We start from the raw sequence: 57,173 nt of genomic DNA, 5'->3' as shown, positions 1-57,173 counted from the left end.
AAACAGAAAACCGCGAAGCGCATTGATGCGAGGGTTGGTCGAGGCCGGATCGACCAGGCGCTGCCAGACCGGCACGATATAGAGAAATCCGGGGCCCCTCTTGCCATCCTGCACCAGGGTGATGCTGCCGCTCAGCGTCGGCTCGCCGGTGCGCACCGCGCGCTCCAGGGCCTCGCGCCGCACCGCTTCGGAGGCGATGTCGAAGCCCCAGGCCGCACGATTGGAGGCCAGCGGCTCGATGAACTTGGCGATGTAGAGATCGTCAACGCCCGCGCTCTGGCGCACGTCGAAGTCGGGGGCTGCGTCGGCCCGCTCGGTGGCCACAAAGCGCACCACGTCTTCCCGCTTCACCCGCTCGATGAAACCAAAGCCCCGCACGCCCGGGAACTCGAGGTGCAGTTGGCGGGACTCGACATAGTCGCGGAAGGCCTCGCGTCCGATCCGGCCGCTGGTGGCATACAGACCGCGCAGACCATTGAGGCCATAGACGGGCAAATTGAAGCGGCGCAGCAGATCGTCCTCGATGCGTGCGGCCTGGCGTTCATAGCGGGCGCGGGCCTCCACATCCAGGCCGGACTGGAACCAGTACACCCCCAGCACCGTCAGCGCCAGGCCCATGAGCAGCACCAGGGCCGGAATGGCCCAGACTGCGCCGCGCCGCGAGGGGGCAGCGTCTGCGGCGGCGCCGCCGGGGTTGAAGGCAGGGGTGCTGACCATGGGAACCTGTGCCGCCGGACCTCAAGGGTGCGGCGGTGCGATCTGCTCGGCGTAGTCGTACAGCGCGCCCAGAATGGCCTGGCCGCGCTCGTCAGCCTCTTCGCTGAGCGCATCGATGCGCTCGAAAAAGGCGCTCAGCGTGCTGAAGCCGCCCTCACCCAGATGCAGACGCTCGCTGCAATGCTGCTGCCAGCGCTGCTGCTCCGCGCTGCTGAGGCTGTCAGGGAAATTGCGTGCCCGGTAGCGGAACAGCAGCTCGTCCAGCCGGCCGTCCTCGAAGGCCGGATGCTGGCCGGCCAGCTTGTCCGCGTTCAGGCCGCGCAGCCGGTTCAGCAGGCGGCGGTCCTCGTTGCCGACAAAGCCGCCGTAGAGATCCTCATCGACATCGGGCGCCTGCTCTCCGGCCGGCCGGGCGTAGACCTCCGCCCAGAGCTGCCGGGGCAGCGCGGGCAGCTGGGCGGCCCGCTCGGCATGGCGCAGGGCCAGCTCCACATCCAGCCCCCAATGGGCGGCACGCTCGGCGCTCAACACCTTCAGATTGCCTATCACCACCGGTGACTTGTTGATGTGCACGCTCTTGATCGGCAGCCGGCTCACGCCCTCGGGCAGTTCGTCCTGCTTGCTGAACATGCGTTGGCGTAGGGTGGCGGCGTCCAGCCCCTGCAGCTCGGCCGGGTCGTGGGCCAGGTCCCAGACAATGATCTCGTTCTTGTTGGTCGGGTGCTGGGCAATCGGCCAGACCACCGCCAGGCAGCCGCGCTCGACCGGGTACATGCCCGAGATATGCAGCACCGGCCGCGGCTGGCCCAGGCCGAACTCCTGCAGCACCGCGTCCTTCTTGCGCAGCTTCAGGCAGAAGTCCCACAGCCGCGGGTTGCTCTGGCGCACCAGGCGCGCCAGCGCGATGGTGGCGCGCACATCGCTCAGCGCGTCGTGGGCGGCCTCATGGGCCAGGCCGTTGGCGGCGCTCAGGTGCTCCAACTTGAACGAGGGCCGGCCGTCTTCGTGCCTGGGCCACTGCAGGCCGTCGGGGCGCAGCGCATAGCAGCAACGCACCACATCCAGCAGATCCCAGCGGCCGCAGTCGTTCTGCCACTCGCGGGCATAGGGATCGATCAGATTGCGCCAGAACAGGTGGCGCGTCACCTCATCGTCGAAGCGAATCGTGTTGTAGCCCAGGCCCACCGTGCCCGGCAGGGCCAGCTCCTGCTCGATGGCGGCGGCGAACTCGTGCTCAGGCAGGCCCTGTTCCAGGCAGGTCTGGGGCAGGATGCCGGTCAGCAGGCAGGCCTCGGGGTCGGGCAGGAAGTCCGGCGCGGGCTTGCAGTACTGCATCAACGGCGCGCCGATCTCGTTGAGCTCCGCGTCGGTGCGTATGCCGGCAAACTGCGAAGGCCGGTCGCGCCGCGGCACCCGGCCAAAGGTTTCGTAGTCGTGCCAATAGAAGGTAAGGTCTGCCATATCGAGCAAGATACCTCATATGAGCCGCCCCCTGGCCGGCGCCCAGGCGCCGTGGCAGCGGCGCAACCCTCAAGTTTTGCTGAAGCCCTGTGCCTGCCCTGCACCGAGCCAGCGTCGATAATGTCTGCCATGCAGGTATTTCGCGGCTTCCACCATCCCGGCATCGCACCCGCGTGCGCGCTGACCATAGGCAATTTCGACGGCGTCCACCGCGGCCACCAGGCCATGCTGGCGCTGCTGCACTCCGAGGCCCGGCACCGCGGCCTGCCCAGCTGCGTGATGACCTTCGAACCCCATCCGCGCGACTTCTTTGCCGCCAAGATGGGCAAACCGGAGCTGGCACCGGCACGCATCGCCACCCTGCGCGACAAGCTCAGCGAGCTGGAGCGCTGCGGGGTCGATCAAGTCATCGTGCTGCGCTTCGACGAGGCCTTGGCCGGCCTGCCGGCCCAGGACTTCATCAGCCAGGTGCTAGTGCAGGGGCTGGGCGCCAGGTATGTGCTCGTCGGCGACGATTTCTGCTTCGGCGCCAGGCGCCAGGGCGACTACAGGATGCTGGACGCTGCCGGCCAGCTGCAAGGCTTCGACGTGGCGCGGATGATGAGCTACGAGGTCCATGGCCAGCGGGTCAGCAGCTCGGCCGTGCGCGAGGCCCTGGTGGCCGGCGACATGGACACCGCCGCCGCCCTGCTGGGCCGGCCCTACAGCATCAGCGGCCATGTGATCCACGGCCGCAAGCTTGGTCGGGAGCTCGGTTTCCGTACGCTGAACCTGCGTTTTGACCATGCCAAATCGGCGGCGATGGGCATTTACGCGGTGCGCACCCATGGCCTGACCGACACGCCGCTGGACGGCGTGGCGTCTCTGGGCGTGCGGCCCACGGTGGAGGACGCCGGCCGCCTGCTGCTGGAGGTGAATTGCCTGGACTGGCCGTCGCAACTGGGCCTGGACGGGGGCTACGGTAAACTCGTGCGCGTGGAACTGCTCAAAAAACTTCGCGACGAAGCCCGCTATGACGGTCTGGAGGCCCTGACGGCCGCCATCCGTCAGGACGCGGACAACGCGCGCAGCTTCTTTGCCACGCACGCATCTCGCTCGCGCCAGACCACCCGCGACCGAATTTGAACCCTGAGGGGTTCACGCGCTGCATGCCCTAAGGCGCGTCACGTCCAAGTTCTTCATTGCCTGCGGCGAGCCCTCAGCGGCGGCCAGGCACACACCCATTCAGGTTCCGCCATGACCGATCAAAGTTCCAAGCCCGAAGTCAAGCCCGACTATCGAAGCACCCTGAACCTGCCCGACACCCCCTTCCCGATGCGCGGCGACCTGCCCAAGCGCGAGCCGGGCTGGATCAAGGAGTGGGACGACTCTGGGCTTTACAAGAAGCTGCGCGACGCCCGCTGCGGTGCGCCCAAGTTCGTGCTGCACGACGGCCCGCCCTATGCCAATGGCCAGATCCACATCGGCCATGCGGCGAACAAGATACTCAAGGACATGATCGTCAAGGCGCGCCAGCTCGAGGGCTTCGACGCCGCCTACATCCCCGGCTGGGACTGCCACGGCCTGCCGATCGAGAACCAGATCGAGAAGACCTTCGGCCGCGGCCTGCCACGTGACGAGGTGCAGTCCAAGAGCCGCGCCTACGCCACCGAGCAAATCGATCAGCAGCGCCACGACTTCAAGCGCCTGGGCGTGCTGGGTGAATGGGACAACCCCTATAAGACGATGAACTTCGCCAACGAGGCCGGCGAGATCCGCGTGCTCAAGCGCCTGTTCGAGCGGGGCTTCGTCTACCGCGGCCTGAAGCCGGTCTACTGGTGTTTCGATTGCGGCTCCTCGCTGGCCGAGTTCGAGATCGAGTACGCGGATAAGCAGTCGCCCGCGGTCGATGTGGCCTTCCTGAGCGCCGAGCCGGCCAGGCTGGCCGCCGCCTTCGGCCTACCCTCGCTGGCCAAGGAGGCCTTCACCGTCATCTGGACGACGACCCCCTGGACCATCCCCTCCAACCAGGCGCTGAACCTGAACCCGGAGCTCAGCTACGCGCTGGTCGACACGACGTGCGGCATCTTCATGGTGGCCGAGGCGCTGGTCGAGAAATGCCTGGCCCGCTGGAAACTCGAAGGCTCGGTGCTGGCCACGACGCAGGGCAAGAACCTGGCGATGCTGAAGTTCAAGCATCCCTTGGCCCATGTGGATGCCGGCTATGACCGCGAAAGCCCGGTCTATCTGGCCGACTACGCCACCGCCGAGGACGGCACAGGCGTCGTCCACTCGGCCCCGGCCTACGGCCTGGACGACTTCAACTCCTGCGTGTCGCACGGCATGGACTTCAAGGACATCCTGAATCCGGTGCAGGGCAACGGCGCTTTTGATGCCGAACTGCCGCTGTTCGGCGGCCTGCACATCTGGAAGGCCAATCCGGTCATCGCGCAGGCCTTGGAAGACGCGGGCCGTCTGCTGTCGCATACCAAGATCACCCACAGCTATCCGCATTGCTGGCGCCACAAGACGCCGGTGATCTACCGCGCGGCCGCGCAGTGGTTTGTGCGCATGGATGAGGGCGACGGTGTCTTCACGCTCGACAAGGCCGGCAAGACGCTGCGCCAGACGGCGCTGGAAGCCATAGCCGCCACCAACTTCTACCCCGAGAACGGCCGCGCCCGGCTGCGCGACATGATCGCCGGCCGGCCGGACTGGTGCATCTCGCGCCAGCGCAGCTGGGGCGTGCCGCTGCCGATCTTCCTGCACAAGGACACCGGTCTGCCCCACCCTGACACGCTGGCCTTCATCGAGCGCGCCGCCACCATCGTTGAGGCCGGTGGCGTCGAGGCCTGGGCGAAGCTGGACGCAGCCGAATGGCTGGGCGACGAAGCGAAGAACTACACCAAGGGCAGCGACATCCTGGACGTCTGGTTCGACTCCGGCTCGACCTTCCAGCATGTCTTGAAGGGCAGCCACGCCGGTGCCGCACATGACGAAGGCCCCGAGGCCGATCTGTACCTCGAAGGCCATGACCAGCACCGCGGCTGGTTCCACAGCTCGCTGCTGATCAGCTGCGCCCTCAACGACCGCGCACCCTATCGCGGCCTGCTGACCCACGGTTTCACCGTCGACGGCCAGGGCCGCAAGATGAGCAAGTCGGTCGGCAACACCGTCGCGCCGCAGCTGGTCAGCGACAAGATGGGCGCCGAGATCATCCGCCTGTGGTGCGCGGCGACCGACTACTCGGGCGACCTGGCCATCGACGAGAAGATCCTGGCCCGCGTCGTCGACAGCTACCGCCGCATCCGCAACACGCTGCGCTTCCTGCTCGCCAACACCAGCGACTTCGACGCCAAGACTGACGCCCTGCCGCTGGACCAGCTGCTGGAGGTGGACCGCTATGCGCTGTCGCGCGCCGCGCAGTTCCAGGCCGAGGTGCTGGCCCATTACAAGGTCTATGAGTTCCACCCGGTGGTGGCCAAGCTGCAGGTCTATTGCTCCGAAGATCTCGGCGCCTTCTACCTCGACCTGCTGAAGGACCGGCTGTACACCGCGGCGCCCAAGAGCCTGGCCCGCCGCTCGGCGCAGACCGCGCTGTGGCACATCACCCAGGCCATGCTGCGCTGGATGGCGCCGTTCCTGAGCTTCACGGCCGAGGAGGCCTGGAAGTTCTGCGCCACCAGCGAGTCGCCCAGCGTCTTCACCGAGACCTACTGGAAGTTCGCGCCCGCCGACGAGGCCTTGCTGGCCAAATGGACGCGCATCCGCGAGATCCGGGATGTGGCGAACAAGGAGATCGAAGCGCTGCGCACGGCCGGCCAGGTCGGCGCCTCGCTGCAGGCGGTGCTGGAGATTGGCGTCAATGCCGAAGACCGGGCGCTGCTGGCTTCATTGGGCGATGACCTGCGCTTCGTCACCATCACCTCGGGCGCCGGCCTGGTCGATGCGGCCGAGCTGAGCGTCAAGGTGGCAGCGGCCACGGCGGCGAAGTGCGAGCGCTGCTGGCACTATGTCGACGACATCGGCCAGACGCCCGAGCACCCCGGCATCTGCGGGCGCTGCGTCAGCAATCTGTACGGCGAGGGCGAAGCACGGCGCTTCGCATGAGTTCAAGCTAGAAAAGCACAAAGGGCGCCGAGGCGCCCTTTTTTCATGGAAGAAGCAGTGTCAGGGAAAGGCCGGAACATTGGGCTCCCGGCCCTCGAAATGCGCCTCGGGATGGGTGCGCTCCAGCAGGGCCTCGATCTCGGTGACACGCGAGCGCGGCACATCGACCATCAGCAGATACTGGCCCTGGCCAATAGCCCGCTCGAAGCGGCGCAGGCGCCGGCTCGGGGTGGAGCTGCCAATCATGCTGGACGACCAGGTGCCCAGCACTGCACCGAGTGCCGCCATCGCGATCACCACGGCCGCCGGGGCGGCCATGCTGCCCAGCGTATAGGCGGCGGCCACACCGGCCGCGCTGCCCAGGCCTGCACCGATCAGCAGGCCCGACTGCGCGGCCTGAACCAGGTCCGAGCTTTGCAGCACATTGGCCGCATGCAGGCCGTTCATATCGGCGCCCTCCTCGGCCATAAAGTGGATGTGCTGGTCGCCGATGCGGGCCAGCAGCAGATCGTTCATGGTGCGGGTGGCGCTGCTCAGATCGGGCAACAACCAGTAGATGCGTTTGCGCATGATGGCTCCTCAGGGATGAGTGAAGCCCATGTCTGCGGCAGCCCCTTGCGCCGCATGGCAAGGCAGAAGCCAGTTTTACGCCTGTTCTTGAGGAACATCAAGCACCGGTGCCGAGCAAGACCCGGCACCGGTAGCTGCTCAGTTGAGCAGGGCGCGCCGCCGTTCGTCGACCCAGGCCAGGCCTTGGCTGGTGGCATAGGCCGCCGCCGCGTCGGGGCAGGTGAAGGGTTGGGCAAAGCGAAGCACCCGGTCGTGGGTGGCGCTGCCGCGGCCCGAGCGAATCGAGACCGAGGCAAGGTATTGGCCGTTATCGGCCAGTTTGGACAGAGGTGAGACAAGGTATTTGCCCACCTCAACATTTTTATAGATGTTGTTCATGAGGTGTGGGCCGCGATTCGACATCACGGCGTCCAGTTCAGGGTGAAACGCGACCTGCAAGCTGCGGGTCGAGACGGTTTCGGTCGGGTCGGGCTCCGCGCGTGGCATGCGCTTGGGGCCGAACGGGCGCTGAACGGTGAAGCCTGAGGCGTTGGCGCGCCGGCTAGAAGCTCAGAGGTGGGATCGGTGCCGATGGGTCGGCACTTGTTCGATCGGGCGGATCCGCGTAGGCGCAGTTTGCTGCTGTTCGTTCGCTGGATTCGCTTGTTTTCATCGGACAGGGGCTTTGGGGGAGCCTGCCGTCCTAGGTCTTGCACAAGACGCAAGACCGCACACCGAAGGCGCGAGTGTAGCAGCATTGCGGCAAGGCCCACTTGCGGTGCGTGCGGGCGGGCCTTGCCTGTACAGTACAGCGCGCTACGTCCCCTGCCATTTCGATCGCTCCAATGACCAAGAACTACCGCGCAAAACGTCCCCTGCTCCTCTGGCTGGCCCTCGCCCTGATCGTGATCCTGGCCGACCAGTTCACGAAGACGCTGATACTGGGTCAGTTCCAGTATGGCGACAGCCGCTTCGTGACCGGCTTCTTCAACCTCGTGCGTGCACACAACACCGGCGCGGCCTTCAGCTTCCTGGCCGGCGCGGGTGGCTGGCAGCGCTGGTTCTTCGTAGGCCTGGGCGCGGTGGCCACCGTGTTCATCATCGTGATGCTGCGCAAGCATGGGGAACAGACGCTGTTTGCCACCGCGCTGTCGCTGATCATGGGTGGCGCCATCGGCAATGTGGTCGACCGCCTGCTGCATGGCTATGTGGTGGACTTTCTGCAGTTCCACTGGGCGGGCTGGTACTTCCCCTCGTTCAATGTGGCCGACAGCGCGATCACCTTGGGCGCCATCCTGCTGATCTGGGACGAGTTGCGCCGCGTGCGCAAGGGTCCCTAGGTAAACCACCGCTGGCAGCGATGCGGGCCTGGGCTTAGCCTTGATTCATGAGCGAACCCCAGACCCACGAGCCTCCTGCCCCGCCCGACGAATCGTCGCCGTTCACGATCAAGCTCAATCCCTTGGGCTGGCTGCAGCCCTTTCAGTGGCTGAGGCTGGGTTGGAAGGACTTCCTCCGCCACCCCGGCATCGGCCTGTTCTATGGTTTTTGCTTCATGGCCATGGGCTGGGGCCTGCTGGCGGTCTACAAACATGCCCCCGCCTATATGCTGGCGCTGTCGGCCGGCTTTCTGCTGATGGGGCCGTTCCTGTGCATGGGCCTGTACCAAGTCAGCCTGCGCCTGGAGCGCGGCATGGCACCCGACCTGGGAGACTCCATCCTCGCCTGGGAATCGCACATGAGCCAGATGGCCATCTTCGGCACGGTGCTGCTGATACTGGAGATGGTCTGGGCCCGCGCCGCGCTGGTGATCTTTGCCGTCAGCTTCGACGGTATGCCAGACTTCTCCGGCTCGATCACCAAGCTGCTATCACCCGACAATCTGGGCTTCATCATCACCTACCTCGGTGTCGGAGCGGTGTTCGCGGGCCTGATCTATGCGATCAGTGCGATCTCGATCCCAATGATGCTGGACCAGCAGGTGGACGCCATCACCGCCGGCCTGACCAGCCTGCGTCTGGTGCTGACACAGACCGGTGTGATGCTGCTGTGGGGCGCGCTGATCACCCTGCTGGTGGTGCTGGCCATGCTGCCCGGCTTCGCCGGCCTGCTGGTGGTCGGGCCGGTGCTGGGCCATGCCAGCTGGCATGCCTATCGGGCCGCCGTCGCGGCCGAGTGAGTTAGGGGTGGTCGCCCCCAAGCGGCCCGGCTTGCGGCATGATGGGCGGCGCGCACCACTCGCCCCGAATCCATGCTCGACTTCACATGCCTGACGCACTACGAATGGCTCGATGTGCCGGTCTGGGTGTTCGATCATGCCCGCCAGCGCAATCTCTGGGCAAATGCGGCGGCGCTGAGCCTGTGGCGGGCCGACAGCGAGGCCGAGTTCCTGAACCGGGATATGTCTGATGCCAGCGAAAGTGCCCGGCTGCGCCTGAACCTCACCGCCGCCGAGCATGCCAAGGGTCAGGTGGTACGCGAACAGTGGACGCTGTACCCCAAGGGCCATCCGGTCACGGCGACGCTGGTGTCGCGCGGCATCCTCACCAACGAGGGCCGCCAGGTGATGCTGTTCGCCTCCGACCCGCTGTCCACCAGCTTCGACAAGACCATGCTGCGCGGCATCGAGGCCTTGCAGCACACCTCGGTGCGCATCGCGATGTTCAATCTGCGCGACGGCAAGGCCCTGATGCTGAACCCGGCCGCGGCGGCGGCCTTCGGCTCGCTGCACCAGGGCCGCGATGCGGTCGGCTTCTCGACGCTGTTCGCCGACGCCGAGGTGCCGGCCCGCATCCTCGGCCAGGTGCGGCGCGGCCAGACCTTCAGCGCCGACCTGGAGCTGATCACCACCATAGGCCGGCGCTGGCATGGCCTGGACGCACGACCGATGCGCGACCCGGTCAGCGGCGAGCTGGTGCTGCAGCTCAATGCCCGTGACATCGCCGACCTGAAGGCGACGCAGGCCATGCTGGAGGCCGCACGCCAGGCGGCCGAGGCGGCCAGCCAGTCCAAGAGCAGTTTTCTGGCCCATATGAGCCACGAGATCCGCACACCAATGAATGGTGTGCTGGGTCTGACCGAGCTGGTGCTGCAGACGCAGCTGGACGAGCGCCAGCGCAAGTTCGTCGAGCTGGCGCACAACTCGGCCAAGGGGCTGATGGTCATCATCAACGACTTGCTGGACGTGGCCAAGGTCGAGTCGGGCCGCATCGTCGTCGATCAGGCGCCGTTCTCGCTGCATGGCTGCCTGCGCGAGTCGCTGCACCCGCTGCTGCTGCAGGCACATAACCGCGGCATCACGCTGAAGGTGCTGGTGCAACCGGTGGTGGCCGACCATCTGCTGGGCGATGCGCTGCGGCTGCGCCAGGTGCTGATCAATCTGGTCGGCAATGCGCTGAAATTCACCGAGCGTGGGGAGGTTCGTGTCGAGGTCGAGATGCTGGAAGACCGGGGCGCCGAGGCCGGCGCGGCCGCCCTGCAGCGCCTGCGCTTTGCCGTGCACGACACCGGCATCGGCATGACGCGCGAGCAGATCCAGCATGTCTTCGACCCCTTCACCCAGGCCGACAGCAGCATCACCCGCCGCTACGGCGGCACCGGCCTGGGCCTGACCATCGTGCACCGGCTGGTGCAGCTGATGGGCGGCCAGATCAAGGTGGAGAGCCTGCCCGGCGTGGGCAGCTGCTTCAGCTTCGAGCTGACCCTCAAGCGGGTCTGCGCCGAGGCCGAGGCGCCGCTGACCTCAGGGCAACAGCACGCTTGATCCTGTGGTCTTGCGCGCCTCCAGGTCGCGGTGTGCACGCGCGGCATCTGCCAGCGGATAGCGCTGATCAATGCGGATCTTGACCTGGCCGCTGCCCACCACCTCGAACAACTCGTCGGCCATGGCCTGCGTGTTCTCGTGCGTGGCGATATGGGTGAACAGCGTCGGCCGGGTCAGGTAGATCGAGCCCTTGGCGGCCAGCGTTCCCACGGCCACAGGGGCCGGCGGGCCGGAGGCGGCGCCGAAGCTGGCCATCAGTCCGAAGGGCTGCAGGCAGTCGAGCGAGCCGTCCCAGGTGTCCTTGCCGACCGAGTCATAGACCACCTTGACGCCGCGCCCGCCCGTGATTTCCTTGACCCGGGCGACGAAGTTCTCGGTCCGGTAGTTGATCGTGAATGCCGCGCCCAGCTCGGCGGCCAGCGCGCACTTCTCGTCAGAACCTGCCGTGCCTATCAGCTGCAGGCCCAGCGCCCGCGCCCACTGGCAGGCGATCAGGCCGACGCCACCGGCGGCGGCATGGAAGAGCACGAAGTCACCGGCCTGCAGGCCGCCCTGAGGCAGGGTGCGGCGCAGCAGGTACTGGGCGGTCAGGCCCTTGAGCATCATGGCCGCGCCGGTCTCGAAGTCGATGGCGTCCGGCAATCGCACCACATTGCGGGCCGGCATCACACGGGCCGTGCAATAGCTGCCCGGCGGCTGGCTGGCATAGGCGGCGCGGTCGCCCGCGGCCAGGTGGGTGACGCCCTCGCCCACCGCTTCGATCAGCCCGGCCCCTTCGCCGCCGATGCCGAACGGCGCGGGCAGCGGATAGGCACCGCTGCGGTGATAGACGTCGATGTAGTTGATGCCGCAGGCCTGGTGGCGGATGCGCACCTCGCCCGGGCCCGGATCGCCGACCTCGACCTCCACCAATTGCATGGCGTCGGCGTCACCGGGCACCTGTACCTTGATCGCACGTTCACGGCTGCTCATGTCCTGTCTCCACATCAAGATGTTGATCTCCGGTATCGTGCCAGCAATCCGGCCCGCCCGCTCGGGTGCCCCTCTTTCCACGCTCCCGATGACACTCACGCCACGTATCGCCCTGCTCCTGTTGCTGCCGCCCCTGCTGTGGGCCGGAAACGCCATCGTCGGCCGCTTGGCCGTGACCAGCATCTCGCCGGCGATGTTGAACCTGCTGCGCTGGGCCCTGGCTTTGAGCCTGCTGCTGCCGCTGGGGTGGCGGGCGCTGCGGCGGCCGGGCGAGATCACCCGGCGCTGGCGCTATCTGGCGCCGCTGGGTCTGCTTGGCGTGGGCAGCTACAACACGCTGCAGTACCTGGCCCTGCGCACCTCCACGCCGCTGAACGTGACCTTGATCGCGGCCAGCATGCCGGTGTGGATGCTGCTGATAGGCGCGCTGTGCTACCGCGAGCCTCCGCAGCGCCGGCAACTGATCGGCGCCCTGCTGTCGCTGCTGGGCGTGGCCCTGGTGCTGTCGCGCGGCGATCTGTCGGCGCTGGCGCGGGTGCACTTCGTCGCCGGCGATCTGCTGATGCTGGTGGCCGTGATGTGCTGGGGCGGCTACAGCTGGCTGCTGGCCCGGCCCCCGGCCAGCATGCAGGGCGAGGCCCGGCCGGCCTGGGGCTGGGCCGAGTTCCTGCTGGTGCAGACGCTGTTCGGCCTGTTCTTCTCCGGCTTCACCGCCGGCATCGAGCATGAACTGACCCCGATGCCTATCGCCTGGAGCCCCTGGCTACTGCTGGCCCTGGCCTATGTGGCGATCGGCCCCTCGGTGATTGCCTACCGCTGCTGGGGTCTGGGCGTGATGGCCGTTGGCCCCGCCGTGGCCGCCTTCTTCAGCAATCTGACGCCCGTGTTTGCGGCCCTGCTGTCGGCGGCGCTGCTGGGCGAATGGCCGCAGTGGTTTCATGGCGCCGCCTTTGTGCTGATCGCAGCCGGCATCGCGGTATCGTCGCGACGCCAAGCTGGCTAGAATCAAACGAGATCAATCAACGCCTCAACGGGAGCCTCCACCATGTCCAAGTTCCACCAATTGCAGCGCCTGAGCCTGGGCATGCTGGTTGCCGGTATGCCGCTGCTCGCGGGCGCGCAGGAACTGGGCAAGGGCGGCTCCATGGCCAGCGGCAGCGCGGGGCCCGACGGCGCGCAGAACGCCAATGCGCAGCTGGAGCGCTGCGAAACGCCCAAGGGCACCCTGGCCGTGGTCGAGCCGCAGAACCAGGTCGGCATGAATCTGCAACGCTATGGCCTGGGCTCGCCGACCGCGGTGATACGGATGCTGGTGCAGCAGTCCAACTGCTTCCAGATCGTCGAGCGCGGCGCGGCGATGCAGAACATGATGCAGGAGCGGGCGCTGTCGCAATCGGGCCAGATGCAGGGCGGGCAAAACGTCGGCGCAGGCCAGATGGTGGCGGCGGACTTCATCGTCACCCCCAGCGTGGTGTTCTCCGACAACAATGCCGGCGGCGTTGGCGGCGGCGTGCTGGGCCTGCTGGGCGGGCGTGCCGGCCTGATCGGTGGCCTGGTCGGCGGACTGAAGTTCAAGCAGGCACAGACCAGCATGCTGCTGGTGGACACCCGCTCAGGCATACAGGTGGCTGCGGCCGAGGGCAGCGCCGAGAAGACCGACTTTGCGCTGGGTGGCGCGCTATTCGGCGGCGGCGGTGGCGCCTCGCTGGGCGGCTACACCAGCACCAACGAGGGCAAGGTGGTGGTGGCCTCCTTCATCGACAACTGGAACAACATCGTCCGCGCAATCCGCAACAACCCCTCGCTGATACAGGCCACCTCGGGCACTGCCTCGAAGCAGAATGCCGCCGCCAGCGTGCAGGCCGGCGCGGCCGCCGAGGGCGATGTGATGGTGCCCAAGATTTCCGGCGCCAAGGTGCTGCGCCAGGCCCAGGACGGCGCGCCCGAGCTGCAGTCGCTGCAGCGCACGGACGAAGTGATCTACCTCGGCGAAGAGCGCAACGGCTTCCTGAAGGTGCAGTCGGGCCGCGGCGAGGGCTGGGTCAAGAAGATCCTGCTGAAGAAGCCCTAACTTCTCAGCTTCTGGCGCCCGGCGCCCTCTACAAGGCCGCCAGCGTCTCGGAGAACAGGCGCAGATAGCTGTCGAACTGGTGGACATCGTTGTGCGCCGCGCCCTCGATATAGACCAGCCTGGCGGCCGGCGCCTGCGCGCGCAGCGCCACGCTGTGGGCCGGCGCAATCAGCGGGTCCCGGGTGCCATGGACCAGCAGCAGCGGGCGCGCAATCTGCGCTGCGGCAAGGCCGGTGTCCAGCGGATAGCGCAGCAGCGCCGACGGCACCAGTGGAAAATGCTCGCGCATCAGCGCCTGCATGCTGCTGTAGGGCGACACCAGCACCGTCAGTTCCGGCCCGACCTCGGCCGCCAGGCCGGCGGCCAGGCCGGTGCCCAGCGAACGGCCGTAGATGACGCGAGGCAGGCCCGTGTATTGCGGCGCCACCTGCTCCCAGGCCATGCGCACATCGGCGCGCAGCTGAGCTTCGCTATCGATGCGGCCGGTGCTCTTGCCGTAGCCCCGGTAGTCCAGCATGAACAGGTCGTAGTTGGCCCGCCGGTAGAAGTCGATGTTGACGAACCAGTTCTGCAGGCTGCCGGCGTTGCCATGCAGGAAGAACACCACGCCCTTGGGCCGGGGCAGCTTCAGGTGCAGCGCCGACAGGCGCGCGCCGGGCACGTTCAGGCTCAGCTCATGGACATCGTCGCCGAGCGCAAAGCGATGGTCGGCCGGCAGCACATCGGGCTGGAACAGCAACTGCTCCTGCCGCAGATAGAGCCAGCCCATGGCCAGCCCATAGCCGCTGAAGGTCAGCAGCGCGGCCCCCGCAGCCAGGCGCGGCCAGTTGAGGCTCATCGCGCTTCCAGCAGTATCTTGAGCCGCCTCAGCGCGCGTGAGGATTGATGCTCCAGCACCCAGCGCGTCAGGTTGGCGTCGAACAGGCGCCAGAGCCAGAACTTCGAGCGGAACTGCAGCCTGCGCTCGAAGCGGCAACCGGTGCCCTCGGCGACGATCAGGTAGGTGATGCGGGCCACGCCATGCGGCGTGTCTGTGGCGATGGCCCAGCGATTGACTGGCTCGCAGGCACAGACGGTCCAGCGGGCCTGAAAGCGCCGGCCAACCATGCCGATATGCTCCAGCACGGTTTCACCCAGCACCAGTGGGCGCTCAGGTGCCTCGCGTACCAGGCGGGTGGCGGGGTGCCAGCGCGACCAATGGGCCGGTGTGGATACAAAATCAAACACTTCGGCGGCTGGGCGAGCGATGGCGATGACGCTGGTGACTACGGGAGCGGCTTCGAGTTTCAAGATCAGATTGCGTTGCGCGAGTTTGGACATCAACATGCGCCGGGTCTCCCAAATGCCATACCCGCCCATTACGCACGGGCACCGCTTTCGGATGCAAGGCATGTCACCGCCGCTTGCAACTGAAATACTTCCTCAACGTCTTGCAAGACGGGACGGCTGATGGGGGGTTGGCGTGAAGAACCGGACGGGGAGCCGCTCAGAGTCGCCGGGCGGGGAAATGTTCCCTGGCCGGAACTGTCTAGGCCCGGCTGGTCAATGCGCGGGCAATGCGATGCCGATGCACGGTGGTCTTGGGCACATGGCCCTTGAACCAGCTGCGCACGTCCTCGTCCAGGCCGATGCCGTGCATATAGTTGTACAGCGCCTTCTTCAGCGCCAGACCCAGCGCGTCGTGATCGACGCCGGTCGGGTCATGGAAACCGACATCGTTCTTCGCGAATGACACCGGCGGCAGCGGCTGCAGGGTCACGCCATAGGCGGCCGGGTCCTGCCCCACCGGCGAGTGCACGGTGCAGGCAAAGCGGTGGAAGAAGCCGCTCTGTATGCAGCCCTGCTCGAACAGCTGGCGCACATACTCCAGCGCATCGACCGTATCCTGCACCGTCTGCGTCGGGAAGCCGTACATCAGATAGGCGTGAACCAGAATGCCAGCATCCGAGAAGCCCTTGGTGACACGCGCCACCTGCTCCACCGACACGCCCTTCTTCATCAGGGTCAGCAGTCGGTCCGAGGCCACCTCCAGGCCGCCCGAGATGGCAATGCAGCCGCTATCGGCCAGCTGCTGGCACAGCTCGGGGCTGAAGGTCTTCTCGAAGCGGATATTGCCCCACCAGGAGATCTCAACCTGGCGGCGCATCAGCTCGGCGGCCAGTGCCTTCAAGGCCTTGGGCGGTGCCGCCTCGTCCACAAAGTGAAAACCGGTCTGGCCGGTCTCGGTGACGATGGCCTGCACGCGGTCCACCAAGGTGGCGGCCGAGGCGCCGTCATAGCGCGAGATGTAGTCCAGCGACACATCGCAGAAGCTGCACTTCTTCCAGTAGCAACCGTGCGCCACGGTGAGCTTGTTCCAGCGTCCGTCTGACCACAGCCGGTGCATGGGGTTGAGCATGTCCAGCAGCGACAGGTACTGGTCCAGCGGCAGGCCGTCCCAGGTCGGCGTACCGACCTCGGCGAAGGCGATGTCGGGCTCGACCAGGTTGATGTAACGCACAGCCCCTTCCGTGCGCACAAAGGTGCGCACCAGCCGTTGCTGCGAGCGCTTGCCGGCCAGATGGTCCAGCAGTGCCAGCAGCGGCCGCTCGCCGGCATCCAGGGTCACATAGTCGAAGTAATCGAACACCCGCGCGTCACTCAACTCGCGCAGCTCGGTGTTGACGAAGCCGCCGCCGAGCACGGTGACAAGGGTCGGGTCTTGCGCCTTGATCGCCTGGGCGATGCGGAAGGCGGCATAGACGGCACCCGGGAATGGCACCGAGATCAGCACCAGCGTCGGCCGGTGGCGGGCAATCGCCGCCAACGTCAGCTCGCGCAGCGTCTCATCGACCAGATTCAGCGGCGCGGCCAACGCCTCGGCCAGCGGGTCGAAGGTCGGCTGACTCTGCGCCAGCTGCTCGGCATAGCGCACGAACTCGAAGCGCGGATCGATCGCGTCGCGCAGCACATCGGCCAGATCGTTCAGATACAGCGTCGCCAGATGGCGGGCCTTGTCCTGCAGGCCCAGAGCGCCGAAGGCCCAGGCCAGCGGGTCACCGCCGTCTTCGTCGATATACACATCCAGCGACTCGAAGCGCGGCCCCTCGGGCAAAAAGGCTCGGCTGCAGATGCGGTGCGCCAGAGTGGAATCGCGGCCCTGCAGAAAGGCCATCGCCGGCTTCAGGGTCGCCAGATAGCGCGAGTACTGCCGCATGAACAGATCCACGCGCGCTGTGCGCTTGGGCGTGGCTTCAATCTGGGCATGCAGCGCCTGCAGCCCTTCGCTGGAGAACAGCTTCAGCATCAGCGCCAGCGCCAGATCCTCCTGCACCGCGTCGAATCCCCGCGAACGCAGAAACCCGGTCAGGTAGGCGGTGGACGGGTACGGCGTATTCAGCTGCGTCATCGGGGGGATGACGGACAGGATACGGGGGGGCTGGGCTGACATGGGCGGGCGCCTGGGGGCAAGGCTGGGAGGGAGCGGGCCCTATTTTGCCAGTTTGACTGTTGGCGCTCTCTGCGCTCCAGCTACGCGCGAGGCTTTGTGAGGGTCGGCACGGCTTTGTCTGATTCCCAGGCAAGAGGCCCGAGACGGAGCCTTGCGAGCGGTATCAGTTAGGCCGGGTCCTAGATAACCCCGTTCTTGCCTGTGAATCACTCCGACCTTCGTGGAGGCGAATTGAACAAAACAAAAGAGTTGTGCAACTTCCAATGCTCCGCCCAGTTCTTCGATGCTGGCTTCGCCATCGGCCACCTTACCTGCGTTGACCCACCAGGTCGTGCTAGCGGTCGGCCAAGTCGCTGCGTGTCGCCACCTTGATCACTGGGCATTCAGCCAAGCCGCTGAGCGTGCGACGGCGGGTGGTGAAGACGCGCCGCTGCCTTTGAAGGCAGCGGACCTGTCGATTTCCCCGGCGCTCACTCGTCGTAGCATCACCGGGACCCACCCACATTTGGAGAGCAGGCATGCGGTTCATCATCACGGCGCAGCCGAGTACTGAGACGAAGAAGACCCAACAACCGTCAGACTTCGATGCGGAACTCTTCAAGGCGTACATGCGCTTCAACGAGGAGATGCACCAAGCCGGCGTGCTTGTAGCCTCCGAGGGCCTCAACCCTGCAGCGCCAGGCGCCCGCATCGCGGTGGCCGATGGCAAGCGCTATCTTGTGGACGGCCCCTTCGCCGAGTCCAAGGAACTGGTCGGAGGCTTTTACCTGATCGAGGTGGGCTCGCTTGACGAGGCGATTCAATGGGCTCTGCGCGCTCCGTCTGGCTTTGGGGCGGACGACATCCTGGAGGTTCGGCAACTGACAGGCGCGGCAGACCTGCCGCCTGAGATTCTCAAACTGATCGCTGAGGCTGCGCCAGCGTGGAGCGCTTCGGCCTGGCAGTCGCGAGCAACAAGTGCAGGCCAAGCCTGACCCATATATGCGCTAGTCTTCACAAACACACCGCTCTGACCATGCCTCTACACATCGGAATCGTTGGCTGTTCGGCCGAGGGTGCAGCCCTTTGCTATCGCACGATATGCGCGGAAGGCGCTGGCCTGCTTGGGCCACACGCCCACCCAGAAGTTTCAATGCACACGCCCTCGCTCGCCGACTATGTAAGCTGCCTGGACCGAGGCGACCTGGAGGGCGTTGGAGCGCTCATGTTGGCTTCTGCAAGAAAGCTGGCAAGCGCAGGGGCCGACTTCCTGATCTGCCCCGACAACACCATTCATCAAGCCTTCCATCACGTTGAATCCCTCTCCCCACTTCCGTGGCTGCACATAGCAGAGGAAGTCGCCTTGGCGGCATCCGAGCACGGATACAAGCGCCTGGGCATCACGGGAACCCGCTGGCTTGTTGATAGCGAGGTCTATCCAGACAAGCTGGTCGCCAAGGGCCTTCAGTACCTGCGCCCGAGCGCCAGGGAACGCGACGAGATGAACCGAATCATCATGGACGAACTCGTCTATGGGGTGACCACGCCGGCAGCGGCTACGTACTTCCAAACGGTGATTCAGTCGTTCAAAACGCAGCAATGCGATGCGGTCGTACTCGGCTGCACCGAGATTCCACTGATCGTGAGCGACGCCAACTCTCCGTTGCCGACACTGGATTCAACGCGGCTGCTCGCCCGGGCCGCGCTTCGGCGAGCAGTGGGCACATGCGCCGGGTAAGACATAGCGCGGCGAAGAATGCCCCTGGCTCCGATGACCTGGACGTCACCCATGCGCACGAAACGCGGCGAGCACAAGCTCAAGTCACCGGCGCCGGATTGAACAGCACCAGCGAGTTGTGCAACTTCCAATGCTCCGCCCAGGTCTTCCTGCGGCCGCTGGCCACGTCCAGCATCAGGCGGAACAGCTCCCAGCCCAGGTCTTCGATGCTGGCCTCGCCGTCGGCCACTTTGCCGGCGTTGACGTCCATCAGGTCGTGCCAGCGGCGGGCCAGGTCGCTGCGCGTGGCCACCTTGATCACAGGGCATTCGGCCAGGCCGTAGGGCGTGCCGCGGCCGGTGGTGAAGACGTGGAGATTCATGCCGGCGGCCAGTTGCAGGGTGCCGCAGATGAAGTCGCTGGCGGGGGTGGCGGCATAGACCAGGCCACGCTGCTCGGTCTTCAGCTTTTCGCCGGGTGCCAGCACATGCGAGATCGCCGAGCTGCCGCTCTTGATGATGGAGCCCATCGCCTTCTCGGCGATATTGGACAGGCCGCCGGCCTTGTTGCCGGGCGTGGTGTTGGCCGAGCGGTCGACGCGGCCACGGTCGAGGTAGCGGTCGTACCAGCCCAGCTCGCGGATGATGGCCTCGGCCACCTCGGGCGTGGCGGCGCGGCTGGTGAGCTGCTCGACGGCGTCGCGCACCTCGGTGTTCTCGCTGAACATCACGGTGGCGCCAGCGCGCACCAAGAGATCGGCACAGAAGCCGACGGCCGGGTTGGCGGTGACGCCCGAGAACGCATCGCTGCCGCCACACTGCACACCCACCACCAGCTCGCTGGCCGGAATCGTCTCGCGGCGTCGCGCATCGAGCCGTGCCAAATGCGGCCTGGCGCTTTGCAGGATGTCGTCCAGCATCGACATGAAGCCGACGTGGTGGTCGGCCTGCAGGCACACCGTCTCCGGGCCCAACGCCGGGTCGCGCTCATCGGTAATCGGGAAGCTGCCCGGCGGCAACAGACGGTCGGGCTGCAGCTTCTCGCAACCCAGGCTGACCACCATCACCTCGCCGCCGAAGTTCGGGTGCAGCGAGATGTTCTTCAAGGTGCGTATCGGTATCACCGCGTCGGGCGCATCGATGGCCACGCCGCAGCCATAGCTGTGCTCCAGCCCGATCACGTCATCGACGTTGGGGAACAACGGCAGCAGCTCGCTCTTGATGCGGGCCACCGCCTGCGCCACCACGCCGGCCACGCACTGCACGGTGGTCGTGATGGCCAGGATGTTGCGCGTGCCCACCGAGCCGTCGGCATTGCGGTAGCCCTCGAAGGTATAGCCCTGCAGCGGAGCAAGCTCGGGCGGGCGCACGGTGGCGATGGGTAGCCCCTCCAGCGCACGTGCCGCCGGCATCTGCAGCAGGCGCTCGTGCACCCAGCTGCCGGCCGGGATGTCTTTCAGCGCATAGCCTATGGGCACGTTGTAGCGCCGCACGATCGCTCCTTGAGCTATATCAGCCAGCGCCACCTTGTGGCCCTGCGGCACCTTGTCGCGCAGCGTGATGCCGGCCCCGGGCACGCCCGCGGGCAGCAGGGTGCCGGCGGCCAGCCCGCCGTCGTTGGCGACGATGGCGACGTTGTCGTCTCCATGCATGCGTATGGTCAACGCCGGTCGCGAGATCTCGCTCATATCAGTGGCTCCATTGCGCTTCGTGCGACGCACAACACGTTCGAATTGAGTAGCGGCAGGGACGAGGGCGCGCCGGCCGCTGCGGGCTGAAGCATCGTCCGGCCCTGGACGGACCGGACCTCGGCTTCTTTATGCCCGCTGCGACCGGCACGCCCTCATCCCTGCTGTCACGGATGCGCCCGCTCGCCAATACGCAGAGCTCGCGCCGTAATCTGGGTCGGCGGGCATAAGGAAGCTGGAGGTCGGGCCGAAGGGACCGGCCCAAGCTTCAGCCCGCCGCGGCCGGCCCCCTGGCCCCTCTGCCACCAAGAAGCAGCGAGGCGCCAAGCATCCACGCTGCGCGGAGAGGCGAACAGCTTCACTTCAGTCCAGCTGCACCTTGCCCTCGCGGGCCACGCGCGTCCACTTGGCGATTTCCTGGCGGTTGAAGTCGGCGAACTGGGCCGGCGTCAGCGGGTTGTGGACCAGGCCCAGCGTGTCCAGCCTGGCCTTCACCTCGGGCATGGCCAGGATCTTCTCGATCTCGCTGTTCAACCGGGTGACGATGGCCACCGGCGTGCCGGCCGGCGCATACATGGCCTGCCAGCTCGACACATCGAAGCCCGGCACGCCGGCCTCCTGCATCGTCGGCACATTGGGCAGGGCCGCGCTGCGTTGCGCCGAGGTCACGGCCAGCGCCCTGACCTTGCCGGCCTGGATATGCGGCAGGGCCACGGTGACGGTCTCGAAGCTGCTGGGAATCTGGTTGCCGATCAGGTCCTGTATCGCCGGGGCGCTGCCCTTGTAAGGCACATGGGCCAGATCGGCCCCGGCCAAGAGCTTGAAGAGCTCGCCCGACATATGTTGCGAGCTGCCCTGGCCGGCGCTGGCAAAGGCGATACTGTCCGGTTTGGCCTTGGCGGCGGTGATCACGTCCTTCACCGATTTGAAGGGCTGGTCGGTGCCGACCAGCAGCACATTGGAGATGCTGCCCAGCAGCGCGACGTGGGCGAAGTCCTTGCTCGCGTCATAGGGCATCTTGGACTTCATCGCCGGGTTGATGGCATGGCTGGCAATGGTGCCCAGCAGCAGGGTATAGCCATCGGGCGGCGACTTGGCCACCGCGTCGGCCCCGACCACACCACCTGCGCCCGCGCGGTTCTCGATGATGACCGTCTGTTTCAGCGCCGCCTGCAGCTTCTCGCCGAGCAGTCGGCCCAGGATGTCGCTGGTGCCGCCGGCGGCAAAGGGCACGATCAGCTTGATGGGCTTGGAGGGCCAGGCGTCCTGGGCCAGGGCCAGGTTGGACAGGCCGGCGAGGCCGGCCAGCAGTGAAGCGGTGATCAGGGTGCGGCGTTGCATGAAAGTCTCCGGTGGGGTGTTTTGAATGGCAGCCGTGTCATCTGTTGTCATACAACATCAACGGAACTTTAATCGGATGGACCACGGACGGGACTAGGGATTCCACGTAGTTACTCGACCCATGCTCGATGAATTGCTGCTATGCAGCATGCGATCAGTGATTCCCCGTACAGCAACGCTGCCATCCTAGTTGTACGATGACCCACAACTTGAATCGCGACAGGCCCCGGCCTGCCGTTCACCCGCCCCCAGCCCTCATCTACGGAGATCCGTCCATGTCGCCCCAAGAGCTCAAGACCGTGTTGCAGGCCGGCCTGCTGTCCTTCCCGCTGACCGACTTCGACCGCGAGCTGAACTTCTCGCCCAAGCCCTATGCCGAGCGCCTGGAGTGGCTGCAGCCCTATGGCGCCTCGGCCCTGTTTGCCGCTGGTGGCACCGGCGAGTTCTTCTCGCTGGAACCGGGCGAGTTCAGCGAGGTGATCAAGGTGGCGCTGGACACCTGCCGCGGCCGCACGCCCATCATCGCCGGCGCCGGTGGCGGCACCACGCTGGCCATCAAGTATGCGCAGGAGGCTGCAGCGCTCGGTGCCCAGGGCATCCTGCTGCTGCCCCACTACCTGACCGAGGGCAGCCAAGCCGGCCTGATCGCGCACGTCGAGGCGGTGTGCAAGAGCGTCAAGATCGGCGTCATCGTCTACAACCGCGGAGCCTGCAAGCTGACGCCGGCCAGCCTGCTGGTGCTGGCCCAGCGCTGCCCGAATCTGATTGGCTTCAAGGATGGTGTCGGCGACATCGAGAAGTTCGTTGCCATCCGCCAGACCATGGGCGAGCGTTTCGCCTATCTGGGCGGCCTGCCCACGGCCGAGCTGTTTGCCGGCGCCTACAAGGCGATGGGCTGCCCGGTCTACTCGTCGGCGGTGTTCAACTTCATCCCCAAGACCGCGATGGATTTCTACAACGCCCATGCCGCCAGTGATACGGCCACCTGCGACCGGCTGATACGCGACTTCTTCCTGCCCTATATCGCGCTGCGCAACCAGGGCGAGGGCTATGCGGTGTCCATCGTCAAGGCGGGTGCAACCTTGGCGGGCCACAGTGCCGGCCCGGTGCGGCCGCCGCTGTCGGACCTGCTGCCGGCTGAGGTCGATCAATTGGGTGCCCTGATCTCCAGGCTCGGCCCACAATAGCCTGTCATGAGCACCTCATCCACCCCGCTGATCACCGCGCTGCGCGTGATCCCGGTCGCCGGCCGCGACAGCATGCTGCTCAATCTGAGCGGTGCCCACGGCCCCTTCTTCACCCGCAATCTGCTGATACTGACTGACAGCGCCGGCCGCACCGGCGTGGGCGAGGTGCCCGGTGGCGAAAAAATTCGCCAGACCCTGGAAGACGCGGCCGAGCTGATCGTCGGCCAGCCGCTAGGCTCGCAGCAGCGGCTGCTGCAGCAGGTGCAGCAGCAGTTCGCCGACCGCGACGCCGGTGGCCGCGGCCTGCAGACCTTCGATCTGCGCACCACCATCCATGCGGTCACGGCGATCGAGTCGGCGTTGCTGGACCTGCTGGGCCAGCACCTCAATGTGCCGGTCGCCGCCCTGCTGGGCGAAGGCCAGCAGCGCGAGGCTGTGGAGATGCTGGGCTATCTGTTCTTCATCGGTGACAAGGCGAAGACCGACCTTCCCTACAACGCCGAGCCCGGCGCCGACAACGACTGGTTCCGCGTTCGCCACGAGAAGGCGATGACGCCCGAGGCCGTGGTGCGCCTGGCCGAGGCGGCCCGCGAGCGCTATGGCTTCAACGACTTCAAGTTGAAGGGCGGCGTGCTGCGCGGCGACGACGAGGTCGAGGCCTTGCGCGCGCTGCACGAGCGCTTCCCCGCAGCCCGCGTGACGCTTGATCCCAACGGCGGCTGGCTGCTCAAGGATGCGATCCGGCTGATGCGCGATATGCGCGGCGTCGTCGCCTATGCCGAAGATCCCTGCGGCGCCGAGGACGGCTTCTCCGGCCGCGAGGTGATGGCCGAGTTCCGCCGCGCCACCGGTCTGCCCACGGCCACCAATATGGTCGCCACCGACTGGCGCCAGCTCGCCCACGCGCTGGCGCTGCAAAGTGTGGATATTCCGCTGGCCGATCCGCATTTCTGGACCATGGCCGGCTCGGTGCGCGTGGCTCAGACCTGCCGCGACTGGGGCCTGACCTGGGGCTCGCATTCGAACAACCATTTCGATGTGTCGCTGGCGATGTTCACGCACGTCGGCGCCGCCGCGCCGGGTCGGGTCACGGCCATCGACACGCACTGGATCTGGCAGGACGGCCAGCGCCTGACCAAGGATCCGCTGCAAATCGTCGGCGGCCATGTTCAGGTGCCCAAGAAGCCCGGCCTCGGTGTCGAGCTCGATATGGGCGAGGTCGAGAAAGCACACCAGCTGTACCTGCAGCATGGCCTCGGATCGCGCGACGATGCGATGGCCATGCAATACCTGATTCCAGACTGGACCTTCAATCCCAAGCGGCCCGCGTTGGACCGCTAGAAAGCAAACGCCATGAACAAGAATTTCATCGCCGGCGAATGGCTGGACGGCGCACGGATCTCGCGCAATATCAATCCGTCGGACACGCGCGATCTGGTCGGCGAGTACGCCCAGGCCGATGCGGCGCAGACGCGGCTGGCGATTACTGCCGCCGAGGCCGCCTTCCCGGCCTGGAGCCTGAGCACGCCGCAGCAGCGTTTCGACATCCTCGACGCCGTCGGCACCGAGATCCTGGCGCGCCGCGCCGAGCTCGGTGACCTGCTGGCCCGCGAGGAGGGCAAGACGCTGCCCGAGGCGATCGGCGAGGTCGCCCGCGCCGGCAATATCTTCAAGTTCTTTGCCGGCGAGGCGCTGCGCCCCGGTGGCGAGGCCCTGCCCTCGGTGCGGCCCGGCGTCGGCGTCGAGATCACGCGTGAGGCGCTGGGCGTGGTAGGCATCATCACGCCCTGGAATTTCCCCATCGCCATTCCGGCCTGGAAGATCGCCCCGGCCCTGGCCTATGGCAATTGCGTGGTCTTCAAGCCGGCCGATCTGGTGCCGGGCTCGGCCTGGGCACTTGCAGAAATCCTGTCGCGCAGCGGCCTGCCGCAGGGTGTTTTCAATCTGGTGATGGGACGCGGCTCCGAGGTCGGCGCCACCTTGCTGGACGATCCCCGCATTGCCGCCGTCACCTTCACCGGCTCGGTGGCCACCGGCCAGAAGGTGGCCGCCGCCTGTGTGGCACGGATGGCCAAGTTCCAGCTCGAGATGGGCGGCAAGAACCCGATGATCGTGCTCGACGATGCGGACCTGGGCGTCGCCGTCAACTGCGCGGTGCAGAGCGGCTTCTTCTCGACCGGCCAGCGCTGCACGGCCTCGTCAAGGCTGATCGTCACCGAGGGCATCCATGACCGCTTCGTCGCCGCCGTGATCGAGAAGATGAAGAGCTTGAAGGTGGACGATGCCCGCAAAGCCGGCACCGACATCGGCCCGGTGGTGGACCAGAGCCAGCTCGGCCAGGACCAGGAGTACCTCGGCATTGCCCAGGCCGAGGGCGCTCGCCTGGCCTTTGGCGGCGAGGCCATTGAGCGCAACGCGGAGGGCCAGCCGGGCTTCTATCTGCGTCCGGCGCTGATCACCGACACCACGCCCGAGATGCGCATCAACCGCGAGGAGGTGTTCGGCCCGGTGGTCAGCGTGCTGCGCGCCCGCGACTACGAGCAGGCGCTGCTGCTGGCCAACGATACGCCGTTCGGCCTGGCGGCCGGCATCGCGACCACCTCGCTCAAATACGCCACGCACTTCAAGCGCCACTCGCAGGCCGGCATGGTGATGGTCAATCTGCCCACCGCGGGCGTGGACTACCACGTGCCCTTCGGCGGCCGCAAGGGCTCCAGCTACGGCCCGCGCGAACAGGGCCGGTATGCGGCCGAGTTCTACACCGTGGTCAAGACCAGCTACACGATGGCCTGAGGGTTGCCAGCCGCAGCGTCGTCACCCCCGAGGGCGCCAGGTTCAAGCCTCGCGGGCGCGCCTGCGCCAGGCCAGCACCGACAGGCCGGCCAGCAAGACGGCCCAGGTCGAGGGTTCGGGCACCGCGGACGGCACACCGGCGACACTGATCTCGCCGGCGGTGTAGAGCTGGCTGACATCCCAGCTCAGGCCCTGGGCCAGATCAGGCAGCGCGATCGCCGAAAACTGCCCTTGCGGCGCCAGGGTGAAGTCGAACAGGTCGAAATGCTGACCGCTCTGCGGGATGAAGCCGTCCAGGGTCAGCACATTCAGCGTGGCCCCCGCATCGAACAGCACCGTGCCGGTGAAGATGATCTTGTCATGGTGGGCACCGCCATTGCCCGGCGTGGTGCCGGCCAGCTCCATCGCCAGCTCGCTGGCGAATTCCACATCGCCGACGGTGACGACCGCCGGTGAATTGCCCGGGGTATACCCGCCCTCGAACCGGTGGCTGCCGCCGCCATTGGTGGTGAAGCTGCCGGCGCCGTTGACCAGCCCGAAATAGACCATCCGCGAACCGGCGCTGGCCCGGAACTCGCCCTGGTTGGTGACAGCATCCCAGAACGTCACGTTCGATGCGCCGGATCCGATCACGCTGGCACCGGCCGCGTTGGTCAGCTTGCCGAACATGTCGGTGGTGCCAAAGCTGATGCCGATCTGACCGGCATTGCCGAGCTGGCCAGCTTGTACCGAGGCATCGCGCAACTTCATGCTCGCGCCACTCTGATTGTCGAGCAGGCCGCTGACCTCGAGCCGGGCCTGGCCGGTCGCGCCGCCGATCAACTCGACACTGCCACCGGCGGTGTTCGCCAGGCCGCCAGCAATCCTCAACGTCGAACCCGCCGCGGACTGGACCCGGCCGCCACCGAGGTTGGTCAGCACGCCAACGGCAATGCGGCCGTCACCCTTGACCAGGCCGGTGTTGTAGAACGAGCCGGCGATGCTGAGGTTGTCGGCGCGCACGGTGCCGGCATTGCCCAGCCCGCCCTTGAGCGTGCCGTCACCGGTCAGCACGCCGGTCGCTTCGATCTGGGTGCCGTTGAGGGAATTCAGCACCGCACCGGACTGCAGGGCCAGGGTCATCGTGCCCGTGCCGCCGCCGACGATCAGGGACCGCACGTCCTGGTCGCTGGCCGGCCCCATGACCTTCTGCGTCGCGGCCGAGATCAGCTGCGCGTCCAGCAGCCGGCTCGGCGCGAAGCCGATGCCGCTGTCCCATTTGGTCGGGTCGGCAAAGCTGCCGCCGCTGGTGGCGGCCCACTTGAGGCTGCCCTTGGGCGTGAGCAGGACATCGCCGTAGGCACCGGCCTTCTGCCCCAGGGCCACGATCTGGCCCGATGCGTTGATCGCCCGGGCCCCCAGCAAGGTCCAGGCGCTGTTGGTCAGCAGGCTGTCGAGCTGCACCATCTGGCCCCCGCCCCAGATGAAAGCCGTGCCATTGCCGCCGCTGCCGCCCGTTGAGCTGCCCACCACCTGCCCGATGGCATTGACCTGCACGCCCGCGCTGGACCCTGCGCCGCCGCTCAGGTCGCCCAGGTCGATGGCGCTGCCATTGCGCCACAAGGCGGCGTGGACATTGCCCTGGGCATTGCTGAACTTGCCGGTCACCCATCCCTGGTCGTTGATCGAGTCGAGCGACACATTGCTGCCCCCTGTTGGCGCGTTCAACAGAGTCAGGCTGCCGTTGTGCCAGACATAGTCGCCGCCAGCGCTGCTCAGCAACAGCTGGCCGAGGTTGTTGATCGCCTTTGCGCTCGAGCCCTTGCCCTTGAGCAAGGCATGCGCGCCGATGTCGACGACCTGACCATTGATCCACATCACCGCATGCAGGGGCTGGTTGGCCGCGCTCGATGCGCCGACAACCACTCCGGCGTCATTGACGGCAAACGCCGAATTGCTGCTGTCATTGCCAAACGACGGCAACACGCTGATCAGGTTGTTGCTGCGCCAGATCACCGCCCGGCCGACACCGTTCGCATACGAAGTGCCGGCCATCACCCCAGACGCATTGATGCCGCCCGCCATGCTCTGCATCGTGCCCGGCAACTGCTGCATGGCGGTCGCCACACCGTTGACCCAGCGCGTCGCGACGATGCCGCCGTTGAGCATATCGGTGTAGCCCGACACCTGGCCGCTGTCCGACAGCGCGGCGCCGGTCATCGTCGAGCCACCGGGCAACAGGCCCAGCGCCTGCACATCAAAACTGATGGCAGCATGCGCGGCGGTCGCCAGGCCACCGGTGAGCACACCGGCAAGCGCAAGGCTCAAGGCGGTGCGGCGCAGGCGTTGGGCATCAGGCGAGGAAGCGATGGGGTCGTGGCGAGCTGTCATTTCAAGTGTCTTTTGGCTGGACGAAGCCGGAATGGCGTCGAGTGCCGGCAGCATCGTTTCCCCAGGTATCGCGGCGGTTTCAAGGCCGGCTCGGCGCGGTATCGTTTGTTTCAATGGCTGCGCCATACAGCCAGCGCGAAAGACTTGAAGCACTGGGCTTGGACGGGCAGACCGCCCGTCGCTCCGGCCTGCGGGGAAACGCAAAATGGCTGGGTTTTACACTGTGCCCTGTGCCGCATCCTCGTCGGCCAGAAAGCACCCGCGATGAATCTGCCCGCGCACCAACTGACGATGACGGTGTTGATGACGCCCGATATGGCCAACTTCGCCGGCAATGTGCATGGCGGCACCATTCTGAAGTTCCTCGACCAGGTTGCCTACGCCTGCGCCAGCCGTTATGCGGCGCGCTATGTGGTGACGCTGTCTGTCGATCAGGTGATGTTCCGCGAGCCCATCCATGTGGGCGAGCTGGTGACTTTTCTGGCCGCCGTCAACCACACCGGCACCTCGTCGATGGAGGTGGGCATCAAGGTGCTGGCCGAGAACATCCGCACCCAGGCCGTGCGCCATGCCAACAGCTGCTTCTTCACGATGGTGGCCGTTGACGATGAGCGCAAGCCGGTGGCCGTGCCGGTGCTGACACCTGCCACGCCGGATGAGCTGCGGCGCCACGCCGCGGCCGAGATGCGCAAGCAGCTGCGCCGCGAGTTCGGCACCCGCTTCGAGGCGCTGCGCGGCGCGGCCTGAGACCCGGGCCGGCACGCCGCGCTCTTCTCCTTCCCCACTCCGCCTGCCGACCCTGGCCCGGACCGTCGCGTCTCGAAGGCCAGTCCTGGGCATGCTCCTTGCACGTGTTCAAGCGCTGGCAGCGCTCTGCGTCCGTCTAATGGTTTTCACTGATGTTTTACAAGAATACTGCTAATATATTTACTCCAAGCAACGCATCAAGCCACTCACACAGGAGTCCCCCGACATGAGCGCAACCCGCTGGACCGGCATCTTCCCCGCCATCACGACCAAGTTCTTCGCCGATGAGCGCATCGACGCCGAAGGCACGGCCCGCCACATCGATTTCCAGATCCGCAACGGCATCCACGGCATCGTGACCTGCGGCTCGCTGGGCGAGGCCAGCACCCTGACCCTGGAAGAGAAGCTCGAGGTCGCCCGTATCGCACTGGAGGCCGCCGAAGGCCGCGTGCCGGTGCTGGCCAATGTGTCCGAGACCAGCACCCGCGAGGCGCTGCGCTATATCGACGGTGCGAACAAGCTGGGCGTGGCCGGATACATGGTCATGCCCTCGGTGATCTATGTCGCCGACGCCCGCGAGGCCATGCTCAATGTGCGCACCATGGCCGAGGCCGCGCAGAAACCGGTGATGGTCTACAACAACCCGATCGCCTACCGCGTGGACCTGAAGCCTGAGCACATGCTGGAGCTGGCCGACTGCAAGTGGATTGAGGCGATCAAGGAAAGCACCGGCGACATCCGCCGCATCACCGATCTGCGCAATCTGCTGGGCGACCGCTATCAGCTCTTCCTCGGCGTCGACGATCTGGCCTACGAGGGCCTGGCCCTGGGCTGCGATGGCCTGCTGGCCGGCGTCGGCTGCGCCTTCCCGCGCGAGAACGTGGCGCTGTTCGAGCTGATGAAGGCCGGCCAGTGGGCCGAGGCGCTGAAGCTCTACCAGTGGATGACGCCGATGCTGCACCTCGATGTGTCGAACAAGCTGGTGCAGAACCTGAAGCTGATCGACCTGCTGGTCGGTGTGGGCAGCGAGCATATGCGCCGCCCCCGCCTGCCGCTGATCGGCGAGGAGCGGGCCTTCGTCACCGCGGTCGTGGAGAAGGCATTGGCCACCCGCCCCGAGAAGTACCGCTCGGTCGCCTGACGCCACCACCATCAAAACCGGGCCCACCATGCAAGACACCACAAAAACACATGGCTGGGCGCGCTGGGTGCAGCAGGCCTCCAGCGCCATCCTCCAAGTCGAACGCCTGGCGCTGATGGTGCTGATGGGCGGGCTGACCCTGCTGATACTGCTCAACGTCGTCACCCGCTACACCGGCATGCCGATCTACTGGGTGGACGAGGCGGCGGTCTATCTGGTGGTCTGGCTGTGCTTCGTCGGCGCATCGGCGATGACACGGCTGCGCATGGACTTCGCCGTCACCCTGCTGACCGACTATCTGGGCGAAACCGCCGCACGCCGCCTCAAGGCCACGGCCACCGCCGGGGTGTTTCTGTTCGGCTGCGCGATGCTGGCCATGTGCTGGCTGTGGATGGATCCGGTGGGCATTGCCAGCCATGGCTTCGACGCCAAGGACTTTGCCGCCGACAGCTTCAACTTCCTCTACACCGAGCGCACCCAGACCTTGAACTGGCCGACCTGGGTGGTGCAGCTGATTTTGCCCATCTTCGGCATCACCTTCACGATTCACGCCGCCGCCAACCTGGTCGAAGACCTCGGCCTGCAGCCCCGCGCCATCGTGGTGGGCTTCGATCTCGGCAACGCCGAAGCAACTGTCAACTGAGCGGCCTGTGAGCGGCAACCCCACACCATGATCACCGGCATCTTCTTCCTCGTCATCATGCTGGTGGGCGTGCCCATCGGCGTGTGCCTGTGCCTGTCGGGCATCGTCTACATCTACAGCAACGGCAACACCGTGCTGCTGCAGTCCTTCCCCAGCCAGATGTTCGGCGGGGTGGACAGCTACGGCCTGATCGCCATCCCGCTGTTCATATTGATCGGCGAGATCATGAGCAGCGGCGGTATCACCCGCAGGCTGGTGGAATTGGCGATGGGCTTCGTCGGCGCGGTGCGCGGCGGCCTGGCCTACGTCAACATCCTGGCCAATATGATGTTGGCCTCCATCATCGGCTCGGCCACGGCCCAGGTCGCCATCATGTCCAAGATCATGGTGCCCGAGATGGAGAAGCAGGGCTACGACAAGACCTTCGCCGCCGGCATCACCGTCTATGGCGGCATGCTGGGGCCCATCATCCCGCCGTCGGTGATGTTCGTCGTCTACAGCGTGCTGGCCCAGGTGGCGGTGGGCGATATGCTGATGGCCGGCATCCTGCCGGGCATCCTGCTGACGCTGCTGTTCTTCGTCGTCATCGCCTGCATGGGCCTGGTCTACAACTACCCACGCAGCGAGAAGCGCACCCTGCGCCAGCGTGCCCGCACCATCGTGCATGCCTCGCCCACGCTGTTGATCCCCATCGTCATCGTCGGCTCCATCCTGGGCGGCGTGGCCAACCCGACCGAGTCGGCTGCGGTCGGTGCCGTCGTCTCCGCCCTGGTGGGACGCTATGTGACGCGCGAGTTCCAGTTCCGCATGCTGCCGCAGATACTGCTGAGAGCGGCCGTCTACTCGTCCATCGTGCTGTTCCTCGTGGCCGCGGCGGCGGTGTTCTCCTGGCTGCTGATCTACGGCAAGGTGCCGCAGGCGGCGGCGGCCTGGATTCAGTCGGTGGCCAAGGACCCGGTCACCTTCCTGCTGCTGGTGAATGTGATCCTGCTCATCATCGGTACGGTGATCGATGGCATCCCCGGCCTGATCATGACGGTGCCCATCCTGCTGCCCATCGCCACCGAGGTCTACGGCATCGACCCGCGCCACTTCGGCGTGGTCGTGGTGGTCAATCTGGTGCTGGGCCTGATGTCACCGCCGGTGGGACTGAGCTTCTTCGTTGCCGCCGCCGTCACCGGCGCCAAGCCGGGAAAGATGTTCATCGTCACCCTGCCCTTCTTCCTGATTTCCTGCGTCGCGCTGGTGCTGCTGTCGCTGTTCCCCAGCCTGTCGCTCGCGCTACTGAACTAAAGACTTGTGTGTCAGACCTTGGCGGTACCCCGGCAAGCTCTGGCACCAACTGATTTACCCACCCCGAAAGGCCTTCATCATGACTTTGACCCGTCGTCACTTCGTTCAGGCTGGCGCTGCGCTGGCAGCACCGGCTTTCATCGGCAGCGCCCGCGCCCAGGCCAAGGAATTTCGCCTCGGCCTGATCACGCCGGGTGGCCATTCGTGGAACCGCGCCGCACTGCAGTTCGGTGAGTCGCTGAAGAAGGAAACCAATGGCCGCCTATCGGTCTCGGTGTTCCATTCGGGCCAGCTGGGCAATGAGTCGGCGATGATGCAGCAGTTGCAGACCGGCGCGCTGGACATGGGTTGGATACAGGCCGCCGAACTCGGCTCGCGGGTGGCCAGCGTGGCCTCGATCAACGCCCCCTATCTGGTGCGCTCGACCACCGATGTGGCCAAGCTGGTGCGTCACGACGCGGCGCTGAAGCTGCTCGAGGTGCTGCCGCGAGAGACCGGCACCATAGGTCTGGGCTGGGGCATCACCGGCATGCGCGTGGTGTTCTCGACCAAGGAGATCTCCGGCGTCAAGGACCTCAAGGGCATGAAGCTGCGCATCAACCCGACACCGGTGTATCGCGACTTCTACCAGTCGCTGGGCGCCGCGCCGACGCCGATCCCGACACCCCAGGTCTTCGACGCGATGGCCAATGGTCAGGTCGACGGCCTGGAGGCCGATATCGAGTTCTCCTGGAACCAGCGCTTTGACAAGGTGGCCAAGGCCATGCTGCAGATGAACGCGCTGTTCATGCCCTTCGCGCCGCTGGTCTCGGGCCGCATCTGGCAGGGGCTGGATGCCAAGGACAAGGAGCTGATTCGCGGCCTGGTGCACCAGTCGCTGGACCTGCAGATCAAGGACATCGTCACCACCGAACTGGGCCTGATCGAGAAGTTCAAGGCCGTGCCCTTCGCCATCAAGACGGAGCCAGGTCTTGACACCAATGCGCTGATCCAGGAGTTCGACAAGATCTGGCTGCCCAAGGCGCCGCAGATTGCCGAGCTGCGCAAGGTGGGTGCCAAGCTGTGATGATCAGCGGCGAGCAGCTGATTGGCGCGCAGCAGCGCCGCGGCACGGTGGGCGAGTTCCGGGCCTTCAGCCCGGTGCGCGACGCCGTGCTGGAGCCGGCCTTCGGTGGCGGTGACGCTGCCGATGTCGAGCAGGCCTGCTCACTGGCGCAGGCGGCCTTCGACCCCTTCCGCCGCAACCTGCCCGAGCTGCGCGCCCGACTGCTGGAGACCATCGCCGAGGGCCTGCTGGCCTTGGGCGATGTGCTGATCGAGCGCGCGCATCTGGAGTCGGCCCTGCCGCTGGCACGGCTGCAGGGCGAGCGCCTGCGCACCGTCAACCAGCTGCGGCTGTTTGCGCAAAACCTGCGCGACGGCCACTGGAGCGCCGCCACCCTGGACGCGGCCCTGCCCGGGCGCCAGCCGCCACGGCCCGACCTGCGCTCGCAGAAGATTGCGCTGGGCCCGGTGGCCGTGTTCGGCGCCAGCAACTTCCCGCTGGCCTTCTCGGTGGCCGGTGGCGACACCGCCTCGGCGCTGGCCGCCGGCTGCCCCGTCATCGCCAAGGCGCATCCGGCCCATCCGGGCACCTCGGAGCTGGTCGGTCGGGTGATACAGCAGTCGGTGCGCGAGCTGGGCCTGCCCGAGGGCGTGTTCTCGCTGCTGCACGACAGCGACACGCGGCTGGGCCTGGCCCTGGTCACACATCCTGTGATACAGGCCGTGGGCTTCACCGGCTCGCGCCGCGGCGGTCTGGCCTTGCAGGCGGCGGCGCAGGCCCGCCCGCAGCCGATTCCGGTCTATGCCGAGATGAGCGCGATCAACCCGGTGTTCCTGCTGCCAGCGGCACTGCAGGCACGCGGCGAAGCCATCGCCCAAGGCTTTGCCGACTCGCTGACCTTAGGTGTGGGCCAGTTCTGCACCAATCCCGGCCTGCTGGTCGCGATCGATGGCCCCGAGCTGCAAGGCTTTGTTGAGGCGGCAGCAGCGCTGCTGGCCACCAAACCGGCCGGCACCATGCTGACGCCGGGCATACGCGCCGCTTATGACGCGGGTGCGGCGCGTGTGCGCGAGCAGTCGGGTGTCAGCACGCCGGCCGAGGGCTCGGCCCAGTTGTGTCTGACCGATGCCTCCACCTTCATCGCCAACCCGCTTCTGCACGAGGAGGTGTTCGGCCCCGGCGCGCTGCTGGTGACCTGCCGCGACCGGGCCGAACTGTTGGCCCTGGCCGAATCGCTGGAAGGCCAACTGACCGCCACGCTGCAACTCGATGAGGCCGATGCCGATCTGGCGCGGGCGTTGCTGCCGGTGCTGGAGCGCAAGGCCGGCCGCATCCTGGCCAATGGCTTTCCGACCGGGGTCGAGGTCTGTCATGCGATGGTGCACGGCGGTCCGTTCCCGGCCAGCAGCAGCGCGCTACACACCTCGGTGGGTAGCATGGCAATCGAGCGCTTTCTGCGCCCGGTCTGCTATCAGGACCTGCCGGACTGGCTGCTGCCGCCGGCGTTGCAGAACGCCAATCCGCTGGGCCTCTGGCGACGTCTGGAAGGCAAGCCCCACCCCGCATGAGCGCGCGGCGCCGGCATCGAGCCACTTGCGGCTATGCTGGCGCCCATGAAAACGCTTGTATGGATTTTGTTTGCCCTGCTGTCCCTGCTGTGGACCGGTGGCGCCTGGATATTGGCCAGGCTCGGTGCCTGGGCGGCGGGACTCGCCGCCACTGGCGGCACGGTCGATTGGGTGGGCAAGGTGGCCGAGTCGCCCCCGATGCTGTTGCTGGCCAAATGGCTCAGCGCCGCCACCTACCAGCACGTGCAGGACGCGATGATCGTGCTGCTCCAAGGCCTGGGTGAGGGGCTGCCTCTGCTGGGCTCGGCAATGACCTGGCTGGCGCCGGTGACCTGGATCATCTGGGGCTTAGGCATGCTGATCCTGCTGCTGCTGGCCGGCGGCGCCCACCTGATGCTGGGACGCATGACCAGCCTGCCGATGCAGACATCCGCCGGGAGCCCCCGTTGAAGTATCAAATGGCGAAGAACTCGCTGTTCGCCATCCTGCTGCGCTCGCGCTGGTGGATCAGCGCCCTGATCGCGATCATCGTCGGCGCGATCAGCTTTGCCCTGATGCCCGAGGGCTTTCGCGTGGTCGGCGCCGTGTCCGGCCTGCCCTTTGCGGTGATTGCCGTGATGGCGCTGCGCCGCCAATGGCATCTGCCCAGCGCGGCGCGCATCGAGCAGACGCAGCAGGCTCTGTCAGCCATGGCCTGGCCGGCCTTCGCCGATCTGCTGGAGCAGGCCTTCAAGCGCGATGGCTACACGGTCCAGCGCAGCAAGACACCGGCCGTGGATTTTGAGCTGGAACGCCAGGGCCGGCGCATGCTGGTCAGTGCCAGGCGCTGGAAGTCGGCCCGCACCGGGCTCGAGGCCTTGCGCCCCTTGCAGGCGGCACGAGAAAGCAGCGAGGCGCAGGACGCCCTCTACATAGGCCTGGGCCCGCTCAGCGAGCAGGCCCAACCCTTTGCGGCTGAACACCGGATCGCCATCTGGCAGGCCAGCGAGCTGGCCCATGCGCTGCGCGGATTGCCGCTTTGATCAGGCGCGCGGTTCGCCCTGATCGTTGACGGTCACGTGCGAGCCCGACGGCGGGGTCGTCATCTGCACGTGATAGTCCTGGCCGCGGAAGTTGTAGGTCACGTCCCAATAGGCGGGGCGGGCCTGGCCAGGCGACGAACTGCAACGCTGCACGTTCTGTGTCTTCACGACCTGCTGGTTGTTGTCGCGACCGGCGTTGCCACCGATCGCCGCACCGGCCACCACGCCGATGCCGGTGGCCACGTCCTTGCCTGTGCCGCCGCCCACCTGGTGACCCAGGATGCCGCCGATCACGGCGCCCAGCAGGGCGCCCGGCACATTGGCATTGCTGCGCTCCTGCGGGATCTGCTCACGCTCGACCCAGCAGCGCTGGCCCGAGTCTTCGACCACGGCGCGGACCGAGGTGATGTTGGCCTCATACAGCCGCTCGTTGTTGCGCCGGCCGTAGTCCCGCGAGACGGCGGGCAGGGGCGCATAACGCGGCTCGTCGAAGCGGGCATTCGGCCCCACCCCACGCACCGATGAAATGCGGTCGTTCAATCCCATCGCGGACAGCGACGGATACTGACCCGGCCGCAGGATCCGGCAGGAGCCCCCGAACTCGGTGTTGTCGCAGACCTCCCAGCGCGAGCCGCTGACCACCGCCGACGAGGCGCGGTCATTGAAGCCGGCGCGGCGCAGGTCGTTGACCGGCGTATCGGCCGAGAAGGTGCGGCCCTGGAAGCCCTCGCTTTCGTAGAAGACGATCTGGCTGCCTTGCGCGGGCACCGGCACCGGACGCTCATCGCTGGCCTTGCGCACCGAAGAAATGCGATCGTTCAGGCCCGCAGCCGCCAATGACGGATAGCGGCCCGGCAGCAGGATCGCGCATTGGCCGGAGAATCTGGCCTCCGGGCAAACCTCCCAGCGCCCGCCGCTGACCACCGCCGATGAGGCGCGGTCATTGAAGCCGTTGCGGCGGAAGTCGTCCACGGTCGAATCGGCCGTGAAGCTGCGGCCCTGGAAGCCGTCGTTCTCGTAGAAGACAACCTGGCTGAGCGCCACCGGGGGCGGCATAGGTGCTGGCATCGGCGCGTAGCGATCGTCGCTGACCCGCGCATTTCGGCCCACCGCACGCACCGAAGAGACGCGATCATTCAGACCCATCGCTGCCAGCGAGCCGTACTGTCCCGGCCGCAACACGACGCAGCGCCCCCGGAAGCGCCGGTCCTCGCAAACCTCCCAGCGATCACCGCGATTGCCGGCCACCACCGCCGACGAGGCTCGGTCATTGAAACCGAAGCGCGCGAAGTTCTCGACCGTCCGCTCGGTGGTGAACGAGCGGCCCTGATAGGCGTCATTCTCGTAGAAGGTGACCTGGGCACCGGCTTGCGCCGCCAACGCCAGGCCGGCAATGGCCAGCGAGATCTTTGTGATGGTGTTCATGAGGCGCTCCAACATCGGGGGATAGGCACAGCCCGTCATGACAAGTCACAAAGGGCGATGGAAGTCCCGAGTCTGGGCGCGCGGCATCGGGGTGCCCATCGGACGGTATCGCCGCCTGCCGTAGCCGCTGTCCTACAGCGCCGGTCAGCGCCTCATCCCACACTCTTGGGATGGCAGGTCCGGGCGCCGGGGCTCAGTATCGGTGCGCATTTCGCCCATCCATCCTGGAGGAACCCCCATGAAATCGTCCCCTTCCGCCGCACTCGGCATGGCCCTCATCGGCGCACTCGCGGGCCTTGTGGCCGGCACGTCCCAGGCGGCGTCCGCCTACAGCCAGACCTGGAGCGGCGCCGGCACCGAAGGCTGGGAAGCCAACACCATCAGCAGCGTCGTCGTGTTCGACGGCGGGGTGGGCAATCCGGCCGGCTCCATTGCCACACGCTTTGACGGCACGGTCGCCGAGTTCGACATCGGCTTCACCTCGGGCTCCATTGCCGAGACCAGCGGCAGCTTTGCCGGCAGCCAATGGAAGGTGTCATTCGACCTGCAACCCAACGTCGGCAAGTTCGACAACGTCTGGCTGCGCTACCGCTACCAGGACGCCACCTTCAACGGCTGGCGCCATGCGATGTCCGGCCCCTTCGACCTGTATGGCATCTGGACCAATTACTCGGTCACCTTCGACCCGAGCTGGTCCGATGCGCAGGCCATGGCCAATGGCTGGGTCCAGGAGGCCGGCCCGGTCGTCAGCTTCGCGCAGACCATGGGCAATGCCTACAAGACCGAGGTCAGGCTCGGCCTGGATCTCAACACCACCTCGGCTCTCGCACACATGGACAACTTCATTCAGACACCGGTGCCCGAGCCCGAGACCTGGGCGCTGATGCTGGGCGGCTTGCTGGCGGTGTCGGCCCTGGCGCGGCGGCGGCAGCGCTGAACCAGTCCGTGGTGTGAGGCTTGCATCTGCTTACTCCGGATGCACTTTGCTCACAGGCACTTGACCAAGCTTTACTTGGCTTAACCAGCCAGCGGTCGGCAGCGGGCACGGGACTTTCGTTGAATCGGGGCGGCGGCCAATCCGGCCTGCCGCTCAGATCAAGGAGATCCCTGCCATGAATAAACGCCATCTGATGCTCACCGGGCTGTGCCTGGCCGGCACCCTGCTGACCGGCACGGCCATGGCCCGCGGCAATGACGATGTGCAGTGGTCGGTCACCATCGGCGGCGGCGCGCCGGTCTATGGCCGCCCCGCCCCGGTCTATGTGCAGCCGGCCTATCCGGTCTATCCCGCTTACAACAGCTATCAGGCTCCGCGTCATGGCGGCAACTACCAGCAGCCCAGGCGCTGGGATCGCGATGGCGATGGCATCCCGAATCGCTATGACCGCGTCTACAACCCGTCCTGGGATCGAGACGGCGACGGCGTGCCCAACTGGCGCGACCGTCATCCCGGCAACCCCGGCCGGACCGGTCATTCGGGGCGATAAGCGGCAGCAGGATCATGCCCGGGCAATATGGGCATGACATAGTGAGGCCATGAAATACCTGGCCTTGCTCTGCGCCCTGCTGACCAGCCTGGGTGGCCCCCTCCATGCCGCAGCCCCGGACGAAGACCTGCTCGGCAAGGCAGTCGGCTTTCCCGCGGCACCGCGCCTGGCCCAGGCCTATCAGGAGCGCTATCTGGTGGGCTCCTTCAGCGCGATGGACACCCTGGCCCCCCACTGCACGCTGCCGCCGTCGGCTCAGCCGGTGGCGTTGAAGAAGGCCGCCGTCGAGACCGAATTCAGCTACCGCTTCCGCGGCCTCACGCTGACCCTGGACGACTATATGCAGCGCCAGCGCGCCACCGCCGTGCTGGTGCTGAAGGACGGCGAGATCGTCGCCGAGCGCTACAACTACGGGCGCGATGCCAGCATGCGCATGCTGTCCAACTCGATGGCCAAGACGGTGACGGCCCTGGCGTTGATGAGGGCGCAGGAAGACGGACTGATCGACTCGTTCGAAGACACCGCCGAGCGCTATGTGCCGGCGCTGAAGGACAGTCTCTACGGACAGACCCGCCTCGTGAATCTGCTGCGCATGGCCTCGGGCGCCCGCTATGTCGAGGACTACTCGCCGCAGGACGACCGCGCCCGCTTCAATGCGGCCGTCAGGCGCCAAGGCGTCGCTCAGGCCGCCCGTCTGATCACCGAACGGGACGACGAGCAGGGCAGGCGCTTCAACTATGGTGGCGCCCAGACCCAGGTGCTGGGCCTGGTGCTGCGCGCCGTCGTCGGCAACCGGTCACTGTGCGACTACGTGGCCGAGAAGATCTGGCAGCCGCTGGGTGCTCAGGCACCGGCCACCTGGTTGTTGAACCCGGTCGATCAGATGGAGTCGGTCCAGGGCGGCTTCAATGCCACCGTGCATGACTATGCCCGCCTGGGCTGGATGATGGCCAACGACGGCCAGGTGGCCGGCCGGGCGGTGGTCTCGCGCGAGCATCTGCTCGACATGACAGCTGCCGCCCGGCAGCCCGAGGCCTTCCGCCCCGGGCGCATGCTGTATCGCGGCAGCAGCTATGCCGGCTATGGCTTCCAGACCTGGCTGCTGCCCGGCACGCAGCGCCGCTTCGCGCTGCAGGGCATTCATGGTCAGGCCATCATGGTGGACCCGGGGCTGAAGCTGGTGCTGGTGCACCTGGCCGTCGGCAAGGACGCCTCGGGCGATGCCAGCGGCAATCATCTGGGCGCCGAGCGCGACGCGCTGTTCCGCGGCGTGGTGGCGAAGTACGGCGCCTGGTGAACTGCCGGGTGATAGCCCGGCAGTTCGGTCCTATCTGACGGCTGCACCCGCCACGCCGTGGGCCGTCGGGCAACCCTGGCAGGCCAGCGGGACGCGCCCCTGCCTCAGCTCATCAGCCAGCCGGCGGCGGCGCTGCTCTGCATCCGCCAGCGGCTCACCGGCCTTGGCCAGGGCGAAGTGCTGACTGTCCTTGATGAAGCAGCAGGAGGTCAAGGCGCCGTCATGGCCCAGGAAGAGCCCGCTCTCCAGCCACGGGCATACCGCACGTCCCGCAGCGCTGCCATACAGGCGCTCGTAGAAACCGGGATGCGCGCCACGCTCGCGCAGCGCAGCGGCCATGTCGGGGCTGGCCGCGACGCGTTGGTTGAGCCGCTGCGCCTGCTCGGGGCCAGGCAGTTGCTCGCGCATGCTGCGGCTGTAGAAGCGCACGTATTGCGGCATGCGCTGCAGCGGCTGTATCGTCACCCCGCCGTCGAGCCCGAGCCTGCGGTAGAACGGCAGCACGGTATCGACGGCGTCGGTGGCCGTGTCGCGCAGCACCGTCACCGCCAGGCCCACGGCGGGCAGGCGCAGCCCGCGGGCCTCGCGGCGCTGCATGAAGGCCGCGATGCCGCGCTCGACGCGCTCGAACTTGCCGCCACGGATGGCGCGAAAGCGCCCGGCGTCGGCCGTCTCCATGCTGACATTGATGCGGGTCAGGCCATGATCGAGCAGGCGCTCGATATTGGCATCGGTGAACAGGCTGCCGTTGGTGATGGTGGAAATGCCGACCTTGGGAAAGCGCTGTCGCAACAGGCCGATCAGCTCGAAGAAGCCCTCGTGCAGCAGCGGCTCACCCTCGCCCTGCAACTCCACATGCTCCAGCCCGGTGATGCCCTCCAGCAGCCGCGCCAGATGCTCGACCGCAAGGTCGCCCTGGGGCAGGTGGCGGCCGGCACAGAAGGCGCAGCTGTAGTTGCAGCGCGTGGTGGGCTCGATCTGCAGGAAGGCGACATGCATGGTGGCAGCGGCGTGGGGCGGGACGAGGGGTGGGATGGGGGCCAGTATTGCGCCTGTGGCCGCGCCGGGCGAGGCCCGCCTCAGCCGCGCCGCCGCGGCTCGGCCGGCGGCAGCGCGGGCGTCTGCAACCAGCGAGTGCGCCGCTGAGCGGCTGCTGGGCTCCCCGACGCCTCGCAGGCGCGTCGGTAGTCCTGCAAGGTCTTCTGCGCGCGGCCCAGCACGCTGTCGGCCGGGTAGGCATGGCCCTGCAGTTCGCCGAAGGGCTGGCCGGTCAGCAACTCCATGCCATCGGCGGCGGAGTCGGCGGTGTAGATGTGGAAGCGTCCCTGCGCCACCGCCTCGACCACCCGCGGCGCCAGCATCAGGTGACGGCGGTTGCGCTGCGGAATCAGCACGCCCTGGCCACCATCCAGGCCCAGCAGTTCACAGCTGCGGAAATAGCCCTCGACCTTCTCGTTGATGCCGCCCACCGGCAGCATCTCGCCCTGCTGGTTGACCGCACCGGTGACGGCGATGCCCTGGCGCAGCGGCAGCCCCGACAGCCGCGACAGCAGCACATAGAACTCGGCGCAGGAGGCCGAGTCGCCCTCGACGCCGTTGTACTCCTGCTCGAACACAACCGAGGCGTTCAGGGCCAGCGGCGCGATATGGGCGAACAGCGCCGACAGATAGCTTTGCAGTATCAGCACACCCTTGTCATGGATGGGGCCCGAGAGCTTGACCTCGCGCTCGATGTTCAGCAGGCCCTCGTCGCCGGCGTGGGTGCGGGCGGTGACGCGAACCGGAAAGCCGAACTCGTAGTCGCCGAGGCTGACCACGGTCAGTCCGTTGACCTGACCGATGCGCATGCCGCTGACGTCGAGCAGACGCTCCCCGTCAAGAATGGACTCCTGCAGGCGCTGCTCGGGGTAGTCATGGCGGTGCCTGCGCGCCTCGATGGCCTCCTGCACGTCGCCGGCCTCCACCAGCGAGGCACCGCGCCCGCGCGCCATCGCCGCGGCCTCCATCACCAGCGCCTCGGCATGGGCGAAGATGGCACTCTGGCGTATCTGGTCCTCTGCCTCCCGGTGCGTGGTGGCGATCAGCGCCGCCACCGCCGCGGCCGAAAAGTGCGCCAGGCCCAGGCGCCGGCAGGTGTGGGCCACGAACACGGCCGTGGCCCGGTGCGACTCTGGGGTGGCCAAGAAGCTCTCGGCAAAGTCCACCTTGCAGCGAAAGCGCCGTGCGAACTCGGGGTCCCCCTCCTGCACGACGTAGTACTCGTCGACCGAGGCGATCAGCACGATCTTCACCTCGACATCCAGCGGCTCGGGCTGCAGCGACACCGCGGCGATCGGCGCATAGACCATGCCCGGCTCCTCGATCTGCAGCCGGCCGCTGCGCAGAAAGCGGCGCAGCTTCTCCCAGACCTGCTCGTCGGCCAGCAGGTCGCGCAGATGCAGCATCAGAAAACCGCCATGGGCCTTGAGCAGGCTGCCGGCACGGATGCGCGAATGGTCGGTCACCAGCACGTCGTTCTCGGAGGCGTACTCGATGCTGCCGAACAGCGCACGAAACAGCGGGTTGTCGTCGGTGATCACCGGCGCGCCCTGCATGCCGTGGTTGTCGACCACCACATTGACGCCCAGGCGGGAGCACAGCGCATCCAGCGCCTCGATGCGGGTCTCGACATCGGCCTCGGCATCGGCATTGGTCTGGGCACCGGGCTGGAACAGCTCCAGATTGTCCAGCACATCGTCCCGGGCCTGATCCAGGTATTGGCCCAGCTTGACCGAGTCCTTGATCTGCTTGCGCAGCTTGTTGCGTATCTCCTGAAGCTGGTGTTCCAGCAAGGGCTTGATCACCCGCCGGCGCTGCGTGGTCAGCGCCTCCTTCATCAACAGCTCGCCGGCCCGGGTCTTCTCCAGAAAGCGGCTGATCTCGGTGCGCAGCGCCTCCTCGGCGGCCTCCAGCGCGGTGCGCTGCTCATGGCTCAGGGTCAGGGCGGTTCCGGCGGTCAGCGGCTCACCCTTGGCGTCGCGCTGGGTGAAGACCATGCGCCCCTCCTCGCGCAGCAGGCCAAAGTTGCGCGCCTCCGCAAAGGCACTCAGCTCGGCATAGGCGCGGTCCTCTTCGGCCTTGTGGGCGGCCGTGATGCGTTCACTCTCTGCCGCCATGTCCTGGGCCTGCAGGCGCTTGGGCAGCTCGGACACCAGCAGCTTGACGAACTCGGCCATCTGCTGGCGCAGCAGCCGGCCCTCGCCGGCGGGCAGGCGCAGCGCGCGGGGGTGCTCGGGCGCCTCGAAATTGTGCAGGTAGCACAGGTCGGGTGGCACGGCGCGCAGGGCCGCCTCGCTGGCCATCATCTGGCGCATCAAGGTCGTGCGGCCGGTGCCCACCTCGCCCAGCACGAACAGGTTGTAGTCGGCCTGGTCCATGCGCAGGCCGAAGCGCGCCGCCTGCTCGGCCCGCGCCTGGCCGATCCAGGGCAGGGGCAGCTCGATCAGCTCCGAGGTATCGGCAAAGCCGAGGCTCGCCGGATCGATGCGCAGCCGCAGCTCGGCCGGCGGCAGCAGGCGGCTGCTCACGCCAGGTTCCTCAACTCCCTCAAGGCAACGGACAGCATCGCCAGATCAGCGCTCTTGGCGTCCTCGTATTCGGCCAGCAGCCGCTGTGCCCGCTCCAGCGCAATCGTGTTGCGCCCTTCCCAGGCGGCCAGCATCTGCACCGGGCTGCCGGCATCACCGGTCAGCACCTCCTGGGTGATGGCGCGCTGCAGGCTGGCCAGGTCGTCGCCCAGGGCGGACTTGGCCAGGCTTTGCCAGTAGCTGCCGGTGGGCAGGCTGTCGATCTGCTGGCGCAGGCGCGACAGGCCCAGCCTGGTGGCAATGCCGGTATGCACATCGCAGACCTCGCCCACATCACGCCGCGTGCTTTCGGCCACCTCGGCAATGTCCAGCGCGGCATACAGACCATCGGCGCTGGCCACGCGCTGGGCCAGATCGGCCGGCACGCCGGCGGCGACCCAGGCCAGGGCCTGCGACGACTGGGCCGACTCGGCCGCGAGGCGATCGCGCAGCGCCGCCACGGCCGGCGAGAAGCGCGCAATCGTCGCCTCCACCGGCTCTGCCAGGCGGCGCGAGCGCAGGAACCAGGTGGTGGCGCGGGAGGTGAGCCAGCCCTCCTCGATCAGCATCTCGGCCTGTACGCCATCGGCCACCTTGTTGTCCAAGGCCTCGACCTGCTGCCACAGCGCCACATGGCCCATTACCTCACGGGTGCACAGATAGGCGCGCACCACCTGCGCCGGCTTGGCGCCGGTCATGTCGGCAAGGCGGTGGATGAAGGTCGAGCCGACGCGGTTGACCATGCTGTTGAGCACATGGGTGGCGACGATCTCGCGCTTCAGCGGATGGCGCGGGATGTAGGCCCCGAAGTTGTCGCGCAGCTGGGCCGGGAAGTAGCGGGCCAGGGCCGTGCCTATCCAGCTGTCCTCCGGCAGGTCGGAGTTGAGGATCTCGTCGAACAGCCACATCTTGCAATAGGCCAGGAGCACGGCGCGTTCGGGCCGTGCCAGTCCGGCGCCGCGGGCACTGCGCTCGGCGATCTCGTCATCGGTGGGCAGGAATTCGATCGCGCGGTTGAGCTTGCCGGCCTTCTCGAGGTAGCGCATGAAGCGCGCTTCCTGGTCCAGCAGCTGCGGCCCCAATCGGCCGGTCACCGACAGCGCCTGGGCCTGGAAGTAATTGTCGCGCAGCACCAGGGCGGCCACGTCATCGGTCATCTGCGCCAGCACGGTGTTGCGCTGCTTCTCGGTCATCTCGCCATCGGCCATGGCCAGGCCCAGGAGGATCTTGATATTGACCTCGTGGTCCGAGGTGTCCACGCCGGCCGAGTTGTCGATCGCATCGGTGTTGATGCTGACGCCGCACTGGGCGGCCTCGATGCGGCCACGCTGCGTGAAGCCCAGATTGCCACCCTCGCCGACGACGCGGCAGCGCAGCTCGCGGCCGTTGATGCGCAGGGCATCGTTGGCGCGGTCGCCGACCTCGGCATGGCTTTCGCTGCTGGCCTTGACGTAGGTGCCGATGCCGCCGTTGTAGAGCAGGTCCACCGGCGCCTTCAGTATGGCGCTGAGCAGCTCGATCGGCGTCAATCGTTCGGCCTCGATGCCAAGGGCCGCACGGGCTTGCGGCGAGATCGGGATCGACTTTTCCGAGCGTGCCCAGACGCCGCCACCTGCCGAGATCAGCTCCTGCCGATAGTCGGCCCAGCTTGATCGCGGCAGCTTGAACAGGCGCTCGCGCTCGGCGAACGAGGCCGCGGCGTCGGGCGTCGGGTCGATGAAGATATGGCGGTGATCGAAGGCCGCGACCAGTCGGATATGCCTGGACAACAGCATGCCGTTGCCGAACACATCGCCCGACATGTCGCCGACGCCGACGACGGTGAACTCGCTGCTCTGGATGTCGCGGCCCTGCTCGCGGAAGAAGCGCTTGACGCTCTCCCAGGCGCCGCGCGCGGTGATGCCCATTGCCTTGTGGTCGTAGCCGACGCTGCCGCCCGAGGCAAAGGCATCGCCCAGCCAGTGGCCGTATTCCTTGCTGACGGCATTGGCGTAGTCGGAGAAGGTGGCCGTGCCCTTGTCGGCGGCGACCACCAGATAGGGGTCGTCGCCATCGATGCGCACCACCTGCGGCGGCGGCACGAGGGCCGTGCCGGCGAGGTTGTCGGTCAGGTCCAGCAGGCCGCGCAGATAGTCCTGGTAGCAGGCGATGCCTTCCTTCATATAGGCCTCGCGGTCGCTGGCCGGCGGTGCCTTCTTCAGCACGAAGCCGCCCTTGGAGCCGACCGGCACGATGACGGTGTTCTTGACCATCTGAGCCTTCACCAGGCCCAGCACCTCGGTGCGGAAGTCTTCCGGCCGGTCCGACCAGCGCAGGCCGCCGCGGGCGACCTTGCCGCCGCGCAGATGGATGCCCTCGAAGCGCGGCGAATAGACAAAGATCTCGTACAGCGGCTTGGGCTCCGGCAGGCCAGGCACCTTGGACGAATCGAGCTTGAAGCTCAGGTAATTGCGCCGCGGGCCGGCGGCCCCCGTATGGCCGATGCCGGTGCGCCAGAAGTTGGTGCGCAGGGTGGCCTGAATCAGCGCCAGCAACTGGCGCAGCACCCGGTCCTCGGACAGATTGCTGACCCGGTCCAGCGCCTGTTCGATCGCATTGACCTGCGATTGCGCGCCCTGCTCGTCATGGGCCGTCGGGTCGAAGCGCAGCTTGAACAGCGTCACCAGCATGCGCGCGATGCGCGGGTGGGTGGTCAAGGTGCTTTCTATCGCCCCCTGCGACAGCGCAAAGCCGATCTGCTTCAGGTATTTGGCATAGGCGCGCAGCACGACGATCTCGTCGGCGGCCAGACCGGCGCGCAGCACCAGGCGGTTGAAGTCGTCGTTCTCGACCTCGCCGCGGAACACTCGCGCAAAGCAGTCCTCGAACAGGCGGGCCAGCTTGTCGGGGTCGATCTCCTCGGCGGCCGGGGCGAGCAGCTCGAAGTCATGCAGCGAAATCGCCGCACCGTCGGACTGCAGCCGGTAGTTCTGCTCGCCGAGCACCCGCACACCCATATGCTCCAGCATCGGCAGGCTGTCGGACAGCACGATGGGCTCACCGAGCCGATACACCTTGAAGCCCAGCGCATTCGGGCCGGCCCCCAGCGGCCGGTAAAGGGCCAGGGCCAGCGGCGATTCGGCCGACAGGGCGGCGATGCGCCGCAGATCGGGCACGGCGGCGCGCGCCGTCACCCGCTCGCGGTACTCGGGCGGAAAGGCGCCGCTCCAGCCCTTGTACAGCGCGATGCCGCGGGCCTCGCCCTCGGCCTCGATCAAGGCGTCACGCAACAGGTCGGGCCAGCGGCGCGCGGCGGCGGCCAGCTTGGCCTCCAGTTCCTTGCGGTCGAAGGCCGGCACCTGGCCCGGGGTGGTGCGCACGGTGAAGTGGATGCGGGCCAGCACCGTGTCGCCCAGCAGCACGTCAAAGTCGGCACCGGTGCCGGCAAAGGCCTCCATCAGGATGCGCTGGCACTTGATGCGCAGATCGGTCGCATAGGCCTCGCGCGGCACATAAAGCAGGCAGGAGACAAAGCGGTCGAACGGGTCGCGGCGCAGGAACAGGCGCAGACGCTGGCGGTCACCGAGCGCCAGGATGCCGAAGGCGGTCTGGTAGAGCTCGTCGTCCGAAATCTGGAACAGCTCGTCGCGTGGATAGGTCTCGAGGATGTGGGCCAGCGCCTTGGCCAGATGGCCGCCCGGCGGCAGGCCGGCGCGCTCGGCGATGGCGCCGACCTTGCCGCGCAGCAGCGGCGTCTCCGCCACGCGGGCGCTGTAGGCGGTGGAGGTGAACAGGCCCAGGAAGCGATGCTCGCCAATCACCTCGCCCTGCGGGTTGTAGCGCTTCACGCCCACGTAATCGGTATAACCCGGGCGGTGCACGGTGGAGCGGGTGTTGGCCTTGGTGACGACCAGTAGCGGGCTCGGTGAGCGCGCCATCTCGCGCGCATTGGGCGGCAGCACCGAGACGCTGCCGGAAGCCTTTTCGGCCTCGGTCTCGCGCAGCACGCCCAGGCCGCTGCCCGGCACCAACTTCAATGCATCTTCGCCATCGACATTCACCAGCTCATGCTGGCGGTAGCCCAGCAGCGTCAGATGGTCATCCGCGAGCCAGTGCAGAAAGGCACGGCTCTCGGCCACCTGCTCGGCCGGCAGGCCCGACGGCGCCGCGTCCAGCTCGGCCGTGGCCTCGTGCAGCCGCGCCACCATCGGCCGCCAGTCCTCGACGGTCGCCCGCACGTCGCCGAGCACACGCTCGATGCCGGCCACCAGCTCGGCGCCCTGCTGCGGGTCCACCATGCGGTCGATCTCGATATGCATCCAGGATTCGCGCGGGGCCTCGGGCGCCTCGCCGGGCGAGTGCAGAGCTGTCAACCCGCCGGCCGCATCGCGCTGCACGGCAAAGATCGGGTGCACGATCAGGTGCAGGGTCAGGCCCTGGCGGTTGATCTCGGTGGTCGTCGAATCGACGAGAAAGGGCATGTCGTCATTGACGATCTCCAGCACCGAATGGCGCGAGGCCCAGCCATGCTCGGCGATGCTCGGGCTCAGCACCCGCACCTTGGGGCGACCCGCCGCCCGCTGGGCGCCGAACTGCCAGTGCGACAGCAGCGCGCCGCACAGGTCCTCGGCCGAACGCTCAAGCAGATCGTCTGCGTCCACCTGGCGGAAGTATTCGCGGGCAAAGCTGTCGAGCAGCGGGCGCTGCTCGGCGCTCAGGCGGCCGCTGGCCAGGGCCAGCACCGCGTCTATGGTTTCACGGCGCAATGCGTCGGTGGAGGCATTCATGGGCTCATCCTTGCTGATCGGGGGGTCAGGTCGGGCCCTATTGATTGGCCCCGACCTGCGACAGCGTGGAGCTTAGCCCCAAACCAGGGCACACGTCATGGCCATGCGTGCACCCCGGCGAGCATTACTGCTTGCGGCGACGGGCCACCAGGGCCAGGCCGGCCAGACCGGCCAGCATCAGGGCATAGCTCTCGGGTTCGGGCACGGCTGTGACGCTGATGCTCACGTTGTCGATGGCCAGGGCATGGTCATTGCCGGTATCGTTCCTTTCAATCCAGCGCACCCACAGGGTCTCACCCGCAGCCCAGTTGGCGGTGACATCACCGCCGCGCCCTGTGACCAAGCCCGCACCGTTGCCGTTGACCGCGGCCAACGAGGTGGTATGCACAGGGGACGACCAATCAAAATTCCCGCCAGGAGCCGTCCAGAGGGCCACCGAGGCGAAGGTGCTGCCAAAGCCATACTGCATCACCATGGTCTGTGCCGTGGCGTTGCCGTTGTTGCGCCACTGCTCGCCATCAAAGGCAATCGTGAAGCCGGTACGGTCGGACCCGGTGTTCTTGATGGCCACGGCGATGTGGCCGGCCACCGCACCGGACGCGGCGCCAAAGTAAGTGTTGTTGTTGGCTTGGCTGCCCAATGCGCGTTCGGCAGAACCGGCGCTGCCGTAGCTCTGAAACGATGAGACCGAGGTGCCACCATCGTTGACCACATAGCTGGGTGCCGCGGTGCCATTGGCGATGAACAGGCTCCAGCCCGCAATCGTGCTGTCATTGACCCAGGCCACCGGCGCGCCTGCCGTATTGGACAGGCTGTCGAATGATTGGGTATAGGTCGAGGCTGCATTGCCCACCGTGAGGGCGGCTTGCGCCGGGATGGCGGCGGCCAGCGCAGCCAAGGCCAGGGTCGTGACGACGAACTTTTTAGTCATGGTGAATAGCTCACTCCGAAAGGTTGATGACGCACGAACGCCAATGCTTCGATGCTTCCATCCCGGCGGCGCAAACGTTTGGCGTCAGCCAGACACACCGGAAAACAACAAGTCGAGACGCCGTGCCAGAAGGCCCTGTTCGGGCTTCGAGTTGAAGCATATCGAACCCGAGGTGATGGTGGTTCAACTTCCGCGCCCACCCGAGCCCGGCACCCCTCAGGCACGGGGCAGCAAAAACCCTTGACCCGCCTCATCGGGGTGCGCCACGCACCTCGGTGTTCAGAACGTGCCCGGGTAGGCACCACCATCGAGCAGGATGTTCTGCCCGGTCAGATAGCCGGCCTGCTGACTGCACAGAAAAGCGCAGATGGCGCCGAACTCCTGTGCCGTGCCAAAGCGCTGGGCGGGAATGGCCATGCGGCGCCTGTCCCAGGCCTCGTCAAAGTTGCTACCGCTCTTGGCCGCCGCGCCCTGCATGGTGACGCGCAGGCGGTCGGTGTCGAAGGCACCGGGCAGCAGGCCGTTCAAGGTGACGTTGTGCGCCGCCAGCTTCGGGCTGCGCGCCAGGCCGGCGACGAAGCCGGTCAGGCCGCTGCGCGCGCCGTTGGACAGGCCCAGGATATCGATGGGTGCCTTGACCGCGCCCGAGGTGATGTTGATGACGCGGCCGTAGCCACGCCCGGCCATGCCGTCCACCGTGGCCTTGATCAGCTCGATCGGCGTCAGCATATTGGCGTCCAGCGCCTTGAGCCAGGTGTCGCGGTCCCAGCTTCGGAAGTCACCGGGCGGCGGACCGCCGGCGTTGTTGATCAGGATGTCGACCTGCGGGCAGGCGGCCAGCGCTGCCGCGCGGCCCTCGGGCGTGGTGATGTCACCGGCGACGGTGCGCACCTCGACAGCCGGGTTCAGCGCCCGCAACGCCAGGGCCGTGGCCTCCAGTACCTCGGCCCCGCGCGCGGTGATCACCACATTGACGCCCTCACCCACCAGCGCCTCCGCGCAGCCCCGGCCCAGCCCCTTGCTCGCGGCGCAGACCAGCGCCCATTTGCCTTGCAGTCCCAGATCCATGATGTGCCTTTCTCTTTTGCTTTGACCCGGATTGCATCCGGGCTACATGGATTGCGTAGCCCGGATGCAATCCGGGAATTCAAAAAACTATCGCCAACGCGCCAGCAGCCACACGCCGGTGAGCACCAGCAGCGTGCCGGCCACCACCCAGGGCGTGAACGGTTCGCCTAGTATGAGCACACCCATGATGATGGTGGACATCGGTCCGACCATGCCGGTCTGCGCCGTCATCGTCGCGCCCATGCGTTCGATCGCCAGCATCACCATCAGCACCGGCGCAAAGGTGCACAGCGTCGCGTTCAGCACCGACAGCCAGATCACCTCGGGCGCCACGGCCATCGCCGACAATGGCCGCAGTATCAGGAACTGCGCGATGCACAGCACACAGGCCACCGTGGTGGCCAGGCCGGTGAGGCGCATCGCGCCCAGGCGTCGCACCTCCTCGCCGCTGTAGACCAGGTACAGCGCATAGCTGACCGCGCTGCCGAACACCAGCACCGCGCCGAGCACCGCATCGGCGCCCTGCAGATGGATCTCCTGGCCGAACACCAGCAGCACGCCGGCATAGCTGATGGCCAGGGCCAGCAACTGCATCGGTTTGACCCGAACCTTGAACACGAACACGCTGAAAGCCAGCACCAGGGTCGGATTCAGATACAGGATCAGCCGCTCGAGACTGGCGCTGATATAGGCCAGGCCGGCGAAGTCGAGAAAGCTGGCCAGGTAGTAGCCCGAGAAGCCCAGGCCCAGCACGACCAGCCAGTCGCGGCGCGTCAGTGCCGGTTTGCCCCGGCCGGCCCACCAGGTCAGCAGCAGGAAAAGCGGCAGCGCGAACAGCATGCGGTACATGATCAAGGTGACCGCATCGACGCCATGCCGGTAGGCCAGCTTGACGATGATGGCCTTGCCGGAGAAGGCGATCGAGCCCATCAGCGCCAGGGCCAGGCCAGGCCAAATTGCGGGAGGAGATACGGCGGCGGGTGAACTGCTCATGGGAGCTGGTCACTATACCCAAGGCCCCCCGCACCTGCGGCCCGCAGGGCTCACTCAGCGCACAAGGCTGGACCTCGGTTTATCTCCAGAACTTGCCATCCGGCCCGATGATGGACAGATCGGCGAAGTCAAGGCCGCTGTGGTCGGTCGGGCTGAAACTGACCTCCAGACCTCCGACATCAAAGCCCTTGAGCCCGTCCAGCGCACGCTGCAGCCCGACGCGGGTCGGGTTCTTGCCCGCACGCTTGATGCCCTCGACCAGCACCTTGGCGGCGGTAAAACCCTCCAGATTGGCGGGGGTCAGGTCGCCCAGGCCCTTGGCCTTGGCCAGTTCCTGGGCCTGGCGCACCAGCGGCGTGGCCAGCGAGCGCTCGTACGGGAAGACCTGGGTCACGATGACGCCACGGCCATGTTCCTTCAGCGACTTCACGAAACCCGAGGCAGCGTTGTTGGACAGGGTCGCGACCTGCGCCTTGGAGCCCGCCGCGCGCATCAGGGCCACGCCATCGGCCACCACCGAACCGCTGCCGATAAATAGCACCGCCTGGCTGTCGCCGCGCACGATCTGCTCCACCAGGCCGGCCAGCTCGGGCTTGGCGCGGTCGAACTTCAGGACGATCTGGGGCCGCAGCTTGACGGCGTCGAAGCCTTTCAGCGCGCCAATGGCTGCGTCGGCACCGAAGCTGTCGTCCACATGGACCAGGGTAATGCGCCGCGCACCGACGGTGGACAGGTACTGCACCGCCTTCTCCGCCTCGCGCTGGTAGCTGGCACGCACATTGAAGACCCAGGGATTGACGGGGGAGTGCAGGACCATGGCCCCGGTGCTGGGGGCGATCAGCGGTGTGCGGGTTTCGGCCAGCAGCGGCAGGATGGCCTGCGCATGGGGCGTGCCGCGGGTCAGGAACAGGGCCAGCACATCCTGCGCCAGCAACTTCTTGGCATTTTCGGCCGCCAGCTTGGGGTCGAAGCCATCATCCAGCGAGATCAGCTCCAGCTGCTGACCATTGATGCCGCCGCTGGCATTGACGGCATCGAGGTAAAGCTTGGCACCGTCCGTGGTTTCCTTCACGCCCGCGGCCACCGGGCCGGAGAAACCCGCCGTCTGGCCGATCTTGATCTGCGCCGCAGCGCTCAAGGGCAGCAGCAGGCTGAGTGCCAACGCGGCCCGCAGTGCCAGAGGGGTCAGGTGCATGGGTGTGTCCGGTCGCAAGTGTCAGGATGCGTGCCCTGAGGGCTAGCTTGGGGCGCCCCGGATGGTACTGCCCGGCATGTTGACGGCAGGGCAGGGAAAACCGTAATTTGCAATCAATCGTGACGGCGGGCCGATGCAATGCGGCCTGCTGTGAATTAATCCCCAGTCAGCGCCGGCGGGTGCTTGTGCGCCCCCCAGTAGCGGCTGTCGCGCTCGAAGCCCAGGCCTTCGTAAATGCCTATGGCCACATCATTGGGATCGGCACAGATCACCAACTCCTCCAGCCCCATCTGCTCGAAGCCGTGTCGGCAGACCGCATGAATCAGTCCGGCGCACAGACCGCGCCGCCGCCAGGCCGGGTGCGTGCCCACCATCTGGAAACGCCCCAAGGTGCCGGCACGGAACAGCCCGCAGTCGGCCACCATGGCGCGCTCGTGCCAAAGGCCGAACCAGTGACCCATGCCCTGCTCCTGCATCGCCTGGTGGCGGCGCATCTGGCGCTTGCGGTGCTCGCGGTAGCTGGCCGGATTGTGGAAACCGCCATCGACCTCGCATTGCAGATCGACGCAGGCATCAATGCCCAATGGCAGGTCCATCACCCGGAACCTGATGCCAGCCGGCAGCACGCGCCTGGGTTCGCGCAGCAGCGGCGGCCGCAGCCGTAGCGCCACCGTGCCAAAGACCTCGAAGCCGGCGTTGTGCCAGCTGACCAGCGGCTCGTGCGGCGCCCGCGCGTCGAAGCCGATGGCAATATGGGCTGACTCGGGCTGCTGCGCGACGATCTCCTCGTCAAAGCGCTGGCACCAATGCACCAGGTCGGCATCGCGCGGCGGCTCGGGCAGGATCAGGCAGTTGCCCCAGTAATAGAGCGGGTTGTTGGGCGTGCGCACGACCACGCAGTCGCGCCGCTCGATCACCTCGCCATCAAATCGGGCGAAAATCAGGTCCGTCTGCCATCCGAGGGTCAGGTCTTGCAGGATGCTCATAGCCTGCAAGCCTAACCGAACCGCGTCAGAAGCCTACCGCAGCCCCATCGCGCCGGGGGTCACTGGCGGCAGCGTAGCCCTCGGCAGCGGGGTCCCCGAGGCTCCATATGAACTGCCCCGCGCCGAAATCCTGGTAGCTGTCATTGATCTCGGCAATTTCGTGGCCCAGCGCGCGCAGGCCCTGCACGGCGTCACGGTCCATCGCCGACTCGACATTCAGCGACAGGCCCTCGTTGTAGCGCCAGCGCGGTGCGTCGCAGGCGGTCTGCGGCTGCTGGCCGTAGTCCAGCATGCGCACCAGTGTCTGCATATGGCCCTGTGGCTGCATATTGCCGCCCATCACGCCATAGCTCATCACCGGCTTGCCATCCTTGGTGAGGAACGCCGGGATGATGGTATGGAAGGGCCGCTTGCCCGGCGCCACCTGGTTGGCATGGCCGTCTTCCAAGGTGAAGCAGTGGCCGCGGTTCTGCAGCGACACGCCGTAGCCCGGCACCACCAGGCCCGAGCCGAAGCCCATGTAGTTGCTCTGGATGAAGCTGACCATCATGCCGCTCTCGTCGGCGGTGCTCAGGTAGATCGTGCCACCCTTGACCGGATTGCCGGCGCCGAAGTCCTGCGCGCGTTCCATCGAAATCAGCTTGGCGCGCTCGGCCAGATAGCCGGGGTCCAGCATCTGCGCCGCGCTGACGGCCATATCGCCCGGCTCGCCGACATAGCGGTAGGTGTCGGCAAAGGCCAGCTTCATCGCCTCGATCTGCAAATGCTGCGAGGCCACGCTGTCCACCCTGTGGGCACGCACATCGTGGTGCTTCAGGATGCCCAGCGCGATCAGCGCGGCAATGCCCTGGCCATTGGGCGGAATCTCGTGCAGCGTATGGCCGGCATAGTCCTGCGAGATCGTCTTGACCCACTCGGGCTTGAAGCCGGCCAGATCGCCCGCCGTCATGGAGCCACCGGTCTGGCGGGCAAAGGCCGCCACGGCTTCAGCGATCTCGCCGCGGTAGAAGGCCTCTCCCTTGGTCTCGGCGATCAGCCGCAGGCTGCGCGCGGCATCGGGGAACTTGAACAGCTCGCCGACCTCGGGCGCCCTGCCCTTGGGCAGAAAGGCCTGGGCAAAGCCGGGCTGCGAGGTCAGCTCGGACACCGCCGCCGCCAGCGTCCACTTCTGCTGCACGATCACCGGCACCGCATAGCCGCGCTCGGCGATTTCGATCGCCGGGGCCATCAGATCGGCGAAGGGCAGCTTGCCGAAGCGCTCGCTCATCGTCACCCAGCCGGCCACGGCGCCGGGCACGGTCACGCCATCCCAGCCGCGCTTGGGCGGGGTCTTGGCGTCGGCGCCGTACTTGTTGCGGAAGAACTCGGGCGTCCAGGCCTGGGGCGCGCAGCCCGAGGCGTTCAGGCCATGCAGCTCCTTGCCATCCCAGAGGATGCAGAAAGCGTCCGAACCCAGGCCGTTGCTGCAGGGCTCGACCAGGGTCATCACCGCGGCGGTGGCGATGGCGGCATCGACCGCATTGCCGCCATTGGCCAGCATGCGCAGGCCGGCCTGGGCCGCCAGCGGGTGCGAGGTGGCGACCACATTGCGGGCGAACACCGGGGTGCGGGTGCTCGGATAGGGATTGGTCCAGTCGAACTTGTGCGTCATGGCGGTTTCCTCATTCATTCGGTCGTTCATTCGGCGCCGATTTTGCGCTCACGTATCAGCGTCGCCCAGCGCGCGCTGTCGGCCTTGACCATGGCCTCGAACTGGGCCGGCGTGCCGCTGGTCACCGGCTCGGCGCCCAGCTTGGCCAGGCGCTCGCGCACCTCGGGCGCCTGCATGGCGCTCATCAGCTCGCTGTTCAGACGCGTCACCAGCGCGGCTGGCAGGCCCTTGGGCGCGTATACGCCGAACCAGGTCACCGACTGGTAGCCCGGCAGGCCGGACTCGGCCACCGTGGGCAGGTCCGGCAGCAGCGCCGAGCGCTTCAGGCCGGTATAGGCCAGGGCCTTGAGCTTGCCGTCCTTCACATGGGGCAGGCCCGACACGATGCTGTCGATCAGCAGATGAACATTGCCCACCACCAGATCAGGGATGGCCAGCGCTGTGCCGCGATAGGGAATGTGGGTGACGAAAATGCCCGCCTGGCTCTTGAAGGCCTCGGTGCTCAGATGCACGATGGTGCCGTTGCCGCTGCTGGCGTAGTTCAGCTTGCCCGGGTTGGCCTTGGCATGGCTGATCAATTCGGCCACCGACTTGACCGGCAGGCTGTTGGGCACCAGCAGCAGATTGCCGGCATTCGCCACATGGGCAATCGGCGTGAAGTCGGCATCCACCTTGTAGGGCAGATTGGGGTTCAGATTGGGGCCGATCGCGTGGGTGCTGCTGGTGGCCAGCAGAATCGTGTAGCCATCGGGCGCGGCCCGCGCCACCTCGCCCGAGCCCAGGCTGCCGCCGGCGCCGGCGCGGTTGTCCACCACCACCTGCTGGCCCAGGCTCTGGGCCAGGCGCTGCGACATCGCGCGCGCCAGCAGGTCGGTGGCGCCTCCGGCTGGAAAGGGCACGACCAGCCGTATCGGCTTGGCCGGATAGGCCTGGGCCTGGGCCCCGCCGGGCAGACTCATCAAGGTCAGCAAAGCAACCCCGGCCAGGACGGCGCAGAGGGGTGAGCGGACAAAGGCTTTCATGGGCATTTCCTGGTCATTGCGGGTTGGACCCGACGGGTACTCCCGACAGCTCCGACCCCAACCGCTTGTAGCTGTTGGTTGTCGTTGCCGATTGTGTTGGCAATCCATTCACAAGAAAAGCTAATAATCCTTGATCTGAATACAAGAACTTCTTGATTATCTGGAGAACCCTGCATGAGCAGCCTGCGTTACCTCCGCACTTTTCTGGCCGTGGCCCAGGAAGGATCTCTTGCCGCCGCGGCACCTCGCGTGGCACTGACCCAGGCGGCGGTGAGCCTGCAGATGCGCGCGCTGGAGGCAGAGTTGCGCCGCGAGCTGTTCGATCGCAGCGGCAGGGTGCTGACCCTGAACGCCGCCGGCCGGGCCCTGCTGCCAAAGGCGCAGCAGCTGGTGGCCCTGCACGACGAGTTGCGCGGCGGCGCCCTGTTGGCCGACCCGCTGACCGGCGCCTACCGCATCGGCGCAGTGGTCTCCGCCATGTCCTCACTGGCCCATGCGGTGGTGGCGTTGAAGCACAGGCACGGCCAGCTCGATGTCAAGGTCATTTCCGACCGCTCAGGCCCGCTGGCGGCCCTGGTCGAAGCCGGCCAGCTCGATGCCGCCGTGCTCGTCAAGTCGGCGGCCCGGCTGCCCTCGTCGCTGGCCTGGACACCGCTCTACCAGGAGCCGCTGATTGTGCTGGCCCATCCCGAGGTGCGCGCCCGCACGGCCGTCAAGGCCCTGATCGGGCAACCGTTTCTTCGCTTCGATCGCAACGAGCGCACGGGCGCCTTGGTGGCCAAGGCCCTGAAGCAGCTCGATGTGGTGGTGAGCGAGTTCCTGGAGCTGAACTCGATCGAGGCCCTGGCCGAGCTGGTGCGCCAGCGCGTCGGCGTGAGCCTGCTGCCCCGGCTGCGACGCGCCACCTGGGAGCAAGACCCGGCCCTGCGCGTGCTGCCGCTGCCCGGGCTGAGCCTGCAGCGGGAGCTTGGCCTCCTGCATCGGCGAGAAGCGACAGGGCCCCTGATCGATGCCATCGCCCAGGAGTTTGTGAGCCGTTGAAACAGGCACCGGCTCAGGGATTTCACTAGGGAAGGTCTGCACAAAGCGCAGTCATCGGTGCTGGCCCCGACCTGAAGTGGAATGTTGAAGCCCGCTGCGCTAGCGGCACTTGGTTTTGCCG

The 57,173-nt window shown here is 66.8% G+C and carries 46 protein-coding genes and 1 pseudogene (1 of these 47 running past the window's edge); 24 read left to right on the top strand and 23 right to left on the bottom strand.

The features are described from left to right. Window positions 1–717, bottom strand: partial view of a PAS domain S-box protein gene (locus DES47_RS00240; RefSeq protein ID WP_133698672.1) — the 5' end (the start) only. 4,386 nt of this gene lie to the left of the window's left edge; only the first 717 of its 5,103 coding nucleotides appear in the window; the start codon lies at window positions 715–717; the stop codon falls past the left edge of the window. A gap of 21 nt (window positions 718–738) precedes the next feature. Then, the gene (sbcB, locus tag DES47_RS00235; protein ID WP_133698671.1) at window positions 739–2,178 is read right to left on the bottom strand and encodes an exodeoxyribonuclease I; all 1,440 of its coding nucleotides are present in this window, start codon (window positions 2,176–2,178) and stop codon (window positions 739–741) included. A 129-nt stretch (window positions 2,179–2,307) separates the two neighbouring features. On the opposite strand from sbcB, the gene DES47_RS00230 reads away from it, so the two are divergent. Beyond that, window positions 2,308–3,303: a bifunctional riboflavin kinase/FAD synthetase gene (locus DES47_RS00230; RefSeq protein ID WP_133698670.1), complete on the top strand. Its 996-nt coding sequence runs from the start codon at window positions 2,308–2,310 to the stop codon at window positions 3,301–3,303. A 111-nt stretch (window positions 3,304–3,414) separates the two neighbouring features. Then, a complete protein-coding gene (ileS, locus tag DES47_RS00225; protein WP_133698669.1) occupies window positions 3,415–6,267 on the top strand; it encodes an isoleucine--tRNA ligase in 2,853 nt (950 codons plus the stop codon). 60 nt (window positions 6,268–6,327) lie between these two features. Here the strand turns inward: ileS and DES47_RS00220 are convergent, their stop codons facing one another. Continuing rightward, window positions 6,328–6,837 carry a DUF1269 domain-containing protein gene (locus DES47_RS00220; protein ID WP_133698668.1) on the bottom strand — a complete coding sequence of 170 codons (510 nt, stop codon included), beginning with the start codon at window positions 6,835–6,837 and terminating at the stop codon, window positions 6,328–6,330. A gap of 138 nt (window positions 6,838–6,975) precedes the next feature. Continuing rightward, window positions 6,976–7,323 (bottom strand): hypothetical protein, encoded by a 348-nt coding sequence (locus DES47_RS00215; protein ID WP_341800549.1) that lies wholly within the window; start codon window positions 7,321–7,323, stop codon window positions 6,976–6,978. Window positions 7,324–7,661: 338 nt separating this feature from the next. Between DES47_RS00215 and lspA the strand changes: the two genes are divergently transcribed. The 3 genes from lspA to DES47_RS00200 all read left to right on the top strand — a co-directional run bounded on the left by lspA (window position 7,662) and on the right by DES47_RS00200 (window position 10,579). Continuing rightward, a complete protein-coding gene (gene lspA / locus DES47_RS00210; protein ID WP_133698667.1) occupies window positions 7,662–8,156 on the top strand; it encodes a signal peptidase II in 495 nt (164 codons plus the stop codon). A gap of 47 nt (window positions 8,157–8,203) precedes the next feature. Continuing rightward, the gene (locus tag DES47_RS00205; RefSeq protein ID WP_133698666.1) at window positions 8,204–8,995 is read left to right on the top strand and encodes a DUF2189 domain-containing protein; all 792 of its coding nucleotides are present in this window, start codon (window positions 8,204–8,206) and stop codon (window positions 8,993–8,995) included. 72 nt (window positions 8,996–9,067) lie between these two features. Continuing rightward, window positions 9,068–10,579: a hybrid sensor histidine kinase/response regulator gene (locus DES47_RS00200; RefSeq protein ID WP_133698665.1), complete on the top strand. Its 1,512-nt coding sequence runs from the start codon at window positions 9,068–9,070 to the stop codon at window positions 10,577–10,579. On the opposite strand, the gene DES47_RS00195 is transcribed toward DES47_RS00200, so the two are convergent. After that, window positions 10,559–11,551 (bottom strand): quinone oxidoreductase family protein, encoded by a 993-nt coding sequence (locus DES47_RS00195; protein WP_133698664.1) that lies wholly within the window; start codon window positions 11,549–11,551, stop codon window positions 10,559–10,561. The two genes, DES47_RS00200 and DES47_RS00195, sit on opposite strands and share 21 nt — an antisense overlap. A gap of 88 nt (window positions 11,552–11,639) precedes the next feature. On the opposite strand from DES47_RS00195, the gene DES47_RS00190 reads away from it, so the two are divergent. Then, window positions 11,640–12,554 (top strand): DMT family transporter, encoded by a 915-nt coding sequence (locus tag DES47_RS00190; protein ID WP_133698663.1) that lies wholly within the window; start codon window positions 11,640–11,642, stop codon window positions 12,552–12,554. A 42-nt stretch (window positions 12,555–12,596) separates the two neighbouring features. Continuing rightward, window positions 12,597–13,622 (top strand): CsgG/HfaB family protein, encoded by a 1,026-nt coding sequence (locus tag DES47_RS00185; protein ID WP_133698662.1) that lies wholly within the window; start codon window positions 12,597–12,599, stop codon window positions 13,620–13,622. Between the two features lie 28 nt (window positions 13,623–13,650). Here DES47_RS00185 and DES47_RS00180 read toward each other — a convergent pair whose 3' ends face one another. The 4 genes and pseudogenes from DES47_RS00180 to garD (DES47_RS29085) all read right to left on the bottom strand — a co-directional run. Further along, complete coding sequence (locus DES47_RS00180) at window positions 13,651–14,460, bottom strand: alpha/beta hydrolase (RefSeq protein WP_133698661.1); 810 nt, start codon at window positions 14,458–14,460, stop codon at window positions 13,651–13,653. Continuing rightward, window positions 14,457–14,948 (bottom strand): SRPBCC family protein, encoded by a 492-nt coding sequence (locus DES47_RS00175; RefSeq protein ID WP_166651790.1) that lies wholly within the window; start codon window positions 14,946–14,948, stop codon window positions 14,457–14,459. Before DES47_RS00175 ends, DES47_RS00180 begins: the two co-directional genes overlap by 4 nt. A 202-nt stretch (window positions 14,949–15,150) precedes the next feature. Further along, window positions 15,151–17,052 carry a B12-binding domain-containing radical SAM protein gene (locus tag DES47_RS00170; protein WP_133698659.1) on the bottom strand — a complete coding sequence of 634 codons (1,902 nt, stop codon included), beginning with the start codon at window positions 17,050–17,052 and terminating at the stop codon, window positions 15,151–15,153. 206 nt (window positions 17,053–17,258) lie between these two features. Beyond that, window positions 17,259–17,476, bottom strand: a pseudogene (gene garD, locus DES47_RS29085) (galactarate dehydratase); the annotation flags it as partial. Between the two features lie 94 nt (window positions 17,477–17,570). On the opposite strand from garD (DES47_RS29085), the gene DES47_RS00160 reads away from it, so the two are divergent. Then, entirely contained in the window at window positions 17,571–18,026 is a 456-nt protein-coding gene (locus DES47_RS00160; RefSeq protein WP_133698658.1) for a YciI family protein, read from the top strand. Window positions 18,027–18,067: 41 nt separating this feature from the next. After that, window positions 18,068–18,769: an aspartate/glutamate racemase family protein gene (locus DES47_RS00155; RefSeq protein WP_133698657.1), complete on the top strand. Its 702-nt coding sequence runs from the start codon at window positions 18,068–18,070 to the stop codon at window positions 18,767–18,769. Window positions 18,770–18,848: 79 nt separating this feature from the next. On the opposite strand, the gene garD (DES47_RS00150) is transcribed toward DES47_RS00155, so the two are convergent. Further along, on the bottom strand, window positions 18,849–20,435 hold the full coding sequence (gene garD, locus DES47_RS00150) for a galactarate dehydratase (protein ID WP_425057393.1): 1,587 nt from the start codon (window positions 20,433–20,435) through the stop codon (window positions 18,849–18,851). A 363-nt stretch (window positions 20,436–20,798) separates the two neighbouring features. Next, entirely contained in the window at window positions 20,799–21,776 is a 978-nt protein-coding gene (locus DES47_RS00145; RefSeq protein ID WP_133698656.1) for a Bug family tripartite tricarboxylate transporter substrate binding protein, read from the bottom strand. Window positions 21,777–22,051: 275 nt separating this feature from the next. Between DES47_RS00145 and kdgD the strand changes: the two genes are divergently transcribed. From kdgD to DES47_RS00130, 3 genes are read left to right on the top strand one after another with little or no spacing between them, the layout of a single operon-like run. Continuing rightward, complete coding sequence (gene kdgD / locus DES47_RS00140) at window positions 22,052–22,963, top strand: 5-dehydro-4-deoxyglucarate dehydratase (protein ID WP_133698655.1); 912 nt, start codon at window positions 22,052–22,054, stop codon at window positions 22,961–22,963. A 6-nt stretch (window positions 22,964–22,969) separates the two neighbouring features. Beyond that, window positions 22,970–24,304, top strand: a complete 1,335-nt coding sequence (gene gudD / locus DES47_RS00135) for a glucarate dehydratase (protein ID WP_133698654.1) — start codon at window positions 22,970–22,972, stop codon at window positions 24,302–24,304. Window positions 24,305–24,316: 12 nt separating this feature from the next. Further along, window positions 24,317–25,756, top strand: a complete 1,440-nt coding sequence (locus tag DES47_RS00130) for an aldehyde dehydrogenase family protein (protein ID WP_133698653.1) — start codon at window positions 24,317–24,319, stop codon at window positions 25,754–25,756. 42 nt (window positions 25,757–25,798) lie between these two features. On the opposite strand, the gene DES47_RS00125 is transcribed toward DES47_RS00130, so the two are convergent. Continuing rightward, window positions 25,799–28,126 (bottom strand): PEP-CTERM sorting domain-containing protein, encoded by a 2,328-nt coding sequence (locus DES47_RS00125; RefSeq protein ID WP_166651789.1) that lies wholly within the window; start codon window positions 28,124–28,126, stop codon window positions 25,799–25,801. 264 nt (window positions 28,127–28,390) lie between these two features. On the opposite strand from DES47_RS00125, the gene DES47_RS00120 reads away from it, so the two are divergent. The 8 genes from DES47_RS00120 to DES47_RS00085 all read left to right on the top strand — a co-directional run bounded on the left by DES47_RS00120 (window position 28,391) and on the right by DES47_RS00085 (window position 35,585). Further along, the gene (locus DES47_RS00120) at window positions 28,391–28,873 is read left to right on the top strand and encodes an acyl-CoA thioesterase (protein WP_133698651.1); all 483 of its coding nucleotides are present in this window, start codon (window positions 28,391–28,393) and stop codon (window positions 28,871–28,873) included. Window positions 28,874–29,099: 226 nt separating this feature from the next. Further along, the gene (locus DES47_RS00115; RefSeq protein WP_133698650.1) at window positions 29,100–30,014 is read left to right on the top strand and encodes a dihydrodipicolinate synthase family protein; all 915 of its coding nucleotides are present in this window, start codon (window positions 29,100–29,102) and stop codon (window positions 30,012–30,014) included. Window positions 30,015–30,042: 28 nt separating this feature from the next. Further along, window positions 30,043–30,657: a TRAP transporter small permease gene (locus DES47_RS00110; RefSeq protein ID WP_133698649.1), complete on the top strand. Its 615-nt coding sequence runs from the start codon at window positions 30,043–30,045 to the stop codon at window positions 30,655–30,657. Window positions 30,658–30,684: 27 nt separating this feature from the next. Further along, a complete protein-coding gene (locus tag DES47_RS00105) occupies window positions 30,685–31,950 on the top strand; it encodes a TRAP transporter large permease (protein WP_133698648.1) in 1,266 nt (421 codons plus the stop codon). Window positions 31,951–32,029: 79 nt separating this feature from the next. Then, on the top strand, window positions 32,030–33,016 hold the full coding sequence (locus tag DES47_RS00100; protein WP_133698647.1) for a TRAP transporter substrate-binding protein: 987 nt from the start codon (window positions 32,030–32,032) through the stop codon (window positions 33,014–33,016). Further along, complete coding sequence (locus tag DES47_RS00095; protein WP_133698646.1) at window positions 33,013–34,563, top strand: aldehyde dehydrogenase (NADP(+)); 1,551 nt, start codon at window positions 33,013–33,015, stop codon at window positions 34,561–34,563. The genes DES47_RS00100 and DES47_RS00095 overlap by 4 nt, the downstream gene beginning before the upstream one ends. Before the next feature lie 45 nt (window positions 34,564–34,608). Next, complete coding sequence (locus DES47_RS00090; protein ID WP_133698645.1) at window positions 34,609–35,013, top strand: hypothetical protein; 405 nt, start codon at window positions 34,609–34,611, stop codon at window positions 35,011–35,013. An 8-nt stretch (window positions 35,014–35,021) separates the two neighbouring features. Beyond that, a complete protein-coding gene (locus DES47_RS00085) occupies window positions 35,022–35,585 on the top strand; it encodes a restriction endonuclease (protein WP_133698644.1) in 564 nt (187 codons plus the stop codon). Here DES47_RS00085 and DES47_RS00080 read toward each other — a convergent pair whose 3' ends face one another. Beyond that, the gene (locus DES47_RS00080; protein ID WP_208114871.1) at window positions 35,586–37,010 is read right to left on the bottom strand and encodes a beta/gamma crystallin-related protein; all 1,425 of its coding nucleotides are present in this window, start codon (window positions 37,008–37,010) and stop codon (window positions 35,586–35,588) included. Window positions 37,011–37,248: 238 nt separating this feature from the next. Between DES47_RS00080 and DES47_RS00070 the strand changes: the two genes are divergently transcribed. The 3 genes from DES47_RS00070 to DES47_RS00060 all read left to right on the top strand — a co-directional run bounded on the left by DES47_RS00070 (window position 37,249) and on the right by DES47_RS00060 (window position 39,794). Then, window positions 37,249–37,947, top strand: coding sequence for a PEP-CTERM sorting domain-containing protein (locus DES47_RS00070; protein ID WP_133698643.1), 699 nt, complete (start codon window positions 37,249–37,251; stop codon window positions 37,945–37,947). Window positions 37,948–38,122: 175 nt separating this feature from the next. Further along, window positions 38,123–38,497: a PXPV repeat protein gene (locus DES47_RS00065; protein ID WP_133698642.1), complete on the top strand. Its 375-nt coding sequence runs from the start codon at window positions 38,123–38,125 to the stop codon at window positions 38,495–38,497. 49 nt (window positions 38,498–38,546) lie between these two features. Continuing rightward, window positions 38,547–39,794 carry a serine hydrolase domain-containing protein gene (locus DES47_RS00060; RefSeq protein ID WP_133698641.1) on the top strand — a complete coding sequence of 416 codons (1,248 nt, stop codon included), beginning with the start codon at window positions 38,547–38,549 and terminating at the stop codon, window positions 39,792–39,794. A 30-nt stretch (window positions 39,795–39,824) separates the two neighbouring features. On the opposite strand, the gene DES47_RS00055 is transcribed toward DES47_RS00060, so the two are convergent. The 10 genes from DES47_RS00055 to DES47_RS00010 form a co-directional block, all read right to left on the bottom strand. Next, window positions 39,825–40,793, bottom strand: coding sequence for a radical SAM protein (locus DES47_RS00055; protein WP_133698640.1), 969 nt, complete (start codon window positions 40,791–40,793; stop codon window positions 39,825–39,827). Window positions 40,794–40,873: 80 nt separating this feature from the next. Beyond that, complete coding sequence (locus DES47_RS00050) at window positions 40,874–43,360, bottom strand: Lon protease family protein (RefSeq protein ID WP_133698639.1); 2,487 nt, start codon at window positions 43,358–43,360, stop codon at window positions 40,874–40,876. Then, a complete protein-coding gene (locus DES47_RS00045) occupies window positions 43,357–48,165 on the bottom strand; it encodes an NAD-glutamate dehydrogenase (RefSeq protein ID WP_133698638.1) in 4,809 nt (1,602 codons plus the stop codon). Before DES47_RS00045 ends, DES47_RS00050 begins: the two co-directional genes overlap by 4 nt. 124 nt (window positions 48,166–48,289) lie before the next feature. Then, window positions 48,290–49,096: a PEP-CTERM sorting domain-containing protein gene (locus tag DES47_RS29080; RefSeq protein WP_133698637.1), complete on the bottom strand. Its 807-nt coding sequence runs from the start codon at window positions 49,094–49,096 to the stop codon at window positions 48,290–48,292. Between the two features lie 279 nt (window positions 49,097–49,375). After that, window positions 49,376–50,164, bottom strand: a complete 789-nt coding sequence (locus DES47_RS00035; RefSeq protein ID WP_133698636.1) for an SDR family oxidoreductase — start codon at window positions 50,162–50,164, stop codon at window positions 49,376–49,378. Window positions 50,165–50,251: 87 nt separating this feature from the next. Continuing rightward, window positions 50,252–51,157, bottom strand: a complete 906-nt coding sequence (locus tag DES47_RS00030; RefSeq protein ID WP_133698635.1) for a DMT family transporter — start codon at window positions 51,155–51,157, stop codon at window positions 50,252–50,254. Between the two features lie 79 nt (window positions 51,158–51,236). Beyond that, window positions 51,237–52,352: an ABC transporter substrate-binding protein gene (locus DES47_RS00025; protein ID WP_133698634.1), complete on the bottom strand. Its 1,116-nt coding sequence runs from the start codon at window positions 52,350–52,352 to the stop codon at window positions 51,237–51,239. Between the two features lie 155 nt (window positions 52,353–52,507). Then, window positions 52,508–53,338 carry a GNAT family N-acetyltransferase gene (locus tag DES47_RS00020; protein ID WP_133698633.1) on the bottom strand — a complete coding sequence of 277 codons (831 nt, stop codon included), beginning with the start codon at window positions 53,336–53,338 and terminating at the stop codon, window positions 52,508–52,510. 25 nt (window positions 53,339–53,363) lie between these two features. Beyond that, entirely contained in the window at window positions 53,364–54,989 is a 1,626-nt protein-coding gene (locus DES47_RS00015) for a gamma-glutamyltransferase family protein (protein WP_133698632.1), read from the bottom strand. Window positions 54,990–55,015: 26 nt separating this feature from the next. After that, window positions 55,016–56,011 (bottom strand): Bug family tripartite tricarboxylate transporter substrate binding protein, encoded by a 996-nt coding sequence (locus DES47_RS00010; protein WP_133698631.1) that lies wholly within the window; start codon window positions 56,009–56,011, stop codon window positions 55,016–55,018. A gap of 174 nt (window positions 56,012–56,185) precedes the next feature. Here DES47_RS00010 and DES47_RS00005 point away from each other — a divergent pair, with 174 nt between their 5' ends. Next, window positions 56,186–57,052, top strand: a complete 867-nt coding sequence (locus DES47_RS00005; RefSeq protein ID WP_133698630.1) for a LysR family transcriptional regulator — start codon at window positions 56,186–56,188, stop codon at window positions 57,050–57,052. The last annotated feature ends 121 nt before the right edge of the window (window positions 57,053–57,173 follow it).

This window comes from Roseateles toxinivorans (assembly GCF_004362525.1).
Lineage (GTDB): Bacteria > Pseudomonadota > Gammaproteobacteria > Burkholderiales > Burkholderiaceae_C > Paucibacter > Paucibacter toxinivorans.
Note: the sequence above shows the minus strand (reverse complement) of the source record. Positions and strands in the feature narration are given on the sequence as shown.

What these genes read in the sequence shown, in the direction of transcription:
- sbcB (WP_133698671.1), bottom strand. Translation starts at nt 2,178, where the DNA reads ATGGCAGACCTTACCTTCTATTGGCACGACTACGAAACCTTTGGCCGG.
- DES47_RS00230 (WP_133698670.1), top strand. Translation starts at nt 2,308, where the DNA reads ATGCAGGTATTTCGCGGCTTCCACCATCCCGGCATCGCACCCGCGTGC.
- ileS (WP_133698669.1), top strand. Translation starts at nt 3,415, where the DNA reads ATGACCGATCAAAGTTCCAAGCCCGAAGTCAAGCCCGACTATCGAAGC.
- DES47_RS00220 (WP_133698668.1), bottom strand. Translation starts at nt 6,837, where the DNA reads ATGCGCAAACGCATCTACTGGTTGTTGCCCGATCTGAGCAGCGCCACC.
- DES47_RS00215 (WP_341800549.1), bottom strand. Translation starts at nt 7,323, where the DNA reads ATGCCACGCGCGGAGCCCGACCCGACCGAAACCGTCTCGACCCGCAGC.
- lspA (WP_133698667.1), top strand. Translation starts at nt 7,662, where the DNA reads ATGACCAAGAACTACCGCGCAAAACGTCCCCTGCTCCTCTGGCTGGCC.
- DES47_RS00205 (WP_133698666.1), top strand. Translation starts at nt 8,204, where the DNA reads ATGAGCGAACCCCAGACCCACGAGCCTCCTGCCCCGCCCGACGAATCG.
- DES47_RS00200 (WP_133698665.1), top strand. Translation starts at nt 9,068, where the DNA reads ATGCTCGACTTCACATGCCTGACGCACTACGAATGGCTCGATGTGCCG.
- DES47_RS00195 (WP_133698664.1), bottom strand. Translation starts at nt 11,551, where the DNA reads ATGAGCAGCCGTGAACGTGCGATCAAGGTACAGGTGCCCGGTGACGCC.
- DES47_RS00190 (WP_133698663.1), top strand. Translation starts at nt 11,640, where the DNA reads ATGACACTCACGCCACGTATCGCCCTGCTCCTGTTGCTGCCGCCCCTG.
- DES47_RS00185 (WP_133698662.1), top strand. Translation starts at nt 12,597, where the DNA reads ATGTCCAAGTTCCACCAATTGCAGCGCCTGAGCCTGGGCATGCTGGTT.
- DES47_RS00180 (WP_133698661.1), bottom strand. Translation starts at nt 14,460, where the DNA reads ATGAGCCTCAACTGGCCGCGCCTGGCTGCGGGGGCCGCGCTGCTGACC.
- DES47_RS00175 (WP_166651790.1), bottom strand. Translation starts at nt 14,948, where the DNA reads ATGTTGATGTCCAAACTCGCGCAACGCAATCTGATCTTGAAACTCGAA.
- DES47_RS00170 (WP_133698659.1), bottom strand. Translation starts at nt 17,052, where the DNA reads ATGTCAGCCCAGCCCCCCCGTATCCTGTCCGTCATCCCCCCGATGACG.
- DES47_RS00160 (WP_133698658.1), top strand. Translation starts at nt 17,571, where the DNA reads ATGCGGTTCATCATCACGGCGCAGCCGAGTACTGAGACGAAGAAGACC.
- DES47_RS00155 (WP_133698657.1), top strand. Translation starts at nt 18,068, where the DNA reads ATGCCTCTACACATCGGAATCGTTGGCTGTTCGGCCGAGGGTGCAGCC.
- garD (WP_425057393.1), bottom strand. Translation starts at nt 20,435, where the DNA reads ATGAGCGAGATCTCGCGACCGGCGTTGACCATACGCATGCATGGAGAC.
- DES47_RS00145 (WP_133698656.1), bottom strand. Translation starts at nt 21,776, where the DNA reads ATGCAACGCCGCACCCTGATCACCGCTTCACTGCTGGCCGGCCTCGCC.
- kdgD (WP_133698655.1), top strand. Translation starts at nt 22,052, where the DNA reads ATGTCGCCCCAAGAGCTCAAGACCGTGTTGCAGGCCGGCCTGCTGTCC.
- gudD (WP_133698654.1), top strand. Translation starts at nt 22,970, where the DNA reads ATGAGCACCTCATCCACCCCGCTGATCACCGCGCTGCGCGTGATCCCG.
- DES47_RS00130 (WP_133698653.1), top strand. Translation starts at nt 24,317, where the DNA reads ATGAACAAGAATTTCATCGCCGGCGAATGGCTGGACGGCGCACGGATC.
- DES47_RS00125 (WP_166651789.1), bottom strand. Translation starts at nt 28,126, where the DNA reads ATGACAGCTCGCCACGACCCCATCGCTTCCTCGCCTGATGCCCAACGC.
- DES47_RS00120 (WP_133698651.1), top strand. Translation starts at nt 28,391, where the DNA reads ATGAATCTGCCCGCGCACCAACTGACGATGACGGTGTTGATGACGCCC.
- DES47_RS00115 (WP_133698650.1), top strand. Translation starts at nt 29,100, where the DNA reads ATGAGCGCAACCCGCTGGACCGGCATCTTCCCCGCCATCACGACCAAG.
- DES47_RS00110 (WP_133698649.1), top strand. Translation starts at nt 30,043, where the DNA reads ATGCAAGACACCACAAAAACACATGGCTGGGCGCGCTGGGTGCAGCAG.
- DES47_RS00105 (WP_133698648.1), top strand. Translation starts at nt 30,685, where the DNA reads ATGATCACCGGCATCTTCTTCCTCGTCATCATGCTGGTGGGCGTGCCC.
- DES47_RS00100 (WP_133698647.1), top strand. Translation starts at nt 32,030, where the DNA reads ATGACTTTGACCCGTCGTCACTTCGTTCAGGCTGGCGCTGCGCTGGCA.
- DES47_RS00090 (WP_133698645.1), top strand. Translation starts at nt 34,609, where the DNA reads ATGAAAACGCTTGTATGGATTTTGTTTGCCCTGCTGTCCCTGCTGTGG.
- DES47_RS00085 (WP_133698644.1), top strand. Translation starts at nt 35,022, where the DNA reads ATGGCGAAGAACTCGCTGTTCGCCATCCTGCTGCGCTCGCGCTGGTGG.
- DES47_RS00080 (WP_208114871.1), bottom strand. Translation starts at nt 37,010, where the DNA reads ATGAACACCATCACAAAGATCTCGCTGGCCATTGCCGGCCTGGCGTTG.
- DES47_RS00070 (WP_133698643.1), top strand. Translation starts at nt 37,249, where the DNA reads ATGAAATCGTCCCCTTCCGCCGCACTCGGCATGGCCCTCATCGGCGCA.
- DES47_RS00065 (WP_133698642.1), top strand. Translation starts at nt 38,123, where the DNA reads ATGAATAAACGCCATCTGATGCTCACCGGGCTGTGCCTGGCCGGCACC.
- DES47_RS00060 (WP_133698641.1), top strand. Translation starts at nt 38,547, where the DNA reads ATGAAATACCTGGCCTTGCTCTGCGCCCTGCTGACCAGCCTGGGTGGC.
- DES47_RS00055 (WP_133698640.1), bottom strand. Translation starts at nt 40,793, where the DNA reads ATGCATGTCGCCTTCCTGCAGATCGAGCCCACCACGCGCTGCAACTAC.
- DES47_RS00045 (WP_133698638.1), bottom strand. Translation starts at nt 48,165, where the DNA reads ATGAATGCCTCCACCGACGCATTGCGCCGTGAAACCATAGACGCGGTG.
- DES47_RS29080 (WP_133698637.1), bottom strand. Translation starts at nt 49,096, where the DNA reads ATGACTAAAAAGTTCGTCGTCACGACCCTGGCCTTGGCTGCGCTGGCC.
- DES47_RS00035 (WP_133698636.1), bottom strand. Translation starts at nt 50,164, where the DNA reads ATGGATCTGGGACTGCAAGGCAAATGGGCGCTGGTCTGCGCCGCGAGC.
- DES47_RS00030 (WP_133698635.1), bottom strand. Translation starts at nt 51,157, where the DNA reads ATGAGCAGTTCACCCGCCGCCGTATCTCCTCCCGCAATTTGGCCTGGC.
- DES47_RS00025 (WP_133698634.1), bottom strand. Translation starts at nt 52,352, where the DNA reads ATGCACCTGACCCCTCTGGCACTGCGGGCCGCGTTGGCACTCAGCCTG.
- DES47_RS00020 (WP_133698633.1), bottom strand. Translation starts at nt 53,338, where the DNA reads ATGAGCATCCTGCAAGACCTGACCCTCGGATGGCAGACGGACCTGATT.
- DES47_RS00015 (WP_133698632.1), bottom strand. Translation starts at nt 54,989, where the DNA reads ATGACGCACAAGTTCGACTGGACCAATCCCTATCCGAGCACCCGCACC.
- DES47_RS00010 (WP_133698631.1), bottom strand. Translation starts at nt 56,011, where the DNA reads ATGAAAGCCTTTGTCCGCTCACCCCTCTGCGCCGTCCTGGCCGGGGTT.
- DES47_RS00005 (WP_133698630.1), top strand. Translation starts at nt 56,186, where the DNA reads ATGAGCAGCCTGCGTTACCTCCGCACTTTTCTGGCCGTGGCCCAGGAA.